54 protein-coding genes and 3 pseudogenes (2 of these 57 cut by a window edge) are annotated in these 57,160 nt (G+C 64.6%); 43 read left to right on the forward strand and 14 right to left on the reverse strand.

Going from position 1 to position 57,160, the window contains the following annotated elements; translation table 11 throughout:
- The 3 genes from ilvD to KDC96_RS04110 all read left to right on the forward strand — a co-directional run.
- Nucleotides 1-501, forward strand: the 3' end of a protein-coding gene (gene ilvD / locus KDC96_RS04100) for a dihydroxy-acid dehydratase (RefSeq protein ID WP_212450923.1). It extends 1,215 nt beyond the left edge of the window; only the last 501 of its 1,716 coding nucleotides appear in the window; the start codon falls outside the window, past its left edge; its stop codon occupies nt 499-501.
- Between the two features lie 322 nt (nt 502-823).
- Nucleotides 824-2,215, forward strand: a complete 1,392-nt coding sequence (locus KDC96_RS04105; protein WP_212450925.1) for an NAD(P)H-hydrate dehydratase — start codon at nt 824-826, stop codon at nt 2,213-2,215.
- Complete coding sequence (locus KDC96_RS04110) at nt 2,212-3,408, forward strand: class I SAM-dependent RNA methyltransferase (RefSeq protein WP_212450928.1); 1,197 nt, start codon at nt 2,212-2,214, stop codon at nt 3,406-3,408. The genes KDC96_RS04105 and KDC96_RS04110 overlap by 4 nt, the downstream gene beginning before the upstream one ends.
- On the opposite strand, the gene KDC96_RS04115 is transcribed toward KDC96_RS04110, so the two are convergent.
- The 4 genes from KDC96_RS04115 to KDC96_RS04130 form a co-directional block, all read right to left on the reverse strand.
- Nucleotides 3,405-4,199 carry a hydrolase 1, exosortase A system-associated gene (locus KDC96_RS04115; RefSeq protein WP_212450930.1) on the reverse strand — a complete coding sequence of 265 codons (795 nt, stop codon included), beginning with the start codon at nt 4,197-4,199 and terminating at the stop codon, nt 3,405-3,407. The genes KDC96_RS04110 and KDC96_RS04115 overlap by 4 nt on opposite strands.
- On the reverse strand, nt 4,196-4,882 hold the full coding sequence (locus tag KDC96_RS04120) for a hypothetical protein (RefSeq protein ID WP_212450933.1): 687 nt from the start codon (nt 4,880-4,882) through the stop codon (nt 4,196-4,198). Before KDC96_RS04120 ends, KDC96_RS04115 begins: the two co-directional genes overlap by 4 nt.
- Before the next feature lie 24 nt (nt 4,883-4,906).
- Entirely contained in the window at nt 4,907-5,173 is a 267-nt protein-coding gene (locus KDC96_RS04125; protein ID WP_249171991.1) for an acyl carrier protein, read from the reverse strand.
- Between the two features lie 120 nt (nt 5,174-5,293).
- Entirely contained in the window at nt 5,294-6,283 is a 990-nt protein-coding gene (locus KDC96_RS04130) for a GNAT family N-acetyltransferase (protein ID WP_249171915.1), read from the reverse strand.
- 60 nt (nt 6,284-6,343) lie between these two features.
- Here KDC96_RS04130 and KDC96_RS04135 point away from each other — a divergent pair, with 60 nt between their 5' ends.
- The 13 genes and pseudogenes from KDC96_RS04135 to KDC96_RS04195 all read left to right on the forward strand — a co-directional run bounded on the left by KDC96_RS04135 (nt 6,344) and on the right by KDC96_RS04195 (nt 22,533).
- Nucleotides 6,344-7,879 (forward strand): acyl-CoA ligase (AMP-forming), exosortase A system-associated, encoded by a 1,536-nt coding sequence (locus tag KDC96_RS04135; protein ID WP_212450937.1) that lies wholly within the window; start codon nt 6,344-6,346, stop codon nt 7,877-7,879.
- Nucleotides 7,876-9,107 (forward strand): annotated as a pseudogene (locus KDC96_RS04140) (pyridoxal-dependent decarboxylase, exosortase A system-associated). Before KDC96_RS04135 ends, KDC96_RS04140 begins: the two are co-directional and overlap by 4 nt.
- Before the next feature lie 193 nt (nt 9,108-9,300).
- Complete coding sequence (locus tag KDC96_RS04145) at nt 9,301-9,939, forward strand: XrtA/PEP-CTERM system exopolysaccharide export protein (RefSeq protein WP_371815546.1); 639 nt, start codon at nt 9,301-9,303, stop codon at nt 9,937-9,939.
- A gap of 16 nt (nt 9,940-9,955) precedes the next feature.
- Complete coding sequence (locus KDC96_RS04150) at nt 9,956-11,482, forward strand: XrtA system polysaccharide chain length determinant (protein ID WP_212450939.1); 1,527 nt, start codon at nt 9,956-9,958, stop codon at nt 11,480-11,482.
- Nucleotides 11,483-11,492: 10 nt separating this feature from the next.
- Nucleotides 11,493-12,500 carry an AAA family ATPase gene (locus KDC96_RS04155; RefSeq protein WP_212450941.1) on the forward strand — a complete coding sequence of 336 codons (1,008 nt, stop codon included), beginning with the start codon at nt 11,493-11,495 and terminating at the stop codon, nt 12,498-12,500.
- Nucleotides 12,497-14,119: a preprotein translocase subunit YajC gene (locus tag KDC96_RS04160; protein ID WP_212450943.1), complete on the forward strand. Its 1,623-nt coding sequence runs from the start codon at nt 12,497-12,499 to the stop codon at nt 14,117-14,119. The genes KDC96_RS04155 and KDC96_RS04160 overlap by 4 nt, the downstream gene beginning before the upstream one ends.
- A 20-nt stretch (nt 14,120-14,139) precedes the next feature.
- A complete protein-coding gene (locus KDC96_RS04165; protein WP_212450946.1) occupies nt 14,140-15,294 on the forward strand; it encodes an XrtA/PEP-CTERM system-associated ATPase in 1,155 nt (384 codons plus the stop codon).
- Between the two features lie 2 nt (nt 15,295-15,296).
- Entirely contained in the window at nt 15,297-16,205 is a 909-nt protein-coding gene (locus KDC96_RS04170; RefSeq protein WP_212450947.1) for an XrtA system polysaccharide deacetylase, read from the forward strand.
- Nucleotides 16,202-17,266: a FemAB family XrtA/PEP-CTERM system-associated protein gene (locus KDC96_RS04175; RefSeq protein ID WP_212450949.1), complete on the forward strand. Its 1,065-nt coding sequence runs from the start codon at nt 16,202-16,204 to the stop codon at nt 17,264-17,266. The genes KDC96_RS04170 and KDC96_RS04175 overlap by 4 nt, the downstream gene beginning before the upstream one ends.
- Nucleotides 17,242-18,492, forward strand: coding sequence for a TIGR03087 family PEP-CTERM/XrtA system glycosyltransferase (locus tag KDC96_RS04180; protein WP_371815528.1), 1,251 nt, complete (start codon nt 17,242-17,244; stop codon nt 18,490-18,492). Before KDC96_RS04175 ends, KDC96_RS04180 begins: the two co-directional genes overlap by 25 nt.
- On the forward strand, nt 18,482-19,498 hold the full coding sequence (xrtA, locus tag KDC96_RS04185) for an exosortase A (protein ID WP_212450951.1): 1,017 nt from the start codon (nt 18,482-18,484) through the stop codon (nt 19,496-19,498). Before KDC96_RS04180 ends, xrtA begins: the two co-directional genes overlap by 11 nt.
- Before the next feature lie 13 nt (nt 19,499-19,511).
- Entirely contained in the window at nt 19,512-21,410 is a 1,899-nt protein-coding gene (locus tag KDC96_RS04190; RefSeq protein WP_212450953.1) for an XrtA/PEP-CTERM system amidotransferase, read from the forward strand.
- A 229-nt stretch (nt 21,411-21,639) separates the two neighbouring features.
- On the forward strand, nt 21,640-22,533 hold the full coding sequence (locus tag KDC96_RS04195; protein ID WP_249171916.1) for a crotonase/enoyl-CoA hydratase family protein: 894 nt from the start codon (nt 21,640-21,642) through the stop codon (nt 22,531-22,533).
- On the opposite strand, the gene zapE is transcribed toward KDC96_RS04195, so the two are convergent.
- The 3 genes from zapE to KDC96_RS04210 are packed head-to-tail and all read right to left on the reverse strand — an operon-like array spanning nt 22,530 to nt 24,899.
- A complete protein-coding gene (gene zapE, locus KDC96_RS04200) occupies nt 22,530-23,654 on the reverse strand; it encodes a cell division protein ZapE (RefSeq protein ID WP_212450957.1) in 1,125 nt (374 codons plus the stop codon). The two genes, KDC96_RS04195 and zapE, sit on opposite strands and share 4 nt — an antisense overlap.
- On the reverse strand, nt 23,654-24,118 hold the full coding sequence (locus KDC96_RS04205) for a PaaI family thioesterase (protein WP_212450959.1): 465 nt from the start codon (nt 24,116-24,118) through the stop codon (nt 23,654-23,656). Before KDC96_RS04205 ends, zapE begins: the two co-directional genes overlap by 1 nt.
- A 1-nt stretch (nt 24,119) precedes the next feature.
- The gene (locus tag KDC96_RS04210) at nt 24,120-24,899 is read right to left on the reverse strand and encodes a succinate dehydrogenase iron-sulfur subunit (RefSeq protein ID WP_212450961.1); all 780 of its coding nucleotides are present in this window, start codon (nt 24,897-24,899) and stop codon (nt 24,120-24,122) included.
- A gap of 270 nt (nt 24,900-25,169) precedes the next feature.
- Here KDC96_RS04210 and KDC96_RS04215 point away from each other — a divergent pair, with 270 nt between their 5' ends.
- Nucleotides 25,170-25,904: an SDR family NAD(P)-dependent oxidoreductase gene (locus KDC96_RS04215; RefSeq protein ID WP_212450963.1), complete on the forward strand. Its 735-nt coding sequence runs from the start codon at nt 25,170-25,172 to the stop codon at nt 25,902-25,904.
- 79 nt (nt 25,905-25,983) lie between these two features.
- Here KDC96_RS04215 and KDC96_RS04220 read toward each other — a convergent pair whose 3' ends face one another.
- Entirely contained in the window at nt 25,984-27,003 is a 1,020-nt protein-coding gene (locus KDC96_RS04220; RefSeq protein WP_212450965.1) for a phosphoribosylglycinamide synthetase, read from the reverse strand.
- Between the two features lie 320 nt (nt 27,004-27,323).
- Here KDC96_RS04220 and KDC96_RS04225 point away from each other — a divergent pair, with 320 nt between their 5' ends.
- From KDC96_RS04225 to KDC96_RS04235, 3 genes are all read left to right on the forward strand, one after another.
- Nucleotides 27,324-27,875 carry a hypothetical protein gene (locus KDC96_RS04225; RefSeq protein WP_212450967.1) on the forward strand — a complete coding sequence of 184 codons (552 nt, stop codon included), beginning with the start codon at nt 27,324-27,326 and terminating at the stop codon, nt 27,873-27,875.
- A 29-nt stretch (nt 27,876-27,904) separates the two neighbouring features.
- A complete protein-coding gene (locus KDC96_RS04230; protein WP_212450969.1) occupies nt 27,905-28,627 on the forward strand; it encodes a hypothetical protein in 723 nt (240 codons plus the stop codon).
- Between the two features lie 89 nt (nt 28,628-28,716).
- Nucleotides 28,717-29,352 (forward strand): class I SAM-dependent methyltransferase, encoded by a 636-nt coding sequence (locus KDC96_RS04235; RefSeq protein ID WP_212450971.1) that lies wholly within the window; start codon nt 28,717-28,719, stop codon nt 29,350-29,352.
- A 27-nt stretch (nt 29,353-29,379) separates the two neighbouring features.
- Here KDC96_RS04235 and KDC96_RS04240 read toward each other — a convergent pair whose 3' ends face one another.
- Nucleotides 29,380-32,022 (reverse strand): ribonuclease E/G, encoded by a 2,643-nt coding sequence (locus KDC96_RS04240; RefSeq protein WP_212450973.1) that lies wholly within the window; start codon nt 32,020-32,022, stop codon nt 29,380-29,382.
- A 500-nt stretch (nt 32,023-32,522) separates the two neighbouring features.
- On the opposite strand from KDC96_RS04240, the gene KDC96_RS04245 reads away from it, so the two are divergent.
- The 9 genes and pseudogenes from KDC96_RS04245 to KDC96_RS04285 all read left to right on the forward strand — a co-directional run bounded on the left by KDC96_RS04245 (nt 32,523) and on the right by KDC96_RS04285 (nt 41,911).
- Entirely contained in the window at nt 32,523-33,344 is an 822-nt protein-coding gene (locus tag KDC96_RS04245) for an N-acetylmuramoyl-L-alanine amidase (protein ID WP_371815529.1), read from the forward strand.
- 100 nt (nt 33,345-33,444) lie between these two features.
- Nucleotides 33,445-35,930 (forward strand): annotated as a pseudogene (locus KDC96_RS04250) (penicillin-binding protein 1A).
- Between the two features lie 221 nt (nt 35,931-36,151).
- Entirely contained in the window at nt 36,152-36,511 is a 360-nt protein-coding gene (locus KDC96_RS04255) for a peroxiredoxin (protein ID WP_371815530.1), read from the forward strand.
- A 90-nt stretch (nt 36,512-36,601) separates the two neighbouring features.
- A complete protein-coding gene (gene prfB / locus KDC96_RS04260) occupies nt 36,602-37,729 on the forward strand; it encodes a peptide chain release factor 2 (RefSeq protein ID WP_212450974.1) in 1,128 nt (375 codons plus the stop codon).
- Complete coding sequence (locus tag KDC96_RS04265; protein WP_212450977.1) at nt 37,729-38,454, forward strand: class I SAM-dependent methyltransferase; 726 nt, start codon at nt 37,729-37,731, stop codon at nt 38,452-38,454. The genes prfB and KDC96_RS04265 overlap by 1 nt, the downstream gene beginning before the upstream one ends.
- Before the next feature lie 161 nt (nt 38,455-38,615).
- On the forward strand, nt 38,616-39,125 hold the full coding sequence (gene fabA / locus KDC96_RS04270; protein ID WP_212450979.1) for a bifunctional 3-hydroxydecanoyl-ACP dehydratase/trans-2-decenoyl-ACP isomerase: 510 nt from the start codon (nt 38,616-38,618) through the stop codon (nt 39,123-39,125).
- 9 nt (nt 39,126-39,134) lie between these two features.
- Nucleotides 39,135-40,364, forward strand: coding sequence for a beta-ketoacyl synthase N-terminal-like domain-containing protein (locus KDC96_RS04275; RefSeq protein ID WP_212450981.1), 1,230 nt, complete (start codon nt 39,135-39,137; stop codon nt 40,362-40,364).
- Nucleotides 40,365-40,402: 38 nt separating this feature from the next.
- Nucleotides 40,403-41,197, forward strand: a complete 795-nt coding sequence (locus tag KDC96_RS04280) for an enoyl-ACP reductase (protein ID WP_249171917.1) — start codon at nt 40,403-40,405, stop codon at nt 41,195-41,197.
- Between the two features lie 78 nt (nt 41,198-41,275).
- The gene (locus tag KDC96_RS04285; RefSeq protein ID WP_249171918.1) at nt 41,276-41,911 is read left to right on the forward strand and encodes an alpha/beta fold hydrolase; all 636 of its coding nucleotides are present in this window, start codon (nt 41,276-41,278) and stop codon (nt 41,909-41,911) included.
- A gap of 3 nt (nt 41,912-41,914) precedes the next feature.
- On the opposite strand, the gene KDC96_RS04290 is transcribed toward KDC96_RS04285, so the two are convergent.
- The 3 genes from KDC96_RS04290 to KDC96_RS04300 all read right to left on the reverse strand — a co-directional run bounded on the left by KDC96_RS04290 (nt 41,915) and on the right by KDC96_RS04300 (nt 44,850).
- Nucleotides 41,915-42,430 (reverse strand): YkgJ family cysteine cluster protein, encoded by a 516-nt coding sequence (locus KDC96_RS04290; protein WP_212450983.1) that lies wholly within the window; start codon nt 42,428-42,430, stop codon nt 41,915-41,917.
- A 15-nt stretch (nt 42,431-42,445) separates the two neighbouring features.
- Nucleotides 42,446-43,705: an ammonium transporter gene (locus KDC96_RS04295; RefSeq protein WP_212452387.1), complete on the reverse strand. Its 1,260-nt coding sequence runs from the start codon at nt 43,703-43,705 to the stop codon at nt 42,446-42,448.
- 131 nt (nt 43,706-43,836) lie between these two features.
- Nucleotides 43,837-44,850: a D-glycerate dehydrogenase gene (locus tag KDC96_RS04300; RefSeq protein ID WP_212450985.1), complete on the reverse strand. Its 1,014-nt coding sequence runs from the start codon at nt 44,848-44,850 to the stop codon at nt 43,837-43,839.
- 117 nt (nt 44,851-44,967) lie between these two features.
- Between KDC96_RS04300 and KDC96_RS04305 the strand changes: the two genes are divergently transcribed.
- Entirely contained in the window at nt 44,968-45,453 is a 486-nt protein-coding gene (locus tag KDC96_RS04305) for an SH3 domain-containing protein (protein ID WP_212450986.1), read from the forward strand.
- A gap of 53 nt (nt 45,454-45,506) precedes the next feature.
- On the opposite strand, the gene KDC96_RS04310 is transcribed toward KDC96_RS04305, so the two are convergent.
- Together KDC96_RS04310 and KDC96_RS04315 are read right to left on the reverse strand one after the other, a co-directional pair.
- Nucleotides 45,507-45,911: a hypothetical protein gene (locus KDC96_RS04310; protein WP_212450988.1), complete on the reverse strand. Its 405-nt coding sequence runs from the start codon at nt 45,909-45,911 to the stop codon at nt 45,507-45,509.
- Between the two features lie 80 nt (nt 45,912-45,991).
- Nucleotides 45,992-47,188: an acetyl-CoA C-acyltransferase gene (locus KDC96_RS04315; RefSeq protein WP_212450990.1), complete on the reverse strand. Its 1,197-nt coding sequence runs from the start codon at nt 47,186-47,188 to the stop codon at nt 45,992-45,994.
- A gap of 161 nt (nt 47,189-47,349) precedes the next feature.
- On the opposite strand from KDC96_RS04315, the gene KDC96_RS04320 reads away from it, so the two are divergent.
- The 13 genes and pseudogenes from KDC96_RS04320 to nuoG form a co-directional block, all read left to right on the forward strand.
- Nucleotides 47,350-48,780, forward strand: coding sequence for a coniferyl aldehyde dehydrogenase (locus KDC96_RS04320; RefSeq protein ID WP_212450992.1), 1,431 nt, complete (start codon nt 47,350-47,352; stop codon nt 48,778-48,780).
- Between the two features lie 132 nt (nt 48,781-48,912).
- Nucleotides 48,913-49,287, forward strand: a complete 375-nt coding sequence (locus tag KDC96_RS04325) for an NADH-quinone oxidoreductase subunit A (RefSeq protein ID WP_212452397.1) — start codon at nt 48,913-48,915, stop codon at nt 49,285-49,287.
- Between the two features lie 71 nt (nt 49,288-49,358).
- Nucleotides 49,359-49,889 (forward strand): NADH-quinone oxidoreductase subunit B family protein, encoded by a 531-nt coding sequence (locus KDC96_RS04330; protein WP_212452395.1) that lies wholly within the window; start codon nt 49,359-49,361, stop codon nt 49,887-49,889.
- A gap of 10 nt (nt 49,890-49,899) precedes the next feature.
- Nucleotides 49,900-50,667 carry an NADH-quinone oxidoreductase subunit C gene (locus KDC96_RS04335; RefSeq protein WP_212450994.1) on the forward strand — a complete coding sequence of 256 codons (768 nt, stop codon included), beginning with the start codon at nt 49,900-49,902 and terminating at the stop codon, nt 50,665-50,667.
- Complete coding sequence (locus tag KDC96_RS04340; protein ID WP_212450995.1) at nt 50,664-50,951, forward strand: hypothetical protein; 288 nt, start codon at nt 50,664-50,666, stop codon at nt 50,949-50,951. The genes KDC96_RS04335 and KDC96_RS04340 overlap by 4 nt, the downstream gene beginning before the upstream one ends.
- Nucleotides 50,948-52,159, forward strand: a complete 1,212-nt coding sequence (locus KDC96_RS04345) for an NADH-quinone oxidoreductase subunit D (protein WP_212450997.1) — start codon at nt 50,948-50,950, stop codon at nt 52,157-52,159. The genes KDC96_RS04340 and KDC96_RS04345 overlap by 4 nt, the downstream gene beginning before the upstream one ends.
- Nucleotides 52,160-52,167: 8 nt before the next feature.
- Nucleotides 52,168-52,608, forward strand: a complete 441-nt coding sequence (locus tag KDC96_RS04350) for a hypothetical protein (protein WP_212450999.1) — start codon at nt 52,168-52,170, stop codon at nt 52,606-52,608.
- Nucleotides 52,601-53,269, forward strand: a complete 669-nt coding sequence (gene nuoE, locus KDC96_RS04355; RefSeq protein ID WP_212451001.1) for an NADH-quinone oxidoreductase subunit NuoE — start codon at nt 52,601-52,603, stop codon at nt 53,267-53,269. The genes KDC96_RS04350 and nuoE overlap by 8 nt, the downstream gene beginning before the upstream one ends.
- 6 nt (nt 53,270-53,275) lie before the next feature.
- Nucleotides 53,276-53,428 (forward strand): hypothetical protein, encoded by a 153-nt coding sequence (locus KDC96_RS04360; RefSeq protein ID WP_212451003.1) that lies wholly within the window; start codon nt 53,276-53,278, stop codon nt 53,426-53,428.
- A complete protein-coding gene (locus KDC96_RS04365; RefSeq protein ID WP_212451005.1) occupies nt 53,425-53,613 on the forward strand; it encodes a hypothetical protein in 189 nt (62 codons plus the stop codon). Before KDC96_RS04360 ends, KDC96_RS04365 begins: the two co-directional genes overlap by 4 nt.
- Nucleotides 53,600-54,892 carry an NADH-quinone oxidoreductase subunit NuoF gene (nuoF, locus tag KDC96_RS04370; RefSeq protein WP_212451007.1) on the forward strand — a complete coding sequence of 431 codons (1,293 nt, stop codon included), beginning with the start codon at nt 53,600-53,602 and terminating at the stop codon, nt 54,890-54,892. Before KDC96_RS04365 ends, nuoF begins: the two co-directional genes overlap by 14 nt.
- A 127-nt stretch (nt 54,893-55,019) precedes the next feature.
- Nucleotides 55,020-55,394 carry a hypothetical protein gene (locus tag KDC96_RS04375; RefSeq protein ID WP_212451009.1) on the forward strand — a complete coding sequence of 125 codons (375 nt, stop codon included), beginning with the start codon at nt 55,020-55,022 and terminating at the stop codon, nt 55,392-55,394.
- A pseudogene (nuoG, locus tag KDC96_RS04380) lies at nt 55,387-57,160 on the forward strand (NADH-quinone oxidoreductase subunit NuoG); it runs 244 nt beyond the window's last position. The gene KDC96_RS04375 and the pseudogene nuoG overlap by 8 nt, the downstream one beginning before the upstream one ends.

Genomic DNA, 57,160 nt, shown 5'->3' on the forward strand with positions numbered 1-57,160 from the left:
ACCGGTACTGCGCGGGTGTTCGATTGCGAGGAAGACGCATTCGAAGCGGTCGAGAACCGCGATATCGCGGAGGGTAGCGTCATCATCATTCGATACGAAGGACCCAAGGGTGGTCCCGGCATGCGCGAAATGCTCTCTACCACCGCGGCGCTGTACGGGCAGGGCATGGGCGAGAAGGTCGCGCTGATAACCGACGGGCGGTTCTCTGGCGCTACGCGCGGGTTCTGCATCGGCCACGTCGGCCCCGAAGCCGCAGATGGCGGCCCGATCGCGTTGGTCGAGGATGGCGACACCATCTCGATCGATGCGGAAACCGGCACGATCGAGCTTGAAGTTGCAGACGACGTGCTGGCCGAGCGCCGCCGCGCCTGGCAGCCACGCACCAACGACTACCAGTCAGGCGCCTTGTGGCGCTATGCCCAGAATGTCGGCCCGGCGAGCAAGGGCGCGCTGACCCATCCGGGCGCGAAGAGCGAAACCCATGTCTTTGCGGATATCTAGCGCGGCGTTCGGACTGTTGCTGGTGGCAGGATGCACGACTGAAAGTCCCGCGCCCGATGGCGACATGATCGACTGCGCAATCGGGCCAGGGGCAGAATTCTCGCGAGTGTGCACACTGGAGCGGACAGGCGTCGGCGAATTCCTGATCCATTCTCCGAATGGCGGCTTCCGGCGGCTCCGAATGGATAAGGGCGGGCCGAGTTCGGTCGACGGCGCGGATCCAGTCGAGATCATTGCAGATAATTCTCATGCTTACGTTGAAATTTCGATTGGCGAGGACCGTTATCGGATACCTAATTCTCGCGACCCTCGGCTCTGAGTCATGGGTAGTAACCAGGTCCTCACCGTCGCACAGATGCAGGCCGCCGAGCAGGCGGTCTTCGATGCGGGCACCACCGTTGAAGAGCTGATGGAAACCGCCGCAGGCGGCGCGGCGGAATGGATCAGGCGGGTCGCCGCGGGACGCTCGGTCACGGTGCTGTGCGGCCCCGGCAACAACGGCGGCGACGGCTATGTCATCGCCCGCCGCCTGCGCGAATTCGGCAACGCGGTGCGGGTGATCGCTCCGATGCCGCCCGCGACCGATGCCGCCACGGCTGCTCGGGAGAAATGGGGGCACGACGTCCTTACCTCGGGCGATGGCGCAGGCGGACAGGTGCTGGTCGATTGCCTGTTCGGATCGGGGCTGACGCGTGCGCTCTCGCCCGAACACGCGGTCTTGCTGCTCGACCTTGCCGATCGCCATGCCCTGAAGGTCGCGGTCGATCTCCCCTCAGGTATAGAAAGCGACAGCGGGGCACTGCTCAACGAGCGCCTGCCGCGATACGATCTTACCCTGGCCCTGGGCGCGTGGAAGTTTGCGCATTACGCGCTCCCGGGGCGTGGCCGCATGGGAACATTGCGTCTCGTAGGGATCGGGATCGATGGGGTTGAAGGAGCGGCGCGAATCGTGACGCGTCCAAACCTCACGCCGCCCGCCGTCGATAGCCACAAGTACACACGCGGTCTTGCCGCCATCGTCGGCGGGGCGATGCCGGGTGCGGCGGTGCTGGCCAGCATGGCGGCACAACGCAGCGGAGCGGGTTACGTCAAGCTGTTTTCCAAGGACTCGCACCCTGCTGTCGGTGCCGGGCTGGTGGTCGAGCATACACCGCTAGCCGAAGCGCTGGGCGATGACCGGATCGCGGCGGTCCTCGTCGGTCCCGGCCTCGGTCGGGGAGGGGCGGCGAAGGATGCGCTGGGTTCGGCCACGCGGCTTGCCCGCGCACTGGTGCTCGACGCCGATGCCCTCGTGCTGCTCGCCCCCAATATTCTCACCCGCGACATTCCGATCCTCGCCACCCCGCACGATGGCGAGCTCGAATCGCTGTGTCGCAGTTTCGCCGTGATCGCCGAGGGGCGGCGGGAGCGTGCACTCGCCTTGGCCAAGCGGACCGGGATGGTAATTTGCGCCAAGGGACCCGACACCGTGATCGCTGCGCCCGATGGTCGCCTGGCGCTCGCACCGCCGGCTCCGAGCTGGCTCTCGGTCGCCGGATCGGGCGATGTCCTTGCCGGGATCGCCGTCGGCCGGATGGCGAGCGGCAGCCCCCCGTTCAAGGCGGCCTGCGAAGCGGTGTGGCTGCACGGAGCGGCGGCGCGGCGGTGCGGTGTCGTCTTCACTCCCGAAGCGCTCGCCCGCGCCATCCCGGCAGCCTATGCGGCCTGTCTATGAGCGATCCTGATCGCATCGTTCGCATTGCCGCGAAAGGCGATGGTGTCTCCGCGGGCGGTCAACACGCGTCCGGCGCACTTCCCGGCGACACGGTAGCGGACGGCACGATCGTCGAGCGCGGCCCGCACCATGTGGAACCACCGTGCCGCCACTTCGGCAGCTGCGGGGGATGCCAGCTGCAGCATGCCGACGAGCACGCCCTGAGCAGCTTCGTGCGCGATCGGGTCGTCCACGCTGCGAGCGGGCAGGGCCTCGCCATCGGCGAGGTGTTGCCGACCCACCTCTCACCGGCTCACGCCCGCCGCCGGGCGACGCTGCACGCGCTGCGAACGCACGATGGCGCGGTGATCGGGTTCCGCGAAGCCGGTTCGCACAGGATCGTCGATCTCGGGCAGTGTCCGGTGATCGCGCCCGAACTCGCGGCGCTGATCGCTCCCTTGCGCGCTTTCGTGGCGGCGCACGGTCCCAAAGGGGCGGTGGATGTTCAACTGACCGTAGCCGATCAGGGGATCGACGCGGGGCTGGCCAGGTTCCCGCTCGACGATCTCGCGGCGATCGAAGCCGCGACGGAATTTGCGCGCGAACACGGTCTTGCGCGGCTCACGGTGGACCAGGGCTACGGCGCGGAAGTGCAATGGGAACCCGAACCGGCAACGGTCACGCTTTCGGGCGTGCCGGTGGCCATTCCTCCGGGAGGGTTCCTGCAGGCGACCCGGGACGCCGAAGATCGGATGATCGCCGACGCCGTGGCATGGACGCACGGCAAGGGCATGCTCGCCGATCTGTTCTCGGGTCTCGGCACGTTCGCATTTGCCTTGCGGAAGGGACGCAAGGTGCTCGCAGCCGAGGCCGATCAGGCGGCTCACCTGGCTTGCAAGGCGGCAGCCCCGCGCGCGGGCGCAACCGTTTTCCCGATCCACCGCGACCTGTTCCGCAACCCGGTGCAGGCGGACGAGCTGAGCCGGTTCGAGGCGGTGCTGCTCGATCCCCCGCGCGCCGGGGCAAAGTCCCAGATCGCCGAGATCGCCGCGAGCAACGTCGCCTGCGTGGTTTATGTCAGCTGCAACCCTTCCAGCTGGGCACGCGATGCTGCGAGGCTTGTCGAGGCTGGGTTCAGGCTCGAACAGCTGCGCCCGATCGGGCAATTCCGCTGGTCGACCCATGTCGAGCTGACCAGCGTGTTCACGCGCTAGGCGCGCAACGCCTCGAGTACCCGCGCTTCCAGCCATGCACGATGGTCGGGCTCGACATAGGCATGCCCGGCGCCCTCGCACCGGGCGATGCGTGGATCCTGAGCACCCCAATCCTGTTCGAACACCTGCGCGGTGCGATCGGCGGTTGCGAGCAGGATCCTGACCTGCCCGTCGAACCGGTCGAGCCCGGCGCGCATTTCTTCGGCCAGACTCGATGGTTCGGGTGCCGGGCCAACCGACTTGAACAGTCCGCGAACCAGCTTGCGCAGATCCACGCCGCCGCTCAGCAGCCGTCCGATCTCGCGCGGATTTTTGAACTTTTCGGCGTAGCGGGCGCGGATGGCCGCCGGGGGAGGGGTGGTGTCGCTCTCGGCGTCGCCGTCCGAAGCCTCTTCGATCGTCCACGGGTTGGAAAGCACCAGACCATCGCAATCCGCGCCCTGCGCCAGCATCAGCGCCGAGGCGGCATCGCAATTGCCGAAGGCGATCACCCGTTCGACCTGCGGCGCCATCGCACGAAAGGCCTCCAGCGCCGCCCGGATATCGCCTTCGCTGCGACGGAATCCGCGATTCTCGCCTTCGCTGTCGCCAATACCGCGCCGATCGAACCGGAACACGGGAAAACCCGCGCGCGCGATCGTCGCCGCCAAGCGCGACTGGCTGGAGAACGCGCCCGTGCGAATTTCGTTGCCGCCGCTGACGATCAGCAGGCCGGTAGTGCCCGGCGCCGTGTCGAGCGTTCCGGCGAGCATCAGGCTGCCGCAGCCGAATGTCAGGGGAAGCCGGCTCACCTTCTGTCGCCCAGTGCCAGCGCGATGATCGCTGCCAGCGCATCGGCCTGCGCGGCATCATCGTCGGGTTCGGCGCGCAGCCACAGGCCGGGTCCGCCCAGCGTCGCCTGCGCGATCTCGGCCTGGATTTCGGACGCTTCCGGCTCGGCGCTTTCGAGCTCGCGGAACATCGTCGCCCCGATTTGCCACCCGGCCAGCGCAAGGCCTTCGCTGCGCCCGGCATCCATCAGCGTTTCGGATCTCTCCTCCTGCCCGGCTTCGCGCGCGGCAATGGTCCGGGCACGGATCATGGCGCGCAGCTGCTTCGCACCCGAGAGCGGCGCGTACCGCCAGCCGGGCAATTCGGGCGGAGCGATCAGGGCTCCGGCCCGGATCGCCAGCACATGCGTGGCATCGAACTGACGGGACGCTTCGCCCGCTGCCGTCCGCCAGTCGGCGAGGGTCTGCCGGTCGAGCGGGGAGAGACTTTCGTTGCAGCCGGGCAGATCGGGCAGGAAGCTGTCGATCCCGGCCCCGTCGAGCCGTCGCATCACCTCGATGGTGAAGCGCCGCAGCTTGTTCGCCTCATCGAACCACGCGGGAAGCACCAGCACCCGCGCCGGGCGGGCGGCAGCGAACGACACCAGTTGTTCTTCGCTCGATCCGCCTGCGGATTGCGGTGCACGCCAGGTTCCGATCTGCATCAGAGTGAATCCAAGAAACCCGGATCAGCCTTCGATGATCTTGGCTTCGGCGAAAGCCAGCAATCCGCCGTAGGTTTCCAGCATTTCGCCATCGACGTCGTCGTCTTCGATCACGATGTCGAGCCGGTCTTCCATCTCGGTCAGGAGCCCGGCGACTGCCATCGAATCGAGTTCGGGCAGATGCCCGAACAGTCCCGTGTCCGGCATGAACTTGTCTGTCTGATCGGCATCGATGCCAAGAACGTCGGAAATGATCGCCTTGAGCTCGCGATCGATTCGTGCCCGGCTCATCCCCAGACCGGCATTGCCCGAGGTTTCGCCGCTGACTGGAGTGGTGCTCATCAGGCAGTTTCCCCTTCTCGGGCCACATCGCATCCGACCGGCGACAGGGCCCCTTCGTGGAGCGCGGCATTAGCCAGCGCCGGGTTCCGGCGCAAGGTCGGGCAATGCACCGGAGCGGATGCGGTGCCACGCCACCCGTGCGAAATCGGGCCAGGCCCGCACTTGGCTCATATCAAGGCAGTCGATGCGATATCGCAGCCGCACCTGTTCCATCCAGTCGGCCTTGTAGGGCTGGTCGCCGGTGCCGAAATCGATCCACGCAACCCGGTCGCGGTCGATCACCTGTTCGAACAACGCGGCCGACAGGGTCGTGCCGGCCGAAAGGTGGCGATGGCTTTCGAGATGCGCGAGCTTGTGGATGTAGGCGGTTCCGTTTTCGACCGTCCAGAACTGCGCGGCAATCGGTGTGCCTTCGTGCAGCGCCAGCCCAAAACGCAGGCGCCCGGCTTCGGCTTCGCTGCGGGCAAACTCGCGAAGCATGGCCGGGAAGTCCTCCTCGGGTTTCCAGCTGTGGGCATAGATGCGCTCGTAATCGTCCCACGCGGCGGGATCGAAGCGTTCGAGCAGCCGGACTTCGACCTTTTTCGCTTTGCGCTTCAACGTGGTGCGAAGCTGTCCCGGCCGGGCGGCCCAATACTCGCCGAAGTTTCGCCCCCTGACCTCCAGCACGTGATTGCGGTCGCACGCTTCGAGTGCGACGCGCCAGCCGGCGTTGCGAAACGCATCGGCCAGGCGGCTAACCGAGCCGTCTTCTCCCGGAACCGGTTCGAGCGTGACGCGATGACCGCGCGATTTGAGCTGGCGTGCGATTTCCACCAGCAAGCGGTCGGCGTGCGTGCCTTCCGGCGCGAGTTGCCGCCATGTAAAGCTGTACCAGTTGCGTAGCGGCGTAATCCGCCCGCGGTTCTCGGTCAGGGCCAGCGCGACCGACGCATTCTCGTCGCTGGCAATGGCAATCAGTGGGGTCAGTCCGGTCTCTGCGAGCAGGGCATACCATTCGGCGCGATCGAACGGCGAGGATGCGCGAACCGCGCCCTCGGAAGCAAACAGCCCTTGCAAGACGTTAACGCTATCGTGATACCGCGCTTCGATCACCTTGGAGTGTCCCTCAGGAAGTCAATGCAAACCGGTCCAGATCCCACGCCCCGACCGCTCGATCACATTGTCGAACGGGCCGTTGCCCAAGGTCGCGGCGAGGCACCGGCGCTGGTGCTTCGCGACACCGTGCTTAACCACGATGAGTTAAGACTGCGTGTGGACCGGCTCGCCGGTTGGCTGACGCGCGAGGTGCCGGAAAAGGGCGCGCGGGTCGCAACCTGGGCGGCCAAGGGGGAATTGACCTGCCTGATGCCGCTGGCCGCGGCGAGAGCGGGACTGGTTCATGTGCCCATCAATCCGCTGCTCAAGCGCGCGCAGGTGGCGCATATACTGTCCGACAGCGGCGCGAGCATGCTGATCGGGACGGCCGCGCGCCTCGCATCGCTCGAATCCGCCGACATGTCGGCAGGTTGCGCCACGCTCGAAGAAACCATGGCATTGGGCATGGCGTCAGAGGCCGGGTTGGCCCACAGCAGTTCGAACGCCGATCCCGACGATCTCGCCGCGATCCTCTACACCAGTGGTTCGACCGGGCGACCCAAGGGGGTGATGCTGAGCCACGCCAATCTGTGGCTGGGGGCGGTCAGCGTCGCGCACTACCTGGGCATGGCCGACGAAGACGTGACGTTGGCGGTGCTGCCGCTGTCATTCGATTACGGGCAGAACCAGCTGCTTTCCACCTGGTATGCGGGCGGCAGCGTCGTCCCGCTTGATTTCCTCTTCCCGAAGGATGTTGCCAAAGCCTGCGCGAAGCACCCGATCACCACGCTTGCAGCGGTGCCGCCGCTGTGGGTGCAATTGACCGAGCTCGAATGGTCGAGGGACGCCAGTTCGCCGCTTCGACGGCTGACCAACAGCGGCGGAGCGTTGACCGTCGATCTGGTCGGGGATCTCAGGCGCATCTTCCCGCAAGCCGATCTCTTTCCGATGTACGGGTTGACCGAGGCGTTCCGGTCGACTTTTCTCGATCCGGCGCTCGTAGATAGTCATCCTACATCAATGGGTAAGGCGATACCGTTCGCAGAAATTCTGGTTGTGGATGAGAACGGGGAAGTGGCCGGTCCGGACGAGGAAGGCGAGCTGGTTCACTGCGGCCCGCTGGTGGCGCAAGGTTATTGGCAGGATCCTCAGCGGACAGCGGAGCGGTTCAGGCGCGCACCCCCGGCATCCGCATATGGCGGGTTGGCGGTGTGGTCGGGGGATCGGGTGAAGCGCAGCGCAGACGGGCTGCTGTACTTCGTCGGGAGGCTCGACGCGATGATCAAGAGCGCTGGCAACCGGATCAGTCCGCAGGAGGTCGAAGAGGCGGCACTTGCGAGCGAACTGGTTGACGAGGCGGTCGCGCTGGGTGTGCCGGACGCGCGTCTGGGGCAGGCGGTGCACCTCGTGGTTCGCGGCACCGACGACGCGGGCGAACGCGCGAAGCTGGCGCCGCTGCTCAAGGCCGAGTTGCCCAATTTCATGCAGCCGCAGGCGATTCACTGGCGCGACGCGATGCCGCTGAACCCCAACGGCAAGATCGATCGCACCGCGCTGCTGAGGGAGCTGACCGAATGAAGACCAAGCCAGTCGGTCCGATCCCCGCCGGTTTCGAGGCGCAAGGGGGCGAACTCGTGATCGGCGGGCGGCGCGCGAGCGAACTGGCCGACGAAGCCGGTCGGACCCCGTTGTTCGTCTATTCGCGCACCTTGCTCGACAGCCGCATTGCGCAGCTGCGCGCGGCACTGCCCGGCCGGGTCGGGATCAATTACGCGATCAAGGCCAATCCGCATCCGGACGTGGTGCGCCACATGGCCGGGCTGGTCGACGGGTTCGATATCGCGTCCTCCGGCGAACTTGCGATCACGCAGGCCGCCGAGATCGACCCCGCGCAGGTCAGCTTTGCCGGGCCGGGCAAGCGCGACGACGAGCTGGAGGCAGCGATCGCCGCTGGTGTAACGCTCAATTGCGAATCCCCGGGTGAAGCGGAGCGCTCGCTCACCATCGGCCAGCGCATCGGCCGACAGCCGCGGATTGCGATCCGGGTCAATCCCAGTTTCGAGCTCAAGGGTTCCGGCATGAAGATGGGCGGAGGCGCGAAACCGTTCGGGGTCGATGCCGACCGGGTGCCGGACTTGGCCCGCAAGGTCATTGATGAGGGAGCCGAATGGCGCGGCTTGCACATTTTCACCGGCAGCCAGGCCCTGAGTTCGGATGCGATAATAGAAGCGCAGAGCAACGTCCTGAATTTGGCCGTCCATCTGGCCGATGCCATCGGCACGGGCTTGCCCAAACTCAACATGGGTGGGGGTTCGGAATCCCCTATTTTCCGGGAGATGAGCCGCTCGATCTCGCGGCGGTAGGGCAGGCGTTGCATGCACGCCTCGCAGATCTGCCGTCAACTCTGGCGGACACCGACCTGTGCCTGGAACTGGGCCGCTATCTCGTCGGCGAGGCGGGGGTGTATCTGTGCCGGGTAATCGACCGCAAGGTGAGCCACGACACGACCTATCTCGTCACCGATGGCGGTCTCCACCACCAGCTCGCCGCGTCGGGCAATTTCGGGACGGTGGTACGCCGCAATTATCCGGTGGCGATCGCGACACGGTTCGATGCCGAGCCGGACGAGGTGGTGAATATCGTCGGCTGCCTGTGCACCCCGCTCGATCGGCTCGCCGACCAGGCGGCGATGCCGCATGCCGATGTCGGCGACCTTGTCGCGGTGTTCTGCGCCGGGGCCTATGGTGCAACGGCCAGCCCCGCCGCGTTCCTGGGGCACGGCCCGGCTGCCGAAATCCTCGTTTAGGGTCTCGTTAACCCGGTTAGGAAACGCTGTCCCGATACGGGATGGCGGTCCAATTTGCCCTCTATTCCTAACAATATGTTCACCATTTTAAGCGAGGAAGTCCGGGTCATTCGCGGACCCGGTGTCGCAGGTCGCTCCTGCGCGTTGCATCGCGGTTCGCCAGACCAGGCCAAGGATACGTATCGATGTTCAAATCGCTGTCTCTTACCCGCTGTGGGGCATAGCCCTCGGCACTGTCGCGCTTGCCGCCTGCAGCGCCGGTCCGAGCACGCAGCTGCCGCCCGCCACCTTCAACTCTGCCAGCAGCGAAGCTCCGACCGAAGATTACATTCTCGGCCCGCTTGACGAGGTTACGATTCACGTCTGGCGCAATCCCGAACTGAGTGCGGAGAAGATCCAGGTCCGTCCCGATGGCCGGATCACGATCCCGCTGGTGCGCGACATGGTCGCGGTCGGCAAGACTCCGACGCAGCTGCAGAACGACATCCGCGACCAGCTGAGCGAGTATATCGAGCAGCCGATCGTTTCGGTGATCGTCAACCAGTTCAACGGCGCGCTGCCGCAGCAGATCCGGATCACCGGTGCCGGGGCCGAACCGGCTGCGCTGGCCTACCGCGCGAACATGACCGTGCTCGATGCGATGATCGCAGTCGGCGGGCTGGGCGAATTTGCCGCGGGCAACCGTGCCACCCTGACCCGCTACGACGGCGCGGCGGGCAAGAACAAGGTGTATCGCCTGCGGCTGAAGGACCTCCTGAACAAGGGCGATCCCAGCGCCAATGTCGCGCTGAAGCCAGGCGATACGATCTCGATCCCTGAGAGCCGGTTCTAGGGGGGCTCCGGGGGCGATGAGCGAAATCTTCGACGAACTGCGCATTGCGCTCCATTCGGTGTGGCACCGGCGCTGGCTGGCGATTGCCGTCGCGTGGGGCGTATGCCTGCTTGGTTGGCTGGTGATCGCGATGATCCCCAACGCCTACGAATCCAAGGCGCGCATCTATGTCGACGTGGACGATGTCCTGTCCGAGCAGCTGGGAATAGCCGGTGACGGCAAGGAAGAAATCCAGCGGGTGCGGCAGACGCTCGCGAGCAACGTCAATCTCGAACGCGTGATCAAATCGACCAAGCTGGGCGAGGATATCACCACGAGCGGCGAAATGAACGGCGCGATTGCCGCGCTGAGCAAGAAGGTGACGGTGAAGAGCGAAGAGGACAACCTCTTCGAAATCACCGCTGAGTTGGGCAAGGGCGACCTGAGCGACGCCGAGAATGCCGTGCTGGCGCGCAACGTGGTGCAGAAGCTGCTCGACATCTTCCGCGAGGAACACATCGCCGGGACCAAGGTGGGCGTGACCCGCGCGATTTCGGAGCTCGACGAACAGCTCGAGGAACGCAAGCGTGAGCTCGAAGCCGCCGAAGAACGCCGCCTGGCGTTCGAAGGGCAATATCCCGAGCTTATCGGCGGATCGCAGACGCTGTCGACCAAGATCCAGCAAGCGCGCACCGAGCTGCGCGATATCGACGCCGATCTGGCCGCTGCACAGAGTGCGCTGGCGGCGATCAACAGCCAGCTTTCCAGCACGCCGCGGACGATCAGCGGAGGCGGTCAGAATGCCGTCGGGCCGCGCGCGGCGCTGATGCAATCGCAATCGCAGCTGGCCGAGCTGCGCGCGCGCGGGCTCAAGGACAACCACCCCGATGTCATTTCGACGCTCAAGCAGGTCCAAATCCTCACCCAGCAGGTGGCGGCCGCCGGTCCCGACGATGCCAACGGCACGCCCAATCCGGCCTATTCGTCGCTGCTCGCGATCCGCGCCGACCGCCAGGCCGGGGTCGAGGCGCTGCAGGCTCGCCGCGCTGCGCTGCAATCGCAGGCTGCCTCGCTGATGGCGAGCCAGGCTTCCGAACCCGAGGTCGCCGCCGAGGCGAACCGCATCAGTCGCGACTACGACGTGCTGCGCCAGAATTACGAAAAACTGCTGCAGGATCGCGAGGCGATCCGCACCCGCGGCAATGTCGAGGACCAGACCAGCCAGTTCAAGTTCGACCTGATCGATCCGCCGGTCGTGCCGCAGAAACCGGCCGCGCCCAACCGTCCGCTGCTGCTGTTCGGCGTGCTGCTGGTCGGAATCGCGGCGGGGGCCGGGGCTGCCTACGCGATGGGGCAGGTCCGCTCGACCTACGCCACTTCCCAGCGGCTCGAACGCGCGTTTCACCTGCCGGTGATCGGCTCGATTTCGCTGACCATTTCCGACGCTGCAAGAGCGCTCGAACGCCGCCGGTTCAGGCAATTCGCCGGAGCCTGCGGAGGACTGGTCGCGGTCTTCGCGATCCTGGTGGCGATCGAGATCGTCTCGGTCGGAGCGGTAGCGTGAGGAACCGGACATGACCGAACAAACCGATATCAAGCGCAACCTTGCCAAGCGCTCTTCGCTGTTCGAGCGCGCCGACCAGATGTTCGGGCTGGAAAAACTCGGCCCGGCATCCGTTCCGGCGGACCTGCGCCGTGCCAAAGCGGCTGCTCCCGCACCGCAACCACAACCCGAGGCGGTCGAAACCGCTCCGCCAGCCCCGCGCATTCCGCAGGCTTTCGAGCCCGCCGACCCCGAGCCTGCACCCGAGCAGACGCCGGACCGGCCTGCGACCGAACCCAAGGTCGTGCTGAGCGGTCCGCGTCAGCAGATCGATCGTGCCATTCTGCGCGAAGAGGGGCTGATCGTACCGGAAGACCCGGTGACGGGCCTGCTCGAGGAATTCCGGATCGTGAAGCGCGAACTGCTCGCCGATGCGCGCGCGTCCTCCGGTTCCGACGATGCGCGCCGCATTCTCGTGTGTTCGCCGCATCCGGGCGAGGGCAAGACTTATTGCGCCATCAACCTCGCGATCGCGCTGGCGGCCGAACGCGACATCGAAGTGGTGCTGGTCGATGCCGACGTGATGAACCCTTCGGTCACGCGCCGCCTCGGGATCGAGACGGGCAAGGGTCTGATGGATACGCTTGTCGACGATTCCCTGCACCCGGAACGGCTCGCAATCCGCACCGATATCGAGGGACTGTTCGTGCTGCCCGCCGGATCGGGCAGCGCGCGCGACGCCGAATATCTCGCCAGCGCACGCACCGGCAAGGTGCTCGACCGCCTGACCCGCGGCGCGCCCAACCGCTTCGTCATTTTCGACACACCACCCGCACTCGCAGCCTCTCCGGCTGCCGAGCTGGCCGCCCATGTGGGGCAGGCGGTGCTGGTGGTTCGCGCCGATGAAACGAGCCGCGCAGCGCTCGAGGACGCGCAACAGCTGCTTTCGGCCTGTCCCGATATCAAGCTGCTGCTCAACGCCGCGCGGTTCAGCCCGTCCGGTCGCCGGTTCGGCGACTACGGGGAGAGGAAGGAATGATCATGCGTATCCTCAAGGCTGCCCTGATGGTCGGGTTCGCCACGGTAATCGCCGTAGCTCCGGCCAACGCACAGGATGGCACGCGCGACGATCGTCGCGCGGTTTCGGTACAGCCCTATATCGAGGTCAGCCAGATCCTTAGCGCCGAGCTTTCGCCGGGCGACGATGTGGTGACTTACACACAGGTCGCCGCCGGGGTCGATCTCAATGCGCAGGGGCGCAACAGCGGGGCTTCTGTCTCGCTGCGCTACGAACGCAACATCGGTTATGGCGACGATGTCGACAGCGACACCATCAGCGGTGTCGCGCGCGGCTATGTCGCGGTGATTCCGCGCTCGCTCAATTTCGAGGCCGGCGCGCTGGCAGCACGCACCCGCGTCGATGGCGGGGGCGGAGTTTCGACCAATCCTCTGGTGGCCGAGGATGCCGAAAGCCAGATTTACAGCGTCTATGCCGGGCCAAGCCTCGCGACCCGGGTCGGCGCGGTCGACGTTACCGGGATTGCCCGGGTCGGCTACAACCGGTTCGAGACCGATGACGTCATCGTCGACAGCAACGGCGACCCGGTCGACGTGTTCGACGACAGCGTTACCTACACCGGCCAGGTACGCGCGGGCACCCGTGCGGGCGATGCATTGCCGGTGGGTATCGGCGTTACAGCCGGGGCTTTCCAGGAAGACGTTTCCAACCTCGATCAGCGCATCCGCGATCTCTACGTGCGCGGCGATGTGACTGTGCCGGTGAGCGACAATTTCGCGGTGGTCGGCGGGATCGGCTACGAAGATGTCGAGATTTCGAGCCGCGATGCCTTGCGCAATCCCGACGGCACGCCGGTGATCGGCGACGATGGGCGGTTCGTAACCGACTCGTCCGCTCCGCGCCGCATCGCGTTCGATGTCGATGGCCTGATCTGGGATGTCGGCGTGATCTGGAACCCGAGCTCGCGCACCTCGCTCGCCGCGACAGTCGGCCGGCGCTACGATTCCACGACCTATTACGGCAGTTTCGCCTACGCACCCAGCTCGCGCAGCGCGCTCAACATCTCCGTCTACGATGGCCTCACCGGCTTTGGCGGGGTGCTCAACAATTCGCTGGCCGGATTGTCGAGCGACTTCGAGGCGCTGCGCAATCCGGTCACCGGGGATTTCAGCGGACTCGTGACCGGCGAAGACGGATCGGGCCTGGTCGGCACCCTCGGTTCGGTGCGCTCGGCGGCATTCCGCGGCCGCGGCGTGCGCGCCAGCTACCAGCACCGCATCGGTCGGGCGACGGCCGCGATCGGCGCGGGCTACGACGAGCGCGAGTTCATCGCCGCCGCCGGGACCGTGCTCGCTGCGGCCGACGGTATCACCGATGAGAGCTATTACCTCACCGGCACGCTGTCGCGCCCGATCGGCCGCAGCGCGAGCTTTGCGACCAACGCCTATGTCAACTGGTTCAAGAGCGGCGGAGACAACGGCGATGTGACCGCAATCGGCGGTTCGGCGGCCTACAACCGCTCGATCACCGATCGGCTTTCGGCGCGCGCCGCGCTCGCGGTGGACTACTTCGACAGCGAATTCACCGCCGAAGACTTCGCATTCGCCACCGCGCTGCTTGGCCTGCGTTACGATTTCTGACCCACGGAGCCCGACCCATCATGTACGATCAATTCTACGGCTTCAGCGGACGTCCTTTCCAGCTTACGCCGGACCCGCAGTTCTACTTCGAGAGCGCCAGCCACAAGAAGGCGATGTCGTATCTCGGCTATGGTCTTCACCAGGGCGAAGGCTTCATCGTCATCACCGGTGAAGTCGGTGCGGGCAAATCGACGCTGGTCGCGCACCTGATGGAACGGATCGATCCCGATCAGCTTACCGTCGCGCAGGTCGTGACCACTGCGCTCGATGGCGAGGAACTGATCCACGTGGTCGCGCAGGCATTCGGCCTGTCGGTCGAAGGGCGCGACAAGGCCGGGGCGCTGGGCACGATCGAGCGGTTCCTGCAGGAAGAGGCGCGCGCCGGTCGGCGGTGCCTGCTGGTGGTCGACGAATGCCAGAACCTCGATTTCACCGCGCTCGAAGAACTGCGCATGCTTTCCAACTTCCAGCTCGGTTCGCACCCGCTGCTGCAGAGCCTGCTGCTGGGTCAGCCCGAATTCCGACGGACGCTGGCGCACCATCCCGATCTCGACCAGCTGCGCCAGCGGATCATCGCCTCGCATCATCTCGAAGCGCTCGATGCCGACGAGGTCGAGGATTATATCCGCCACCGGCTCGCGCATGTCGGGTGGGACGGTCGGCCGGACCTGGCCGAGGGCCTGTTGCCGGCGCTGTACTCTCAGACCGACGGCATCCCGCGCCGGGTAAACCAGGTGATGAATCGTCTGCTGCTGCTCGGCGCGATCGAGGAGCAGGAGACGCTTTCGGTCGATATGCTCGATGCGGTGATCGAGGAGATGGCTGCGGACCAGATGCGCGGCGCGCGCGAAACGCAGAGCCCGCTCGGGATCGAGCCGCAGGCAGCGGTGCCGGCAAATGTGGCGGCGCTCGATAGCGTCCCCGCAAGCGAAGTCGCCGAACTGCTGGCCGAACGCGACGCTCGCACGGCGCAGCTCGAAGCGGCGATCAGCGAGCTTCAGGCCGCCGGAGCTTCGGTCGCCAGCGATAGCGGTGAGGGCGCGACGTCGCCTGAACTCAGCGAGGCGCTGGTGCGGATCGAGCAACGTCTCGAAGAGCAGGAGCAGAGCTTCCGCCATGTGCTGACGATGCTGATCGAATGGCTCGAGGACGATCCTTCGCGCGAGGCTGCCTGACCATGCCCGCGGCTGAACAGCCCGGTATCGTCAACGGTCTCTCGGTCGATGTCGAAGACTGGTTCCAGGTTGGCGCGTTCGAGAAGGTGATCGAGCGCGACGACTGGGATTCGCTCAAGACGCGGGTCGAGGACAATGTCCTGCGCATCCTGGACCTGTTCGCCGAAGCCGACGTGCATGCGACGTTCTTCACGCTGGGCTGGGTGGCCCAGCGACACCCGCAGATGATCCGGCGGATCGCCGAAGCGGGACACGAAGTGGCCAGCCACGGGTATGACCACGCGCGGGTCTTCACCTTCGATCGCTCCGAGTTCGCCGAAGACATCCGCAAGGCGCGCGCGATCATCGAAGACACGTCGGGGCAGGTCGTCAGCGGCTACCGTGCGCCGAGCTTCTCGATCGATCATCGCACTCCGTGGGCGTTCATGGAACTCGCCGAACAGGGCTACGCCTACTCCTCCAGTGTCGCGCCGATCGCGCACGACCATTATGGCTGGCCCGAAGCGCCGCGCTTTGCCTTCCGACCGATTCCGTGGGCCGATATCGTCGAGCTGCCGGTGACGACCGCGATGCTCGGCGGCCGTCGCGTCGCCGCCGGCGGAGGCGGGTTCTTTCGGGTCCTGCCCTATGCCTTTTCGCGCTGGGCGATCCGGCAGGTGAACCGCCGCGATGAACGCCCGGCGGTGTTCTATTTCCACCCGTGGGAAATCGACCCCGATCAGCCGCGCGTGCCCGGCGCCCCGATCCGATCGCGCCTGCGGCACTACACCGGGCTCGAACAGATGGCGGGCAAGTTGCGCGATCTTGTGCACCAATTTCGCTGGGGCCGGATGGATCTTGTCGCGCACCGTGAGGCGGCGCGGGCCGATGAGCAGTCGATAGCGGTCGACGATCCCGGAATAGCGGCATGAACGCCCCGGTAAAAACCCTCCAGCAAGTATCTCTCGCCGACCTGCGCGATGCGGCGCAGGTGCAGCGCATCGAAGGTTTCGTGGCCGAACAGGGTGCGAGCCTGTTTCATCGCCCGGCATGGTTGCGCGCGGTCGAGGCGGGCACCGGTCAGCGCGCGGCGGGCCTGATTGCCGAACAGCTCGGTGTCATCACCGGGTGGCTGCCGTTGACCGAAGTGCGGTCGCTCCTGTTCGGCAAGGCGCTGGTTTCAAGCGGGTTCGGCGTCGGCGGCGGTATCTGTGCTGAAAACGATGGGGCGGTGACGGCCCTGACGCAGGCTGCGACCCGGCATGCGCTGGATCGCGGCATCCCGGCGATCGAGCTGCGCGGCGGGCCGATCCCCGATGGGTGGCAACGCAGGGACGACAAGCACTGCGGTTTCGAGCGTCCGCTGGCCGCAGACGACGAGGCCGAATTGCTCGCGATCCCGCGCAAGGCCCGCGCCGAAGTGCGCAAGGGCCTGGCGTTCGAACATCCCATCCGCATCGGGCGCGGCCGCCGGGACTTGGACGCCCATTACGCGGTTTACAGCCAAAGCGTTCGCAACCTCGGCACGCCGGTTTTTCCGAAACGGTTGTTCGCGGCGATGCTCGAGGCGTTTCCCGAGAGCAGCGACATATTGACGGTGTTCAGGGACGGATCGCCGATTGCGAGCGTTTTGTCGTTCTATCATGCTGGTGCGGTCATGCCGTTCTGGGGCGGCGGCACTCTCGAAGCGCGAGGCGCGCGGGCCAACGAGCTGATGTATTACGAACTCATGCTCCATGCCCGGCGAGGGAAGGGGATGGACCGGTTCGATTTCGGACGCTCCAAGACCGGCAGCGGGCCGTATCGCTTCAAGAAAAACTGGGGGTTCGCGCCGAGTCCGCTCGTCTACGGCGACTGGACCGCGCCGGGCGCCCGGCCTCGCGACGTCGACCCCACCGGCGCATCCTATCAGCGCAAGATCGGGCTCTGGAAGCAGCTTCCGCTGCCGGTCGCCAATGCGATCGGTCCGTGGATTTCGCGCGGGCTCGCGTGATGCGCGGCATCCTGTTCCTCGCGCATCGCGTTCCGTTTCCTCCCAATCGGGGAGACAAGATCCGCGCGCACCATCTCCTCAGGCATCTGGCGCAGTTCGCTCCGGTGCATGTCGGATGTTTCGCCGAAAGCGACGAGGATCGCGCGGTCGAGGGCGAGCTTGCTCAGATCGCCGCGAGCCATTGCATCGTCGACCGTTCGAAGCCGCTGGTGCTGGCCGGGGTCGAGGCGGTGCTGGCGCACAAGCCTGTGAGCCTGACCGCGTTCCACAGCGCCCGGCTCGATCGGTGGGTGCGCGAAACGCTCGCGTTGCAGCCGATCGACACGATCGTCGTCTTTTCCGGACAGATGGGTCAGTACGTGCCCGAGGATTATCCCGGTCGGGTCGTGATCGACCTGTGCGATGTCGACAGCGCCAAGTTCGAAAGTTACGCCGATGGAGGCGAGCGGGTCTGGCTCAATCGCCGCGAAGGCCGCCTGCTGGCGCGCGAGGAAGAACGGCTCGCCGGGCGTTCCGACGCCACCATCCTGATCAGTGCCGCCGAAGCCGACCTGTTCCGCACCCGGCTCAAGACGCCCGCCCGCGCCAACATTCAGGTGATCGGCAACGGGATCGATGCGGGTTTCTTCGCCCCTGATGCGGTTCCACCTGCCGGAGAGATATCGGCCAGCGAAGGCCCGCACTTCGTCTTTACCGGCCAGATGGATTATCGCCCCAACGAACAGGCGGCGCTATGGGCGATCGGGCAATTGCTGCCGGTCCTGCGTCGGCGCTACCCTCAGGCACAGTTTCACGTGGTCGGGCGCAACCCGACCGACGCTCTCAAAGCCCGTCGAAACGATCCGGGCGTGACCATCTGGGGCGAGGTGCCCGATGTCCGCCCCTTCATCGCTGCCGCCGACTGCGTGCTTGCGCCGCTGCTGATTGCGCGCGGGGTGCAGAACAAGGTGCTGGAAGCGATGGCGATGGCGCGGCCGGTGCTCCTGACGCCGCAGGCGGCGACCGGGATCGCAGCCGATGACGCAACGCACTGGCTGGTGTGCGAGCCCGACGCGCTGGCGATGGCCGGACGGTTCGAGGCGATGTGGGAGAGCGGCGGCAGCGCCGACGCGATCGGCGCGGCGGCGCGCCAGTTCGTGCTCGATCATCATGCCTGGCACGCGATGCTCGCGCCGCTCGAACACCTGCTCGCTGGCGAGACGGCGGAGGCGCGCGATGCCGCCTGACGCGACGCTCCCGGCACCCGGCCAGCGCAGCCTGCCGGATACCTGGCGAACCCCGCTCTTGGGGCTGGCGCTCGCGGTGCTGGCGCTCGGTCTGCTGGCGGCTCGCGAATGGGGCGAAATGCTGCACCAGTGGTGGAACGTCGACACCTACAACCACATCCTGCTGGTCCTGCCGATCCTGGTGTGGCTGGTGGCGATGAAGGGCGATGACCTTGCGCAAACGCGTCCGCGCCCATGGCTGCCGGGCCTGGGACTGGTGGCAGCAGCCTTGGGGTTGTGGTGGATCGGAAGGGCGAGCGGGCTCAATCTGCTCGCGCACGCCGGTGCGGTGGGCGCAATCCAGGGCGCGGTCGTCGCGCTGCTCGGCAAACGCATTTCGCTGTTGCTGGCCTTGCCCATTGGCTTTGCCGCGTTCCTTGTTCCGTTCGGTGACGAGATCATCGCTCCGTTGCAGACGATAACAGCCGAAATCGCGATCGCGTTGACCCATGCGAGCGGCGTGCCTGCGGTGATCGACGGGATCTATATCGATACGCCGGTGGGTCTGTTCATCGTTGCGGAAGCGTGTTCCGGCGTGAAGTTCCTGATTGCGATGGTGACGCTGGGCGTGCTGGTGTGCTTCACGCGCTTCGACAGCTGGTCCCGGCGCGCGCTGTTCATGCTCGCCGCGGTGATCGTGCCGGTGCTGGCCAACGGGGTGCGCGCCTGGGGCACGATCTACATTGCGCAGAGCCAGGGAGTCGAATTCGCGGCCGGTTTCGATCACATCGTCTATGGATGGATATTCTTCGCGATCGTAGTCGGGCTGGTGCTTGCGGGAGCCTGGCGCTTCTTCGAGCGCGAGCCCGATGATTATGGCTGGTCGCTGGCCGAGCTAGAGGCAATGCCGCTCGCCTCGGACGCCACAGGTGGGGCGAGCATTCACGCGGCACTCGCGCTGATTGTCGGGTTGACCGTCGCGGTCGGGGTCGCCGCCGCGATTGTCGCTCCCGCCGCAATCGGCTAGCCGCGCCTGCGACATGTGCGGGATCGCCGGAATATTTCATGCCGAAGCGCCAAAGCCCGTCGACCCGGTGCGGGTCGAGCGGATGTGCGACGCGATGGTCCATCGCGGACCCGACGGTCACGGCGTCTGGACCGATCTTGGCGTCGGGCTGGGGCACCGGCGGCTGTCGGTAATCGACCTCGAAGGGTCTCCCCAGCCGATGCACTCAGCCGATGGTCGCGCGGTGATCGTGTTCAACGGCGAGATTTACAACTTCCGCGAACTGCGCCGCGAGCTGGAGCTTGGCGGCGCGCGGTTTCGCACCAGCGGCGATACCGAGGTTATCCTTGCCGCGTGGCAGCGCTGGGGCGTCGACTGTCTCGAAAAGCTGCACGGGATGTTCGCCTTTGCGCTGTACGATCGCGATACGCGGCAATTGTTGCTGGCGCGCGACCGGTTCGGGGTGAAGCCGCTGTTCATGACGCGACTCGCCGACGGTAGCCTGGCCTTCGCATCCGAGCTCAAGGGGCTGCTGGCGCACCCGCAGCTGCGTCGCCGGGTCAATCCGGAGGCGATCGACGCCTACTTCGCCTGGGGTTACGTCCCCGATACGCACTCGATCCTGGCGGGGGTCGAAAAGCTTCCCGCAGGGCATTTCCTGCTGCTCGAGCAGGGCCGGGCACCGGGGCCGCCGACGCGGTGGTGGGATATCGACTTCTCGCAGCGTGAGCGCGGGAGCGAGGCCGATCTCTCGGCGCAGCTGGTGCACCTGCTGCGCGAAGCGGTGCAGTCGCGCATGGTCGCCGACGTGCCGCTGGGCGCGTTCCTGTCGGGCGGGGTCGATTCCTCCAGCGTGGTGGCGCTGATGAGCGAAGCGAGCGCCGAGCCCGTGCGGACCTGTTCGATCGGGTTCGATGTCAGCGATGCAGACGAAACCGGTTATGCCGAGCAGGTCGCGCGGCAATTCGCCACCGAGCACGAGGCGCGGATCGTCGGCCGGGACGATTTTGACGCGATCGACCAGCTCGCCGGCATGTTCGACGAGCCATTTGCCGATGCATCGGCGTTGCCGACCTGGCGAGTGTGCCAGCTGGCGCGCGAAAAGGTAACCGTCGCCCTGTCCGGCGATGGCGCGGACGAGGCCTTTGCCGGATACCGCAGGCAGGTGTTTCATCACCACGAAGAGCGCGTGCGGGCGGTGCTGCCCGCGGGCCTGAGAAAGCCGCTGTTCGGAATCCTCGGAAGGTTCTGGCCCAAGGCGGACTGGGCACCGCGCCCGTTGCGGGCAAAGAGCACGCTTCTCGCTCTCGCGGCGAGCGGAGATGAGGGCTACGCGAGCGGGCTCTCGGTCGCAGCTCAAGACGTCCGACACTCACTGTATTCACCGAAATTCATGCGTTTGCTCGGCGGATTTCGCGCAGAGGACGAACTCGTGGCGGTGCTGCGCAGCGCGCCCGCGCGCTCGGGCCTCGACCGGGCGCAATATGCCGATCTGACCTTCTGGATGCCGGGCGATATCCTCACCAAGGTCGACCGCACCAGCATGGCGGTGAGCCTCGAGGCACGCGAACCGCTACTCGATCATCGTCTGGTCGAATTCGCTGCTCGGCTACCGGACAGGATGCGGGTGCGTGGCAATACGGGCAAGTATCTGCTCAAGTCGAGCATGCAGCGCTACTTGCCGCACGACATTCTCTATCGCCCGAAACAGGGGTTCGTGACGCCGATCGCCGAGTGGTTGCGCGGTCCTCTGGCGGACAGCGCGCAGGCGATCTCAGGCAGTACCGTCCTTGGTGAAACCGAATACTTTGATCCGCGCAGTATTTCACGCCTGGCCGACGCGCATGTTTCCGGTCGGTCGGACAATTCGCGTGTCCTGTGGCAACTGATCATGCTGGAAAAGTCGTTGAGCCGCCTTGGAGTGACGGGCTGACCGAGTCGCGACAAGTGCTGCCAATTCAACACGATTGGCCCGAAATGAGACTCCGGCGCAGCGTTAACGGCAAATTATCATTTGCCAATGCTCGCCAGTGTCGCCTAGATTCCGATGAAACGAAGCCAAAAGGCTAGGGGGACTTCCATCGCTAATGTTTATTTGCGTTTGAAGTCGGGTCGCATCGGAGAGTAATTGGATGGATAGTTCGGCGAGCACGGCAATACCCTTGACCGACGACACTGAGTTGCTCGCTGAAAGCGCGCTCCATGCTGCTGTTCCGGAGACGTTATTCAATCTTCAGGAACTCGATGTTCTTTACGAAGATCATCCGGCAACTCTCTGGACTTTCATGAATCCCGATGGCCGACCGAGTTTCACTCCGGCCCTGCTCAACGATTTCGAGGAGTGGCAGTCCCAGATTGCGCAGGCATTCGGACCCGACAAGGTTCCGCTGCGCTATCTCGTCCTAGGCAGCCGTTCGCCCGATGTATTCTGCTTCGGCGGCGATCTCGACCTTTTCCAGCGACTGATCCGCGAAGGAAACCGCGACGGGCTGGTCAATTACGGCCATCGTTGCTGCGCGATCCTCGATCGCAACATTCGCACGCTCGGCATCCCGATGCTGACCATCGGGCTGGTGCAGGGCGCGGCGCTCGGCGGTGGGTTCGAAGCGCTGCTGTCGTTCGATTACATCGTGGCCGAGCGGCAGGCGACTTTCGGCCTGCCCGAAATCATGTTCGGCCTGTACCCCGGAATGGGTGCGCATGCGCTGTTGGCGCGCAAGCTCGGAAGCGCGATGGCAGACCGTATCATCGTTTCGAACGAGACGTTTACGGCGGAACAGATGTACGAGATGGGGATCGTCCACGCGATCGCCGAGCCGGGCGACGGGATCAACGCAACGCGCGATTTCATCAAGCGGTCTGAGCGTCGCCACGCCGGCCTGGTCGGATCGCGGCGGGCGATGAAGCAGGTCTGGAATCTCGAACTGGATGAGCTCAACCGTATTACCGAGATGTGGGCCGACACCGCGTTGCAGCTGCGCGAGCAGGATCTCAAGGTGATGAGCCGGCTCGTCGCCGCGCAAGGCCGCGTTGCGGACCGGATCGCTGCTGCCTAGCCCTGTTCTCCGTGGCCGAGAGCCATGTAGGCGTCGCTTTGCATTTCGTTGAGACGGCTCGCGGTGCGCGCGAATTCGAAACTGCCGTCGCCCGACGGGTAGAGTTCGTCGGGACGTGACGCAGCGGTGACAAACAGCTTCACCCGATTTTCGTACAGCGCGTCGATCAGCTTGGTGAAACGGATCGCCTCGTTGCGGTTTTCCGGACCCATGACCGGGATGCCGACCACGATTACCGTGTGAAATCCGCGCGCGATGGCGAGGTAATCCGCCGCCCCGCGGTTCTCGGCGCATAGTCGTTTGAAGCTGAACACGCCCACGCCCTTGAGCGCCTTGGGCACATGCATGCTGCGCCCGCCGCCAAGGTCGAGTTCCAGCGACGGCACGTGCTCGGCATCCTCGGGCGCGAAGTCGGTGAGGCGGAAAAACGCCTCGCGCACCTTCTCGGTCGCCGCATCGCCGAGCGGGGTGTGCCAGGTCGCCAGGCCCCCGATCCGCTCAAGCCTGTAATCGAGCGGGCCGTTCAGCTCGAGCACGTCCATTTCCCGCTCGACCAGCTCGATGAAGGGCAGGAACAGCGAGCGGTTGAGGCCGTCCTTATAGAGATCGCGGGGAGGGCGGTTGGAGGTGGTGACGATCACCGTCCCGCTCTCCATCAGCGTGGTAAAGAACCGCCCCATGATCGCCGCATCGGCGGTATTGGTGACGACCATTTCATCGAACGCGAGGCATCGCGTCTTGTCCGCCATGCCCAGCGCTACCGATAGCAGCGGATGCTCGCGCTCCGCCTTGCGTGCCTCGGTCACCAGCGCATCGACTTCGAGCATGAAGGCGTGAAAGTGCACCCGCCGCTTTTGCTTGAGGTCGAGAGTTTCGACGAACAGGTCCATCAGCATTGACTTTCCCCGCCCGACGCCGCCCCAGATATAGACCCCGCGCGGATCGGGTGTGGAGGCAGCGGTCCCGACAAATCGCTCGTACCACCGCCGCTTGGGCGGCCCCCAGTTTTCCAACTCGTCCTGAAGCCGTTGCAGCCGCACCGCAGCGTCGCGCTGGGCCGGATCGGGTTTCAGCTGACCGTCGGCGATCAGGTCCTCATAGCGCGCGAGCATCCCGCCCATCAGGCACCTGTGCGCGGCACGAACTTGCGAATGATCCCGCTATAGGCCGCGACCCGATCCTCGTCCTGCACGACCTCGCCGCGCACGAACACGAGCTTGCCGGTCTCGCGCATGATCTCGGTCACCGCGTCTAGCGGGCGCGCGGGATCGCCGCCGCCGATGAACTGCGTGGAAAGCTCGAGCGTGACCGATGGGCCCGCGTTACCCGTACCCACGACGTGCATCGTCGTGAACATCGAGATATCGATCAGGCCGAGCGTTACCGCCCCGTGGATAATGCCTTGCAGGTTTTCGTGCTTGCGCTCGGGGAACATCCGGAGCCGGCACTTGTCGCCCTCACGACGCGTAATGAGCTTGCCCATCACCGCCCCGTTGAACAGCGAATCGTCCTTGAGATTCCAGTGGTGCCAGCCCGGATGGTCCGGGTCGGGACGGTGGTCGAAGACGTCCTCCGAAAGCGCCACGTCAGATCGCGCGTTCGGCCATCATCTTCTTGGTTTCGGCGATCGCCTTGGCCGGAGAAAGGCCCTTGGGGCAGACATTCGCGCAGTTCATGATCGTGTGGCAGCGATACAGGCGGAACGGGTCCTCGAGCTGATCGAGCCGCTCGCCGGTCATCTCGTCGCGGCTGTCGGCCAGCCAGCGATAGGCCTGGAGCAGGATCGCCGGGCCAAGGAACTTGTCGCTGTTCCACCAGTAGGATGGGCATGAGGTGGAACAGCACGCGCACAGGATGCATTCGTAGAGGCCATCGAGCTGCTCGCGCTGTTCGGGCGATTGCAGCCGCTCCTTGCCCGAAGGGGTCGGGCTGACGGTTTGCAGCCACGGGCGGATCGAGGCGTATTGCGCGTAGAAATGCGTGAAATCGGGCACCAGATCCTTGATCACGTCCATGTGCGGCAGCGGAGTGATGCGGATTTCGCCCTTCAGGTCCTCGATCGCGGTGGTGCAGGCAAGGCCGTTCTTGCCGTTCAGGTTCATCGCGCAGGATCCGCAGATCCCCTCGCGGCACGAGCGGCGGAAGGTCAGCGTCGGATCGATCTCGTTCTTGATCTTGAACAGCGCATCGAGAACCATCGGGCCGCACTCGTCGAGATCGATCTCGAACTTGTCGTAGCGCGGGTTCTTGCCGCTGTCTGGATCGTAGCGATAGATCTTGAAGCTCTTCACCCGGCCACCGGACGCCTTGTAGACGTTGCCGGCGCCACTGATCTTCGAGTTCGCAGGAAGGGTGAAAGTTGCCATTGATATGTGATCCCGTATTGGTTTGCGACCTATCTAGCGGCTTGGTCATGTGAGGCAAGCCACGCGGTGTTGAGTAGTTGGGCACGGCCATTGCTCGCGCGACAACCCGCCCATTCGCGTTCGGCGCCAAGTTGACACACTTGACACAGTGTCATCCTCGATTCCGGAGCAATTTTCTCGTTTCTCCAGCGAGTTGGAACAGAAATGTGAAGTTGACACTTCTCCAACACGAATTCGGAACCTTAGCTCATCTGCAACGCTGTATCCGGCATGAGCGATGTAGGAAAATGGCCGCGTCGCGCGGCGGTGTTCGGCAGCACGGGCGGGATTGGCAAGGCGCTGTGCCATGCGTTGGCGGAGCGCGGGTGCGAGACGATATATGCCGGATCGCGCGACGGGATGGAGCCGGTTGGCACGGCATTTGTCCCGCTCGCCTTCGATCTCGCCGACGAGGCCTCGATTGCAGATGCAGCGGCAAGCATGAAGGATGCGCCGCCCGAATGGGTGATCGTGGCCAGCGGGGTACTGACACTCGCAAACGGCACCGGTCCCGAGCGCACGTTCAAGCGGCTCGATCCCAATGCGATGGCCGAAGTGTTCGCGCTCAACACGATCGGCCCGGCGATGGTGGCCAAGCATGTTCTCCCGCTGATGCCGCGCGACGAGCGCTTCGTTTTCGCCGCGCTGTCGGCGCGGGTGGGCTCGATATCAGACAACGGGCTGGGCGGATGGCATTCCTACCGCGCGTCGAAAGCGGCGCTCAACATGCTGCTCAAGAACTTCGCACTGGAGATGGGACGGACGCACCGGCAGGGCGTCGTGGTCGGGCTGCATCCCGGCACGGTCGACAGCGCGCTGTCCGATCCGTTTCAGTCCAACCTGCCCGACGGGCAGCTGACCAAACCGGGCGAGGCGGCGGCGAATTTGTTGGACGTGTTGGCCGGGGTTGGACCGGAAAAAAGTGGAAGGGTGTTCGATTTCAAGGGCGAGGTGGTGCCAGCTTAGCCCACCCCGCTGCGACTAGCCAGCAAGCTGGCAAGTCTCGCTCCCCTCCCGCTCGCGGGAGGGTTGGGGTGGGCCAAGTTCATACCAAACCGTGCCGCCGCAATCCCTCGGCCACGATCGTCTCGATCAGGTCCGATTGCGTCCACCCGGCCATCACTGCCGAGCGGCCGAACACCTTCTGCGACCAGAGGTTGCAGTTGAGGTTGAGCTCGAGGAACTGCACATCTCCGGTTTCCTCATTCACGCGAAATTCGAACCGGCCGTAATCAAACGGGCGGTATTCTTCCCAGCATTTGCGGGTCAGCTCGTCGATCCGCGCGGCCATTTCCGGGTTCTCGAACGGATCGAGCGAGTATTTCTGGCTGCGATCAACGAGATCGCGCTTCTCGTAATAGGTGCGCAGATGCGAAGGGTCGGCCTGGCGGAAGATCAGCATCGGCAGCACCTGCGGCTCGCCGTTGATCGTCACCACCGGCACTTCGACATCGCTGCCGGTCAGGAACGGTTCGACGATCGCGTCCTGCCCGCCATTGGCGGGATCGTTGTGGATTCGCTCCACCGCCGCTTTCACCCCGTCCCAGTCGTAAGCGTCCTCGACCCCCCAGCTGGCCGAGGAATTGTTCGGCTTGATGACGTAGCGATCGGCCTTGGGACACTTGTCCTCGGTCACCGGTGCGCCTTTGCGGTAGCACGCCCAGGGCGCGGTCGGCACGCCGGCGTCGCGCGCGGCGCGCTTGGCGAGGTGCTTGTCGTCGGACAGGCCGCGCAGGATCGGGTTGGCACCGAGATAGGAAATACCGGCGCGCTCGCACAGCAGCGGGACGAGCATTTCCGAGTTGAAGAACCCCGCGCGGTTGAGCAGCGGAAAGACGAAATCGATATCCTTGGGCGGATCGAACAGGATGTCGTGGGTCTGCGACAGAGTCAGCTTCAGCCCAAGCCCTTCCAGCACCTCGCGCATTTCGCGGTGATAGACCGCGTGATTGCCGTCCTCCGGGTGGATGTCCCCCTTCCACAGCGCGTTCTTGGCGATGAACAGGATATTGAGCCGCTTCTTCGCCTCGTCGGGAATACGCAGCGGTGTGAGTGCCTGAGTCATGGGTTTCCAGGTTCAGCGGATGTTCTGGTTTGCGGCGCGATGTAGAGCGCGTCGCGCTTTGGCGCCAGCAGGATTTTGCAGTTGGAGCGGCGCGCGCCTTGCTCTAGGGCGCGCGGCAATCGGGTCGCACTACATCATTTTCGAGGACAGGTTCGCTGATTAACACATGTCCGTCCTTCGATCGCCCGCGCAGCGACTTCATCACCGATGATCGCTCACGGGCGCTCGTCGCCGCTCTTGCGGCCGGAGGGGATGCCCGCATTGCGCTCGATCGGGCTCGCGGGCTCAACACCTATCTGTCGGCCCCCTATCCGCGCGACGTGCTGGCCTATTCGTCGTCCACCGTCAGCGATATTTCGGTCGATGCCTTCGCCCACCTGCTCGCGCTGGACGTTGCTTCGCTGCGCTACGACGATTGGCTCGGGCAAATCGCACAAAGAATTCCAGCGGCTTACGGCCTGCCGCGCGGCACGCAGGTGGCGTTCGCCCCGTCGGGCACCGATCTCGAATATGTCGCCCTCGCCGCCGTCCGTGAGCGCGCGCCGGGAGGTATCCACAACATCCTGCTGGGCGCGGACGAGATCGGCAGCGGCTGCATCCACTCGGCGCACGGACGCTACTTCGCGAACGAGACGGCGCTCGGGATCGCGGTCGAGCCCGCGCGCGATGTGGCCGGGCTGGGCCCCATCAGCCTTGTCGATATCCCCGTACGCTGCGGGCGCGGGGTGGCGCGCTCTTCCTCTGATATTGCAAAGGAAATGGCGCGCGAGATCGAACTGGCAAAGCGCGAGGCCAAACATAGTCTCGTCCACTGCGTGCACGGATCGAAGACCGGATTGGTGTTGCCGAAGGGGAACATCTCTCGCACCTGATCGAACGCTATTCCACGACCGCGACATTCGTGGTCGATGCCTGTCAGGCGCGGATCACAAGCGAGGCGGTGGCGGGATATCTCGCGCAAGGATGCATCGTGCTGATGACCGGTTCGAAGTTTATCGGTGCGCCGCCCTTCAATGGCTGGGCGCTGCTACCGCCCGGCATGGTGGAAAGCGCGCATGCGCTGCCCGAAGGCTTTGCCACGATCTTCCGCCGCGCCGAATTTCCGCGCGAATGGGCCGGTGTCGAGCGGTTGCCCGACAGCGGAAATCCTTCGCTGGCGCTGCGGCTCGAGGCGGCGATCTTCGAGCTGGAGCGCTTTCAGCACATTCCCATGAGCGAGGTCGAGGCGATGATCGCGGCATTCGAGCACGCGCTCGCCGAACACCTGCTCGAACCGCTCGGGGCGCGGTTGGTGACACCGGGTGAGGGCGCCGACGTGGCGCATTGTCCGATCGAGATGCGTACGCTCGCCACGCTCGATGTCAGCGCCTTGCCGAACCTGCGCACATTCGACGCAGCGCAACAGGTGCATCGCCGGATGGCGCTCGACGGTGTCCGGCTCGGGCAGCCGGTCAAATGCGTGCGGCTCGAGGAAGGGTGGGGCGGGACCCTGAGGGTCGGGCTGAGCATGCCGCAGCTGAGCCGCTGGTCGACGCTGTCCGAGGCGGAGCGCGCCGACGAATTGCAAGGCGACATGCGGCAAATCCGCGACTCGATCCTGCAGGCGTCCGGACATCGGGCCTAGCGGTTCGGCACCGTTCCAAAAAAGAGCGTGGCATTCGTCCCGGCACGGGCTAATCTCTCGGCGGAGTCGGCGCGGAGGAGATGGCGCGCATGGGCTTGAAGCAGTGGTACGATGCGCATCTCATGCCGCGGCTCGTCACCTGTGCATGCAGCCAGGGGCAAGTGCTCAAGCGCCGTGCGCAGATCGTCCCGCTGGCGCGCGGTGATGTGTTCGAACTGGGCTGCGGCGGCGGCATCAACCAGCAATTCTACGATACCGCGGCCGTGGAGAGCTATTCCGGGATCGATCCGCACGAAGGCTTGCTGGAGGCCGCGAGAAAGGCGGCGCGAGCCAAGGGCTGGCGCGTCGATATCCGGCAGGGGTTTGGCGAGGCGATCCCTTATCCCGACCGGTCGTTCGATACGGTGGTGTGCACGTTCACGCTGTGCTCGGTCGAGGATCCGGCACTGGTCCTGACCGAAATGCGGCGCATCCTGAAGCCGGGCGGGCAGGCGCTGTTCCTCGAACACGGACGCGCGCCCGATGCCGACGTGGCGAAATGGCAGGACCGGATCGAGCCGTACTGGAAACCGCTGGCAGGCGGGTGCCACCTGACGCGCCCGATCGGTTCGGCATTTCGCGGTTCGGGGTTCGAGGTCGAGCCGCTCGGGCAGGGCTATCTGCCGAAGACTCCGAGATTCGCCGGTTGGAACGAGTGGGGCGTGGCGCGCAAGCCGGGGGTGTAAGCCACCGCCCGGCCCGCGCTCACGCGATCATTCCCCGAAGGTCCGCTGCCACCAGCCGCGGCGCTGCTTCCCGTCGGCGTCATCGCCTGTCGGTTCGCCGCCATTGTCGTCGTTTGCGGATTTTGCCTTCTTCGCCGGCTTCGGAGCGGTTTCGGCGTCTTGCACCGCAGCCTCGGTCTCTTCGACCTTCTTCTTGCGCGGTGCGCGCTTGCGCTTCGGCTTTTCAGCTTCCGCTTCCGCTTCCTCGGCCGGTGCTTCCTCGGCGGTTTTCGCCTCGGTTTCCTCGACCTTCTTCTTGCGCGGAGCCCGTTTGCGCTTCGGCTTGGGAGTCTCTTCGGCCATGGCCTCGGCGGTTTCGGGAGCGTCGTCAGGGCCGGCGACGACGGTCATGTCCTCCTTGACCTGCTCGGACACCTCTTCAAGCGCTTCGGCCTGCTTTTCGCTGACCGTTTCCGAATCCTCATCCTTCCGGCGGCGTCCGCGTCCGCCGCGTCGGCGGCGGCGCTTCTTGGGCGCACCGTTCTCGTCGTCGGAGGCGCGATGGCTTTCGCTATCGTCGTCGCCTTCGTCGTCGCTATCGTCGTCGGAATCGTCGGCGTCGTCTTCGGCGCCCTCATCCTGGCGCTTCTTGGTGCGACCGCGACCACCGCGCCTGCGGCGGCGCTTCTTCTTCTTCGGAGCGTCGTCTTCGTCTTCGCCGAAGTCCTCTTCGGGCACATCCTCGTCATCGTCGTCGTCATCGACGATCGCTTCGAACTTGGGCCGTTCGGACGGGCGCGGACCGTTGCTGGAGACGCTCATCTTCGCGCCTTCATCCTCGCCTTCGGGCACGACCTCTACCGACACGCCGTATCGCTGCTCGATCTCGACCAGGTCGTGGCGTTTCTCGTTGAGGAGATAGACCGCCGCTTCGGTGCTGGCGGCGAGCCTGATGATCGTGCCCTTGCCCTTGGCGGCTTCGTCCTCGATCAGACGCAGGGCCGAGAGGCCTGCAGAAGAAGCAGTGCGGACGAGGCCCGAGCCGTCGCAGTGCGGGCACTCGCGGGTGGTCGCCTCGAGCACCCCCGTGCGCAGCCGCTGGCGGCTCATTTCCATCAGGCCAAAGCCCGAAATCCGCCCGACCTGGATGCGCGCCCGGTCGGACTTGAGCGCATCCTTCATCGCCTTTTCGACTTTGCGGATGTTGGAATTGTATTCCATGTCGATGAAGTCGATCACCACCAAACCGGCCATGTCGCGCAGCCGCAACTGACGGGCGATCTCGCGCGCGGCCTCGAGGTTGGTGTGCAGCGCGGTCTGCTCGATCCCGTGCTCCTTGGTCGAGCGGCCCGAGTTGATGTCGATCGACACCAGCGCCTCGGTCGGGTTGATGATCAGGTATCCGCCCGATTTGAGCTGCACCATCGGATCGTACATCGCCCGCAGCTGGTCTTCGGCGCCATAGCGCTGGAACAGCGGAACCGGATCGGAATAGGCTTTCACCCGGCGCGCATGGCTGGGCATCAGCATTTTCATGAACGCCTTGGCCGATTTGTAGCCTTCCTCGCCTTCGACCACGACCTCTTCGATGTCGCGATTGTAGATATCGCGGATCGCACGCTTGATCAGGTCGCTGTCCGAATGGATCAGCGAAGGCGCGGTCGAGCCGAGCGTGGTCTGCCGGATTTCGTCCCACAGCCGCGCCAGGTAATCGAAGTCGCGCTTGATCTCGGTCTTGTTGCGGCTCAGCCCGGCGGTGCGAACAATCAGGCCCATGCTCTTGGGCAGCGAGAGATCGGAGACGACCTGCTTCAACCGCTTGCGGTCGTTGGCCGAACTGATCTTGCGGCTGATACCGCCCCCGTGCGAGCTGTTAGGCATCAGCACGGTGTAGCGCCCGGCGAGGCTGAGATAGGTGGTCAGCGCCGCGCCCTTGTTGCCGCGCTCTTCCTTGACGACCTGCACCAGCAGCACCTGCCGGCGCTGGATGACGTCCTGAATCTTGTAGCGGCGGCGCAGCGCCATGCGCTTGGCGCGTACTTCGTCGACTTCCTTGGCGCGGCTGCGACCTTTCGGCTTGTCCTTGCCCTGCCGACGGCGACCGCGCCCGCGGCGGCCGCGCCGCGGCTTCGAATCACCGTCATCGTCGGCCTGTTCGTCGTCGTCGCTATCGTCGTCCGAATCGTCGTCGTCGTCGTCGCTGTCGTCGTCGCTGTCGTCGTCGGACTCGCCGTCCTCGATCGTGGCGACCTTGTCCTTTTCGGAAGTGTCGATTTCCTCCAGCCCGTCTTCGGCCAGATCTTCGGCCAGCGCCTCCGCGCTTTCCTCGTCGGCGTCGTATTCGTCGCCGGGAGTGATGCCCTCGTCTTCCTCTTCCGCTCTGAGCCGCGCCTCTTCTTCGGCGGCCTCTGCCTCTTCGGCGAGCAATTGTTCGCGATCGGATTGTGGGATCTGGTAATAATCGGGATGGATTTCGCTGAAGGCGAGAAAGCCGTGGCGATTGCCGCCGAAATCGACGAACGCCGCCTGCAGCGACGGTTCGACCCTGGTTACTTTCGCGAGATAGATATTGCCTTTGATCTGCTTGTGTTCGGCAGATTCGAAATCGAATTCCTCAATCCGGTTGCCTTTGAGCACCGCCACCCGGGTTTCTTCCGAGTGGCGCGCATCGATTAGCATGCGCGTTGCCATTAAATGTTCTCCAAGCACCAGGTCGCAGGGCCTGAGGCCGACTGCGAGGGTGCATATTTTGTGAAATGATGACGGGTGAAATCACCGCGCCGTTTGTTGCCTTCGCATCTCGCCGTGTGACCGAGGAGCCTGCGATATTCGTGTCTGCTGTGGCAAGATTGCGGCCTGTCGCCGCGCTTCGGCTCGCAAGCTCGCCAGTGCCCCGTGGGTCTGGCGCGCAAATCTGCGAGGAAAAGCGTCTCGTCACTGCATCAACCTGTTAATTGGCCCCTTTTGGCGATTGCCGGGAGCCGCGAGAAACGGAGCTTTCGACCGGGCAGCGTGCCCACAGGCCGAAGAGTTCTCCGAAAACAGCGCTAGCACCGTGGGTTTCATGCCGCAACCGTATTGCGCTTGTATCACGCAACATCCTAAGCCCGGTTCAAGATGAGCCTCCGTACGCTCCTGCTCCTAGTTCTCGCCGTTCCGGCACTGATCGTCGGGGGGCTGTCGCCCTCGGGGTGACCATACCCGTACCCGAATGGGGTCGCGACTACGTGCTGCGTTTCATGTTGGGAGAAGAGGGTGGGGGCCCCGATCTCCCGGCGGTCGAGGGACCGGACGACAGCGATCGCCCCTTGATCGTGATCGATGCCGGTCACGGCGGTCGCGATCCGGGTTCTGTCGGAGAGAGCGAAAGCGGAGCACGGGTGCAGGAAAAGGACATCGTCCTCGCGCTGGCATTGGCGCTGCGCGACGAGTTGCTGCGCGAAGGCGGTATCCGTGTTGCGCTCACTCGCAGCGACGACCGGATCCTGCCGCTGGCCGACCGACCGGAAATCGCACGGTTGCTCGATGCCGACCTGTTTCTCTCGATACACGCCGATTCCGCCGGAGAACGCGCCGATGTTGCCGGGGCGAGCATCTACACGCTTTCGAACGAGGCTTCGAGCGAAGCGGCCGCCCGGTTCGCCGCGCGCGAGAACAACGCCGACCGGCTCAACGGTATCGCGATCGAAGGCCAGAACGAGAATGTCAGCGCGATCCTGGTCGAATTGTCGCAACAGCAGACGCAGGAGGATGCGACCGAATTTTCGGCGCTGATCCTGCGCGAAGGCGAGGGAAGCCTCGCGTTTCATCCGCAGGCCCGGCGGTCCGCCGCGCTGGCGGTGCTGCGCGCGCCCGACGTTCCGGGAGTGTTGTTCGAAAGCGGATTCGTCACCAACCAGGCGGACCGCGCGCGGCTGACCACTGCGGAGGGTCGGGCGATCTACGCCCGCGTCCTTGCTCGCGCGATCAGGGTCTATTTCGCCCGGCGGAGCGACAGCGATGCGGATCCGTAGCAGTCCGGCCCCATTCCTGCTCTGGATTGGAAAGAGCCTAGCCTCGGCCCGTGGACCGATGTAGATCGACGCCGCAATGACCGATACCACCGCCTATCCGATGTCGTCCTATTTCCGTTACCGCGTGAACCGCGACCTGTCCGCAGCGCTCGCGTGGTTCCGCGAGCGATGGCGTTCGAGCTGGCTGTTCAAACTGCTGGCGGTTGCGGTGATCGGTGCCGCGGCGCTCCTGACGATTGGCTGGATGTGGCTGGCAAACGACCTGCCCGAAGCGGACATGTTGATCGATTACCAGACGCCGCTGCCGACCGTGGTGCGAGGGATCGACGGCGAGATCATTCATTCCTACGCCCGCGAGCGGCGGGTGCAGTTGCAATATGCGGATTTTCCCGAGCAACTGGTGCAGGCGTATCTTTCGGCCGAGGACAAGACCTTCTTCAGCCATAGCGGGGTGGACTACGCCGGGACGGCGAACGCCGTGATCGACTACCTCAACCCTGCGCGCACACGCCGCGCTGTAGGCGGCTCGACTATCACGCAGCAGCTCGCGAAGATTCTGCTGCTCGGCGACGAATATTCGGTAACCCGCAAGCTCAAGGAAATGATCCTCGCCGGGCGCATCGAGGAGGTGCTGAGCAAGGAGGAAATCCTCGAGCTGTATCTTAATGAAATTCCGCTCGGCCGGCGCAGTTTTGGGGTGCAGGCTGCCGCGCGTGCGTATTTCGACAAGGATGTGGGCGAACTCGATCTGCACGAAGCGGCTTTCCTCGCTATCCTGCCCAAGGCGCCCGAGCGCTATGGTCGCGCGGGCGAGGAAGCGGCGGCAATCGAACGGCGCGATTTCGTGTTGGCGCAGATGGAGGAAAACGGTTTCATCAGCGCAAGCGAGCGCGCTGCCGCCGCCGCGATGCCGCTTGGGCTTGTCACCCAGCGCACCGAACGCAGTGTTGATGCCGGCTATTTCCTCGAGGAAGTCCGGCGGCAATTGATCGAGAAATTCGGCGAGACCGCCGAAGCCGGTCCGAACAGCGTCTATGCCGGCGGGCTGTGGGTGCGCACCTCGCTCGATCCCGAACTGCAGGAAGCGGCGCGCGACGCGCTGCGCGACGGGCTGTTGCGCTATCACGGTTCGCGCGGATGGTCCGGTCCGATCGCGACTATCGATGTCGGGGAAGGAAACTGGGCCGGGCAGCTTACAAGCTCGCCGATCGGCATCCGATACAAGGACTGGCGCGTCGGCGTCGTCACCCAGCGCAACGGTTCCGCCGCGACGATCGGTTTCGCGAGCGGCGAAGAGGCGCCGCTCACCAATCTGCCGAACCAGCTCAAGGCGGGCGACGTCATCGCTGCCAGCCCGAGCGGGAATGGCTGGCGCGTGCGCACCATTCCGGAAGCGCAGGGCGGGCTGGTCGTGCAGAATCCGCAGACCGGCCAGGTTTTGGCGATGCAGGGCGGGTTCGATTACCGCGTGTCCGATTTCAACCGCGCGACCCAGGCCATGCGTCAGCCGGGATCGACCATCAAGCCGTTCATCTACGCCACCGGGCTCGATCAGGGCATGACCCCTCGACCGAAATCGATAACACCCGGTTCTGCTATTATCAGGGCCGCCAACTGGGCGAGAAATGCATTCGCGGCGGGCGCGCCGGGCAGTTTCCGATGCGCTACGGATTGGAGCAGTCGCAAAACATCATGACTGTCCAGATCGGCATGCAGGCCGGGATGGAGAACGTGGTCGACACGATCAAGCGGATGGAGATCAGCGACGATCCCGATCCCTACGCCGCGACTGCGCTGGGCTCGGAAGAAACCACGGTGATGAAGATGGTTGCCGCCTATTCGGCGCTGGCCAATCACGGGCGGCTCAACACCCCGACGGTGATCGATTACGTACAGGACCGGACCGGCAAGGTGATCTGGCGCGCCGACGAACGGGCCTGCAACGGCTGCAGTATGCCCGAATGGGACGGCGGCGCGATGCCACGGCTCGGCCTGAAGGGTCGGCAGGCGATGGACGCGCGGACCGCGTTCCAGACGATGCACATGCTCGAAGGGGTGGTTTCACGCGGCACCGCGACGGTGCTCAACGGCCTCGGCCTGCCGCTGTTCGGCAAGACCGGTACCACGTCTGGCCCGAAAGACGTGTGGTTCGTCGGTGGCACGCAACAGATGGTGGCGGGCGTCTATGTCGGGTTCGATACGCCCCGGAACATGGGCGGATATGCGTTCGGCGGTACCATTTCGGCTCCGATCTTCAAGCAGTTGATCGAAAGTTCGCGCGACCGGTGGAGCGATTTGCCCGCCATAGCGCCTGAAGGCATCCGCATGGTCCGGGTCGATCGTCGCAGCGGCAAGCGGGTGTTCGATGGCTGGCCGTCCGACGATCCGAAGTCGGCGATCATCTGGGAGGCGTTCAAGCCCGATACCGAGCCCGACCGCTCGACCCGGCAGGACGAGATTGCCGCCAAGCGCGACGAAATTCTCGAGCTGATCCGTGCCAGTCGGCGCCAGGGCCAGAACCGCCGGGTCGAAAGCAGCGACGGACAGCCCAGCGATTTCGTCGAAGAGCAGGGCGGAATTTACTGATCGGCGGCGCGAACCGGAACCGGTCGAATTGAGGAAAGTTTCTCTCCCATGAAAAAGATCGCCAGTCTGCTCGTCGCCATCCTCGTGCTTTTTGCAGGCACGGCAGGTCCGGCCCTGGCCCAGCTCGCAACGGGGGAGAAGGCCCCGGCCTTCACCACCCGCGCAGCGCTAGGCGGCTCCGAGATGTGGTTTTCGCTCCGCACCGCGCTCGCCCAGGGCCGGTGGTTTTGTATTTCTACCCCAAGGCATTCACGCAGGGGTGCACGCTCGAAGCGAACGCCTTTGCCGAAGCCATGCCGCAGTTCCGTGCCGCAGGAGCCAGCGTGATCGGCCTGTCGAACGACGATATCGCTACCCTCAAGCGTTTCAGCCGCGAGGAATGTCGCGATGCCTTCCCGGTCGGCGTGGCGTCGAAGAAGGTGATCGCGGATTACGACGTCGCGCTCGGCGCGTCGGGGCTGGCAAGCCGGACGTCGTACGTCATCGCCCGCGACGGTCGGATCGCGATGGTCTATTCCAACAGCGACTATCGCGACCACGTCAAGCGCACGCTCGCGGCGGTCAGAGCGCTTTCCAGATAGCGCCGCGAGGGGGACGAGCCGCCCCCGCGCGCTTTACAATCGCCCGCCCCGCGCTAATCGGGGCGGCGAAACCTGTTTGAAGGATGCACTATGCGGGCCGAGGCCCAAGCCCATATCGACCGGATCGAAGCAGCGCTCGGCCTGGTGCGCCAGTCGCTCGACTGGGAGCGCGCCCTGCGGCGCCTCGATGAACTCAATGCGCGGGTGCAGGACCCGACCTTGTGGGACGATCCCAAGGAAGCGCAGGCTGTCAGCCGCGAACAAAAGACGCTCAAGACCGCCGTCGACACGGTGCGGGAAATCTCCACCGAGATGGCCGACGCGATCGAGTTCATCGAGCTGGGCGAGGCCGAGGGCGAGGACAGCGTCGTCAAGGATGGACTGAAAAGCCTCGCGAAACTCGCCGACCGTGCCGATGCCGACAAGGTGCAGGCGTTGCTGTCGGGCGAGGCCGACGCGAACGACACCTATCTCGAAATCCATGCCGGTGCGGGCGGGACCGAGAGCCAGGACTGGGCCGAGATGCTGCTGCGGATGTATTCGCGCTGGGCCGAGCGACGCGGATTCAAGGTCGAAACGGTCGAATACCAGGCGGGCGATGCCGCCGGTATCAAGTCGGCGACGCTGCTGATCAAGGGCGAGAACGCCTACGGCTATTCCAAGACCGAAAGCGGCGTGCACCGGCTCGTGCGCATCAGCCCGTATGACAGCTCGGCCCGGCGGCACACATCGTTCAGTTCGGTGTGGGTCTATCCGGTGATCGACGACGATTTCGAGATCGAGATCGACCCGTCCGACCTTCGGATCGACACCTACCGCGCCTCCGGTGCGGGCGGACAGCACGTCAACACCACCGATTCCGCAGTGCGCATCACCCACCAGCCGACCGGGATCGTGGTCGCGAGCCAGAACGATCGCAGCCAGCACAAGAACCGCGCCACCGCGATGAACATGCTCAAGGCGCGGCTGTTCGAGCGTGAAATGGCCGAGCGCGAGGCCGCAGCGAGCGGCGAGTATCAGGAAAAGAGCGAGATCGGGTGGGGGCACCAGATCCGTTCCTACGTCCTGCAGCCATATCAGATGGTCAAGGACCTGCGCACCGGCGTGACGTCGAGCTCTCCCGACGCGGTGCTCGACGGGGCGATCGACGAATTCATTTCCGCCGCGCTGGCGCAGCGCGTCACGGGCGAAACGGTCGAGGTGGAGGACGTCGAATAATGCTGCTGCGTGGCGCGATGGCTGTTCTCCTGCTCGCTCTGACGGGCTGCGACCGCTTCGATCCCCCCAGCGACCGGCCAGCGACCGCGCTCGAATTTCCCGAGCCCGACCGCCCGGTCGCCGACATCATCTCGAACCAGTTTTCCAACGAAGACGCCCGCGACGAACGCAACGAGGCGCAGGTGGTGATGGACGTCGCCAATATCGAAAGCGGCATGACCGTTGCGGATATCGGCGCGGGCGAGGGCTATTACACCGTGCGGCTCGCGACGCGGGTGGGCGAAGACGGGCGTGTGCTGGCGCAGGACATCGATCGCGAGGCGCTGCAGCGGCTCGGCCAGCGGATCGATCGCGAGCGGCTCGAGAATATCTCGATCAAGCTTGGCCAGCCCGACGATCCGCAGCTGCCGGTCGACAGTTTCGATCGCATCTTCCTGGTGCACATGTACCACGAAGTCACCGAGCCCTACGCGTTCCTGTGGCGCCTGTGGCCCGCGCTGAACGAACAGGGGCAGATCATCGTCGTCGATGTCGATCGCCCGGTGAACCGCCACGGCATCCCGCCCGCGCTGCTGTTCTGCGAATTCGACGCGATCGGGTTCGAGCTGGTCGAGTTCATCGAGCGACCCGACATTCGTGGCTATATCGCGCGGTTCACGCGCGGGGATGCACGCACGGAGCCCGGTGCGATCAAGGTTTGCAGCAACGGCGGCTCAGACGGGTAGTCGGGCAGGTCCGTTCTCTGTCAACAGGTTGCACCGGGCGCGCGGGCAACCGAGTTATCCCGGCTTGGCGATCGGCTCGCCATGCGCTCTTTTCCTCGTCAATGCGCGGTGCTAGGCGCAGCCTCGAACACAGGGCACAAAGGTGAGGGGTACCGCCTGGAATGACAGATTTTCCAACCAGTTTTGACCGAGACGATCTGTTGAAATGCGCGCGGGGCGACCTGTTCGGCCCGGGCAACGCGCAATTGCCGGCGCCGCCGATGCTGATGATGGACCGGATCACCGAGATCTCCGGCGACGGCGGCGAACATGGCAAGGGCCACGTGGTCGCGGAGTTCGACATCACGCCCGACCTGTGGTTTTTCGAATGCCATTTCCCCGGCAATCCGATCATGCCCGGCTGCCTCGGCCTCGACGGCTTGTGGCAGCTCACCGGCTTCAATCTGGGCTGGCGTGGCTGGCAGGGGCGCGGCTATGCTCTGGGTGTCGGCGAGGTCAAGCTGACCGGAATGGTGCGGCCCGACCGCAAGATGCTGACTTATTACGTCGATTTCACCAAGGCAGTGCAATCGCGCCGTTTGACCATGGGGGTGGCCGATGGCCGGGTGGAGGCCGATGGTGAAGTCATCTATCAGGTCAAGGATATGAAAGTCGCCTTGTCGGAGGCGTGAGAGGACACAATGCGTCGCGTCGTCATAACAGGGCTGGGGATCGTATCCTCGATTGGCAACAATGCAGAAGAGGTGCTGGCTTCGCTCAAGGCGGGGCGATCGGGCATCACTTTCAACGAGGACATGGCCGAACACGGCTTTCGCTCGCAGGTCGCGGGGGCGGTGAACCTCGACGTAGCCGAGCATGTGGACAAGCGCACTTTGCGCTTCATGGGCCCTGGAGCGGCCTATGCCTACATCGCGATGGGTCAGGCGATCGCCGATGCCGGGCTGGAGGAAACGGACATCGTCAATCCGATGACCGGGGTGATCGCCGGATCGGGCGGACCTTCGACCTCGGCGATGTTCGCAGCGCATCAGACGGTTCTGACCACTGGAGCCACCAAGCGTATCGGTCCGTTCGCGGTGCCGAAGACGATGTCCTCCACCATCAGCGCAAACCTCGCCACCGCCTATCAGATCAAGGGGATGAACTTCTCGATCACCTCGGCCTGTTCGACCTCGCTGCACTGCATCGGCATGGCCGCGCAGCAGATTGCGCTGGGCCAGCAGGATGTGATGTTCGGAGGCGGCGGCGAAGAACTGGACTGGACGCTGTCGTGCCTGTTCGATGCGATGGGAGCGATGTCGAGCAAGTATAACGACACGCCCGCGCGCGCCTCCCGCGCGTTCGACGCCGACCGCGACGGGTTCGTGATCGGCGGAGGCGGCGCGATCGTGGTGCTCGAAAGTCTCGACCATGCGCAGGCGCGCGGTGCGAGGATCTATGCCGAGGTTACGGGCTTCTGCGCCACGTCCGACGGGGCCGACATGGTCGCGCCGTCGGGCGAGGGCGGTGAGCGGGCGATGCGCGGCGCGCTGCGGACGCTCGGCGAGGATCGCACGGTCAGCTATATCAACGCCCACGGCACCTCGACCCCGGTCGGCGATGTCGGAGAGATCGAGGCGGTGCGTCGGGTGTTCGGCGAAGGCGCTACACCGCCCGTCAGTTCGACCAAGTCGATGACCGGGCACAGCCAGGGCGCCACCGGCGCGCAGGAGGCGGTCTATTGCCTGCTGGCGCTCGAGCACGATTTCATCATTCCGTCGATCAATGTCGAGACGCTCGATCCGGCGCTGAAACCGGAGGAGATCGCCACCGCGTATGTCGAAAACGCCGGTCTCGATACGGTGATGACCAATTCGTTCGGGTTTGGCGGCACCAACGGCACGATGCTGTTGTCGAAGTTTCACGGGTGAAGCGACAGCGCCGGACCGATTGCCGGCGAGCGAGGTGAATGAAGATGGGCGTGCTTTCAGGAAAACGCGGGCTCGTGATGGGCGTGGCCAACGATCGCTCGATTGCCTGGGGTATAGCCAAGGCCTGCGCCGAGGCGGGCGCGGAACTGGCCTTTACCTATCAGGGCGAAGCGTTCGGCAAGCGGTTGGCTCCCCTGGCCCAAAGCGTCGGATCGGACTTCATGCTCGACGTCGACGTTACCGACGACGCGTCGCTCGATGCCGCCTTCGGCACTTTGCAGCAGCGCTGGGGCAGGCTGGATTTCCTGATCCACGCCATCGCCTATTCCGACAAGTCGGAACTCACGGGCCGCATCCTCGATACCTCGCGGGAAAACTTCAAGAATTCGATGGATATCTCCGCCTACAGCTTCATCGAGGTGGCGCGGCGCGCGCATCCGATGATGGTGGAACACGGCGGGACCCTGCTGACGCTGAGCTACATGGGCTCCAATCGCGTCACTCCCAACTACAACGTCATGGGCGTGGCCAAGGCGGCGCTGGAAGCGGCGGTGCGGTATCTCGCCAACGATCTCGGCCCCGAAGGCGTCCGCGTCAACGCGATCAGCCCAGGCCCGATGAAAACGCTGGCCGGCAGCGCGATCGGCGGGGCGCGCAGGACGTTCAAGCACACCGAGGCCAACGCACCTTTGCGCAGCAACGCGACGCTCGAAGCGGTGGGCGGCACGGCGGTCTATCTGTGTTCCGAAGCCGGGGCCTGCACCACCGGAGAGATCATCCGCGTGGACGGCGGCTTCCACGTGCTGGGCATGCCGCAACACGACAATCTCTGAGTCCCTGGGTCGAGCAGGATTGATCCGACATTGAGCAAACCACCGTCACTATGGCGATGGGCCAATGAGCTTGTCGCGGTGCCCAAGGTGCTGGCCGCGCCTTTTCGCAAGGCGGAAGCCCCAGTCCCGTTTGGGCAGGGACGACCGATCCTCGTAATCCCTGGTATGCTATCGGGAGACCGGGCAACCGCATTCCTGAGGGCAACGTTGCAACAGGCCGGGTTCGATCCGTCTGGGTGGGAGGAACCGTTCAACGTCACGGTCAGTGCGGATACGGTTGCGAGGGTCGAGCAACGCCTCAGCGATATTGCCTCGCTTGCGGATCAAAAGGTTATCGTGCTCGGTTGGAGCCTCGGCGGGATGTATGCGCGCCTGCTTGCCCATCGTCGGCCAGAATGCGTGGCCATGGTCATCACCCTCGGATCACCATTCTCTGGCAATCGCCGAGCCAACCATGCGTGGCGAATGTACGAACGGTTGAATCATCACAAGGTCGACGCTCCTCCGTTCCCGGAGGATATCTCCGCGAAGCCGCCGGTTCGCACTCTAGCCTTCTGGTCTCCTCGCGATGGAATTGTCGCTGCGGAGTGTGCGCGTGGAGACATCGATGAATCCGACCGGCAAATTGAATTGCCATTTCGTCATTTCGAACTGGGGTGTTCCCGGCGTGCCATCAGCAGGCTGATGGACGAACTGCGCACCGAACTGGCTTGAAGATCATTCCACCGGCATCACCTGTCGCTGGTCGGGTTTGCGGAAGTGCTGGTCGAGCACGAGATCGAGCATTCCCAGCGCCATCATCAGCATCGGCGAGGCATTGAGCGTGGCGGAAGCCTCGGACTGGGCAGCCTGACGCCGCAGCCGGCGGGCGTCGGTGGCGCTCGAACCGGGGGGCAGGTGGGCGTGGACCTGCGCCAGCGCGGCCAGCCCCTGGTCCACCCGTCCGACCGCCTCGGCGAATGAAATGCGACCATTCGCCAGAGCCTTCAGAGTTTCGCAGCGATAGGCACGGCAGGTTTCCGGGCGCTTGTCATACACCTTGCACACCGCGCCATCGAGCTGGGGGCAGGGCAGGGCGAAGCCGGCCTTGCCGTCCTTTTCGAGCACGGCGAGCCCCGCCTCGCGCTTGTCGGCCACCTCACGGGATTCGAGCGGCCCGTAGTCGAACAGCGCGCCGTTGCAGCACAGGCCGCACTGGACACAGAGCGTTTCGGGTGCTGGTTCGCCGGTCACACTGACCGCATAGCATCAATCGAAGTCGTATGCGCGCTCGCCGTGCGCCGCGATGTCGAGCCCCTCGGTCTCGTCGTCGTCGCTCACCCGCATCGGGAAGACGAGGCTCACCATCAGCGCGATGATCGCGCTGCCCACTGCGCTCCATACCGCGACCACGCCGATCCCGATCGCCTGCGCGCCGAGCTGGCTGGCCATGGTCGCACCGCCGAAATAACCGGTTCCGCCGAGTGCGGGCGCGAGGAACACCGCGAGCAGCAGCGTTCCCACCATGCCGCCGACACCGTGCACCGCGAACACATCGAGCGAATCGTCGATCTTCCAGCGCTGCTTCACCAGCTGGATCGCGCCGTAGCAGACCAGCGAACCGAGCACGCCGAACACGATCGCGGCGCCGGGCGATACGAACACCGCCGCCGGCGTGATCGTCGCCAGCCCGGCAATGGCACCGGTCGCCCAGCCTACGCTGGTGGGCTTGCCCACCATGATCCGCTCGGTCAGCAGCCAGGTCAGCGCTGCGGCGCTGGCAGCGATGTGGGTCGACAGGATCGCCGAGGCGGCATTGTCGTTCGCGCCGAGCGCCGATCCGCCGTTGAACCCGAACCACCCGGTCCACAGCAGCGCCGCACCGACCATCGTCAATGACGGAGCGTGGGGGAGCATCGGCTTGTCGGGAAAGCCCTTGCGCGGACCCAGCAGCAGCACCGCCACGATGACAGACACCCCGGCGGTGGTATGGACCACCAGCCCGCCGGCGAAGTCCAGCGTCCCGAACGTGCTGGCGAGCCAGCCGCCGCCCCACAGCCAGTGCGCCACGGGGGCATAGACGATCAGCGACCACAGGCCCGCGAAACCGAGCACCCAGGCGAACCGCGCGCGCTCGACCCAGGCGCCGACCATCAGCGCGGGGGCGATCACGGCAAAGGTCATCTGGAACAGGGCGAACGCGCTTTCGGGCACCGCAGTGCCGGGGCGGATCGTGCCGAGATCGGCCAGCATCAGCGCATTGCCGCCGCCGATCCAGCCATCGCTGACCTGTCCGAAGGCGAGGGTGTAGCCGAGGATGATCCACAGCAAGGAGGCCAGCGCGGCGATGCTGGCGCATTGCAGCACGACCGACAGCATGTTCTTCGCCCGCACGAGTCCGCCATAGAACAGCGCGAGACCGGGCAGAGTCATCATCAGCACCAGCGCCGATGAGGCGATGATCCAGGCGGTGTCGCCGGTGTCGCTGGTAGTCAATGCAGGGACCTGCGCAATCGCAGGGGCCGCCATCAAAGAGCAGGCGACCGCAGCCGGAACCGATATCGCACCGAAAAGTCTCACGCAGCGCTCCCCATCAAGGCGGTGCGCGGGTGTAAGACCAAGCCCCGAACGGCGGCAAGCGTGGGGGTGCCGCTTGTCCCCTAAATCAGTGCGGTCAGCACCTGGTCGGGCGGGCGGTGGCCATCGGCCCAGAACCGGATATTGGCGATCACCTTTTCCCCCGATGCCTCGCGCCCTTCGACCGTGGCGCTGCCGATATGCGGCAGGGTCATGACGTTGGGGTGCAGGATCAGGCGGCGATCGACGTTGGGTTCGTCGGGATAGACATCGAGCCCCGCACCCGCGAGCCGCCCCTCTTCGAGCGCCGCGATCAGCGCCTCCTGATCGATCAACTCGCCGCGCGCGGTGTTGATGATGCTGGCTTCGGGTTTCATCAGCGCGATCCGCCGGGCATCCATCATCCCGCGCGTTTCGTCGGTCAGCGGGCAATGCAGCGTCAGGATATCGGCCTCGGCCACCAGATCGTCGAGATCGGGCACGAAGCGCGCCTCGAACATACGCTCGACAGATTCGGGCAGGCGCTTGCGGTTGTAGTAGGCGGTCTTGAGCCCGAAGGCCCGCGCGCGGTGCGCGACCGCCTGCCCGATCCGGCCCATGCCCACGATCCCCAGCACCTTGCCGCCGATCTTGCGTCCGAGCAGGCCCGACGGCGCCCAGCCGGTCCATTTGCCGCTGCGAACCAGCCCAGTGCCTTCGCGGATACGGCGCGGAACCCCGATGATGCCGGCCATCGCGAGGTCAGCCGTGTCGTCGGTGAACACGCCGGGCGTGTTGGTGACGATGATCTTGCGTTTCGCCGCCGCCTCGAGATCGATATGCTCCGTGCCCGCGCCGAAATTGGCGATCAGCCTGAGCCGTTCGCCCGCCGCTTCGATCATCCCCGCATCTATCCGGTCGGTCACGGTCGGGACCAGCACGTCGCAATCCCGCATCGCCGCGATCAGCTCGTCGCGGCTCATCGGCCGATCGTCCTCGTTGAGCACCGCGTCGTACAGCTCGCTCATCCGCGCTTCGACCGAGGGCATCAGGTGACGCGTCAACACCACCCTGGGTTTGCCGGAAGGAAACTGCGGTGCTGCATCGGTCGGGGCCATGATGGGCGCGCTAATGGGTCTTGGGCCGCTCGGTCAAGGGCCGCTGCGTTCGGTTTGTGCCCGCGACCGTTCAAGGCGGCTTGATGCGTGCCCTCGGGCATGGTTATTGCGCTGTCGATGAACGCTCTTCGCCTGATCGCCGTTTCCGCCCTTGGCCTGCTGCTGGCAGCCGTAATCGTGCTCGATCCGGCGCGCGCGCAGGATCGCGAGGTGCCCTATTGGGCGTCGATCCGGTTCGACAAGGTCAACATGCGCGTCGGCCCGAGCAAGGAATACAAGATCGACTGGGTCTACAAGCGCAAGGGCTTGCCGGTGAAGGTGGTCCGTCTGCGCGAAGGCTGGCGGCTGATCCAGGATCCCGATGGCGCGCAAGGCTGGGTCGCGAGCAGCCAGTTGTCGCCCGACCGCTCGGCTCTGATCACCGGCGATGGGCTCGCCGACATGCGTGCTTCAGCCGATGCAACATCCGCCCTGCAATGGCGCGCCGAGCCGGGCGTTGTCGGCAAGCTGCTTCGCTGCGATGGCAACTGGTGCGAGATAGACGTTGCGGGCAGAAGCGGATGGGTCCTGCGTGACCGGCTCTGGGGCGACGAAGACCTCTAACGTGAAAGGGCGACCCAAGGCCGCCCTTTCTCTCACTTCTACTATCAACCCATCTAGATCGCGGGTGGTGCCGGTCGAACCGTCACCGGATCGCCTTCATCGGGTGTCGCTGTGAATGAGCCATCTTCCGCCGGTTCGCTTTCGGTAAAGCACATTGCGGTCGCGCCTTCATTCGTCGGCGTGAAGCAGGTCTTGCCATCGGCAACAGCCCAGTTACCTTCGGCAATAAGCGTTCCGTCGGAAGCGGTGTCGGAATAAGTTCCGTCCGCGTTTATCACTGTGGTCGTTTCCGAGCCATCTGCAGCTGTTGCGATATAGGTACCCGCAGGAGACCCGTTCGCAACTGTGGCCACAGCCGGTTCTTCGACCACCGTCTCCTCGGCAACTGGTTCTTCGGGAGCACTCGGCTGACAAGCCACCAGAATGCCAGTGCAAGCCAATGTAGCGAACTTCTTCATCGTCAATTCCCCATTTTCCGATGCGTCCCTGCGCGTCAGTTATCACGCCGGAGCCGAAATGACGAGGAGATTGGAACGCGTCAGACCAGCTCGACGGCGATTGCGGTCGCTTCCCCGCCGCCGATGCACAGGCTCGCCACGCCGCGCTTCTTGCCCTGTGATTTCAGCGCATTGAGCAGCGTCACCACGATCCGTGTGCCGCTCGCACCAATCGGGTGGCCGAGCGCGGTCGCACCGCCGTTGACGTTGATCCTGTCATGCGGAATTCCGATGTCGCGCATGGCGAACATCGCGACGCAGGCAAACGCTTCGTTGACTTCCCACAGGTCCACATCGTCGATCGACCAACCTGCGTGCTTGAGCACCTTTTCGATCGCGCCGACCGGCGCGACGGTGAAATCCTTGGGTTCGCGGGCGTGCGCAGCCATCGCGACCACCTTCGCAACCGGCGTGGCGCCCTTTTCCCGGGCGGTGCTTTCGCGGGTCAGCACAACCGCAGCCGCGCCGTCCGAAATCGAGCTCGAGGTTGCCGCCGTGATCGTGCCGTCCTTGGCAAAAGCCGGGCGCAGCTGCGGGATCTTGTCGGGCATGCCCTTGCCCGGTTGCTCGTCGACCTCGACCGTAACCTCTCCCTTGCGGGTCGCGAAGGTGACGGGGACGACCTCACCGGCAAAGGCACCGCTTTCGATCGCGGCGTTGGCGCGGCGCAGCGACTCGATCGAATACGCGTCCTGCTCCTCGCGCGTCAGCTGGTATTCGTTGGCGGTGTCCTGCGCGAACGTGCCCATCGCGCGGCCTTCCTCGTAGGCGTCCTCCAGCCCGTCAAGGAACATGTGATCGTAGGCCGTGTCGTGGCCGAGCCGCGCGCCCGAACGGTGCTTCTTGAGCAGGTAGGGCGCATTGGTCATGCTCTCCATCCCGCCGGCAACCACCGCGTCGACGGTCCCGCTGGCCAGCGCTTCGGCACCCATGATGATCGTCTGCATCCCGCTGCCGCAGACCTTGTTCACGGTGGTGGCCTGCACCGATTTGGGCAGGCCGGCCTTCACCATCGCCTGCCGTGCCGGGGCCTGACCCAGCCCGGCAGGAAGCACGCAGCCCATATAGGCGCGGTCGAAGTCTTCGCCCGAAAGGCCCGACCGCTCGACCGCCGCCTTGACCGCGGTCGCGCCCAGATCGGTGGCGGAAACATCCGACAGCGCGCCTTGCATCCCGCCCATCGGGGTGCGTGCATAGGAGAGGATCACGATCGGATCTGCGGCGGAGAACTGGGCCATAGCGGTTTCCTTGGGGTTGTGGAGAAGCGGTCGACTTCATCTAATGCTGCGCTGCGGCAATGGCAATCGCGGTCTGGACGCAACGGCTGCGAGCTTGTCACGACGGGCCGATTGCGCGAGAAGCATCGCAAATCGAAACGGGTTACATCTGGGAGAGAACCATGGCCGACGACCGTCGCGAAGAGCTCGAAGCAATCCTGAAACGCCAGCGTGCGGCGTTCACCGCGTCGCGGCCGGAATCGATGAACATGCGCAAGGACCGCATCAAACGCGCCATGGCGCTGCTGCGTGAGCATGGCGAGAACCTGTGCAGGGCGATGAGCGCGGATTTCGGCAATCGCGCGGTGGAGCAATCGATGCTCACCGATATTGCCGGGACGGTCGGCGCGGGAAAGCACGCGCTCAAGCACATGGACAAGTGGGCCAAACCGGACAAGCGGCCGGTGCAGTTTCCGCTTGGCCTGCTCGGCGCGAAAGCCGAGGTGCGGTATGAGCCCAAGGGCGTGATCGGTATCCTCAGCCCGTGGAACTTCCCCGTCAATCTGGCCTTCGCCCCGTTGATGCAGGTGCTGGCGGCAGGCAACCGCGCGATGATCAAGCCGAGCGAATTCACCGAGCGCACCAGCTTGCTGATGGCGGAGCTGGTGGAGGAATATTTCACCGCCGACGAAGTCGCAGTCATTACCGGCGGGCCAGAGGTCGCCGCTGCCTTTTCCGAGCTGCCATTCGATCACCTGGTGTTCACCGGATCGACCCCGACCGGGCGCAAGGTGATGGAGGCGGCGTCGAAGAACCTCGTGCCGGTCACGCTTGAACTGGGTGGCAAGTCGCCGGTGATCATGGGGCGTAGCGCCGACTTCGCCAAGGCGGGCGAGCGGATTGCGCTGGGCAAGATGATGAATGCCGGGCAGATCTGCCTCGCGCCCGATTACATGTACGTGCCCGAAGACAAGCAGGACGAAGCGGTCGCGGGCGTCGCAACCGGTGTGAAAAACATGTATCCCACTCTGCTCGAGAACGACGATTATGCCTCGATCGTGTCCGATCGCCACTTCGAACGGCTGCAGGGGCTGGTCGAGGATGCACGCGACAAGGGTGCCGAGGTGATCGAGGTCAATCCCGGCGAAGAAGATTTCTCCAACGCGAACCAACGCAAGATGCCGCTCAAGATCCTCAAGAACGTCAATGACGGGATGAAGGTGATGCAGGAGGAGATCTTCGGCCCGGTCCTGCCGGTGATGACGTACAAGGCGGTCGACCAGGCGGTCGACTACGTCAACGAGCACGACCGCCCGCTCGGCCTGTATTATTTCGGCGACGACCGGGAAGAGCAGGAACGGGTGCTGTCGCGCACGATTTCTGGCGGGGTCACGACCAACGACGTGATTTTCCACGTCTCGATGGAGGATCTGCCGTTCGGCGGGGTCGGCCCGTCGGGCATGGGCAGCTACCACGCGATCGAGGGCTTCAAGGAATTTAGCCACGCCCGCGCGGTCTATCACCAGCCCAAGATCGACATTGCGAAGCTCGGCGGGTTCAAGCCGCCTTATGGCAAGGCGACCGAAAAGGCTGCGGCCGGCATGATGAAATAGCACCGGGCGGAGCGGCGGCTCCGTTCGATTTGACGCAACAGCGATACGCAGTTTTGCCCGATTCGCGGTCTTGCGCGGGTCGGGCGAGGGGCCTAGTGGCGTGCTACTGGGATAAGCCAAGTGGAAATCGCCGTGATCGACCTCAGCCAGTATCTCCCGATACTGCTTTTCATTTTTATCGCACTGGGCCTGTCGGTGCTGTTCGTGTTCCTGCCGATGGGCGTGTCGCGCCTCACCGGGGTGCACAATCCGGATGCCGAGAAGCTGTCCGAATACGAGTGCGGCTTTCCCGCGTTCGAGGATGCACGCAGCCAGTTCGACGTGCGGTTCTATCTGGTCGCGATCAGCTTCATCATCTTCGATCTCGAAGCCGCGTTCCTGTTCCCCTGGGCGGTGAGCCTGGGCGAGACGCAATGGGTCGGATGGATCGGGATGATGACCTTCCTGTTCATCCTCGCGATCGGTCTGACCTACGAATGGAAGAAGGGAGCTCTGGACTGGGAATGAGCACTTCTTCGAACAGCACGATCATCACACCGCCGACCGCGCCGATCAGCGCGACCGAGGCGGCTGCAACCATGCCCACGGCCAGGGGCGGCGAAGTGAAGCAGCCCGATGCGGACTACTTCAACGCGCTCCAGACCGAGGTCAACGACAAGGGCTTCCTGCTCACCTCGACCGAGGACGTGTTCCAGTGGGCGCGCACCGGCTCGCTTTGGTGGATGACCTTCGGCCTGGCCTGCTGCGCGGTCGAGATGATCCACGTCAACATGCCGCGCTACGACATGGAGCGTTTCGGCGCCGCCCCGCGCGCGTCCCCGCGTCAGTCCGACCTGATGATCGTCGCCGGCACGCTGTGCAACAAGATGGCCCCGGCGCTGCGCAAGGTTTACGACCAGATGTCGGACCCGAAATACGTCATTTCCATGGGTAGCTGCGCCAATGGTGGCGGCTATTACCATTACAGCTATTCCGTGGTGCGCGGGTGCGACCGGATCGTGCCGGTCGACATCTACGTGCCCGGATGCCCTCCCACCGCCGAGGCGCTGCTCTACGGCGTGATGCAGCTGCAGCGGAAAATCCGCCGCGCCGGCACGATCGAGCGTTGAGGTCCGGACGATGGCCGTACTCCACTCCGCCCCCAAATTCGCCTCGAACGACGGCGTGATCGACGCGCTATCGGAAAGCATCAGCGTGTGGCTCGAGCGCGCGGAAGAGCAGCACGGCGAGATCATTCTCACCGTCAGGCGCGAGGCGATCGCGGACGTGCTGCAAATCCTGCGCGATGAGCACAAGTACCAGCAGCTGATGGAAATCGCCGGGGCCGACTATCCCGACCGCCCGGAGCGGTTCGAATGCGTCTACATGCTGCTCTCGCTCACCAAAAACCACCGCGTCATGGTGAAATGCTCGACCGACGAGACCACGCCGGTACCGACCCTCACGACGCTGTGGCCCAACGCGGGCTGGCTCGAACGCGAGGTGTTCGACATGTACGGCGTCACCTTTGCGGGCAACAAGGATCTGCGGCGCATCCTCACCGATTACGGTTTCGAAGGGCATCCCTTCCGCAAGGACTTCCCGATGACGGGCTACACAGAGCTGCGCTATTCCGAAGAGGAAAAGCGGGTGGTGTACGAACCGGTCGAACTTGCGCAGGACATGCGCACGTTCGATTTCCTCTCGCCGTGGGAAGGGTCCGACTACGTCCTGCCCGGCGATGAAAAGGCCGAAGGGGCGCCCCAGGTCGACAAGCCCAAGGTCACCGAAACGCCCGCCGATACCGGCGCGGGTGCCAAGGCCGAGGAAAATGCTGCGGAAGGCACCCGGGCGGTTCCGCCCGACATGGTCGAAATCGACATAGAAGATGACAAGGAGGGCGAATGATGCGCCTGACCCGGCTTGCAATGCTCGCGGCGCTGCCGCTGGCCGCGATCGCCTGCTCCGATGAGCCCGAGGCGACCGAAGAGAGTGGAGCTGAGGCCGAGACTGCGGTGAGCAAACCCAGCGCGCCGCCGCCCGCCTCGGTCGAATGGGGCGATGACGAAGGTTTCGCGGACGATCAATTGCCCGACGAGGAGTACGAGGACCTCGCCGAACAGGAAATGCCGATCGCGGGCGACGAGGAATTCGGCGGAAGCGAAGACGGCGGGCCGGCGGAAGACCAATGAGTATCGAGATCGAGGAGTCGCCGACCACCGAAGGCGACGTCATCACCAACTACACGATCAATTTCGGCCCGCAGCATCCCGCGGCGCACGGCGTGCTGCGGATGATCATGGAGCTCGACGGCGAAGTGATCGAGCGGATCGACCCGCATGTCGGCCTGCTCCATCGCGGCACCGAGAAACTGATCGAACACAAGACCTACCTGCAGGCGCTGCCGTATTTCGACCGGCTCGATTACTGCTCGCCGCTGTGCATGGAGCACTCCTACGTGCTCGCGATCGAGAAGTTGCTGAACCTCGAGGTGCCGATCCGCGCGCAGTATCTGCGGGTGCTGTTCGCCGAGCTGACCCGCATCTGCAACCACATGCTCAACATGGGCGCGCACGTGCTCGATGTCGGCGCGTTCACCCCGAACCTGTGGATCATGGACCTGCGCGAAGACTGCATGAACTTCTTCGAGCGGGCGAGCGGCGCGCGGATGCACTCGGCGTGGTTCCGCCCCGGCGGCGTGCATCAGGACGTGCCGGAAAAGCTGCTGGTCGATATCGGCGACTGGCTCGACAACCGCTTCTTCCAGCTGTTCGACGACGCGATGAGCCTCGTGATCGACAACCGCATCTTCAAGCAGCGCAATGTCGATATTGCCGTGGTCAGCCGTGACGACGCGATCGCCTGGGGCTTCAGCGGCCCGATGATCCGCGCGGCGGGCATTCCGTGGGATCTGCGAAAGTCGCAGCCTTACGATGTCTATGACCGAATGGAGTTCGACATTCCGGTCGGCACCAACTCCGATTGCTACGACCGCTTTATGGTCCGCGTGGCCGAGGTTCGCGAGAGCGCGAAGATCATCAAGCAGTGCATCCGCGACATGCCCCAGGGTCCGGTTGCCAGCACCGACGGGAAGGTCTCCCCGCCCAAGCGCGGCGAGATGAAGCAGTCGATGGAAAGCCTGATCCACCACTTCAAGCTTTACACCGAAGGCTTCCACGTGCCCGCGGGCGAAGTCTACGTCGCGACCGAGAGCCCCAAGGGCGAATTCGGCGTCTATCTCGTCAGCGACGGCAGCAACAAGCCGTATCGCTGCAAGATCCGCCCGACTGCGTTCAGTCACCTGCAAGCGATGGATTTCATGAGCAAGGGCCACATGCTCCCCGACGCGACCGCCATTCTCGGCGCGATCGATGTTGTGTTTGGGGAGTGCGACCGGTGAGGAATGCTGTGATCATTCCAGGGGCGTTGCTTGCTGCGCTCGTTTCCGCACCGGCGGTTTACGCCGAAGAGCAAGCGGACGTATCTTCTTGGCCGCTTTACGAGGGGGTGAATGCTTTTGTGTCCTCCCTCGAGAAAAGCAATCGTGACTCCGCTTCGGACCTGGTTGTACCGATGAAGAATGGTCCGCGAGGCACCCTGAAGATTCCGGAGCCGGAAACCGTTCTGTCGACACTTCTTGGCTGCGAGTCCTACGGCAAGAAGTATTCTCGGGGCGATTTCCCGGGCGTCATTACACGCTGGCAGTGCGGAAAGGAACACTACTCCCTTTGGCTTCGACCTTCCTATGACGGTCAGCCCGGCAAAGTGCAGCTCACGCAGTTCGGCCCATATTCGAACGCGCAACTTCACGGTCGCGATAACGCCAATGGGGAGAATACGGATGGCTGACCGCACACCCGCACCCGATACGCCCGAGCTGCGCGCACGCTGGGGTTCCTTCGCATGGACCAAAGCGAACAAGGCGCAGGCGGACTATCACATCGCCAAGTACCCTGAAGGCCGCCAGAAATCGGCGGTGATGCCGCTGCTCGACCTGGCGCAGCGTCAGGTCGGCGAAGAGACCGATACGCAGGGCTGGCTGCCGCTGCCGGTGATCGAATATGTCGCCGCTTATCTCGACATGCCGGTGATCCGCGTGCTTGAGGTCGCGACGTTCTATTTCATGTACAACTTGAAGCCGGTCGGGAAATTTCACGTGCAGGTCTGCGGCACGACGCCGTGCATGCTGCGCGGCTCCGATGACATCATCAGCGCCTGCAAAGCGCGCGGGATGAAGAAGGGCGAGGTGTCCGAAGACGGCCTCTGGACCCTCACCGAAGTCGAATGCATGGGCAATTGCGCGACCGCGCCGATGGTCCAGATCAACGACGACAATTACGAGGACCTGACGCCGGAACGGCTCGACGCGGTGCTCGACGCGCTAGCGAAGGGCGAGCAGCCCAAGGCGGGCACGCAGGAGCCGGGGCGGCACACGTCCGAGCCCAAGGACGGCCCGACCACGCTCAAGGAAATGGTCGACGCCAACCACGATTACCGGGGCGAGTGGTAGTCCCTTATGGAAATCCTCTCGCTCCTCCTCGCGCTCGGCCTCGCCTTCATCGCCTACAAGGTGTTGATGGGCGTGATCCGTATTGGAGTGATCATCGCGATCATCGCCGTGCTGGGCTACCTCTATTCGAGCGGAGCGCTCGCAGGGGGCGGCGCGTGAACGGCGGCACCATAGCTTTGATGATCGCCGGACTGGTCGGCTTTGCCGGCGGCGCGATGATCGCCGCCACCGGCAGCCGCGAAGTCGGAATCGCGATGATGGTGATCGGACTGGTCATGCAGGTGCTGACACTGCGCCAGCTCAAGGCCGCGAAGAAAAAGGAAAGCAGCGATGCTCGCGGATAAGGACCGCATCTTCACCAATGTCTACGGCTTCCAGGACTGGGGCCTGAAGGCAGCGCAGGCACGCGGCGATTGGGACGATACCAAGGCGCTGATCGCGCGTGGGCAGGATTCGATCATCGACGAGATGAAGGCATCGGGCCTGCGCGGGCGGGGTGGGGCAGGCTTCCCCACCGGTCTCAAATGGTCGTTCATGCCCAAGGAAAGCAGGGATGGTCGCCCGAGCTTCCTCGTCATCAATGCCGACGAATCCGAGCCCGGATCGTGCAAGGACCGCGAGATCATCCGCCACGATCCGCACAAGCTGATCGAAGGCGCATTGGTCGCCGGTTTCGCGATGCGCGCGCGTGCGGCCTACATCTACATTCGCGGCGAATATATCCGCGAGGCCGAGACGCTTCAGGCGGCGATCGACGAGGCCTACGATGCCGGTCTGATCGGCAAGAATGCCAGCGGTTCGGGCTACGATTTCGACGTGTTCATGCACCGCGGTGCGGGTGCCTATATCTGCGGCGAAGAGACCGCGATGATCGAAAGCCTCGAAGGCAAGAAGGGCCAGCCGCGTCTCAAGCCGCCATTCCCGGCGGGCGCGGGTCTCTATGGCTGCCCGACCACGGTCAACAACGTGGAATCGATCGCGGTGGTCCCCACGATCCTGCGGCGCGGCGGTAGCTGGTTCGCCAGCTTCGGGCGCGAGAACAACGCCGGGACAAAGCTGTTCCAGATCAGCGGCCATGTCGAACAGCCCTGCGTGGTCGAGGAAGCGATGAGCATCCCTTTCCGCGAGCTGATCGAGAAGCATTGCGGCGGCATTCGCGGCGGGTGGGACAATCTGTTGGCAGTAATCCCCGGCGGTTCCTCGGTCCCGCTGGTCCCGGCCGAGCAGATCATGGATGCGCCGATGGATTTCGACGGGCTGAAAGAGCTCGGCTCGGGCCTCGGCACGGCAGCGGTGATCGTGATGGACAAGTCCACCGATATCGTCCGCGCGATTAGCCGCATCAGCTATTTCTACAAGCACGAATCCTGCGGCCAGTGCACGCCCTGCCGCGAAGGCACCGGGTGGATGTGGCGCGTGATGGAGCGCTTGCGTACTGGTGATGCCGCGATCGAGGAAATCGACATGCTGCACGAGGTAACCAAGCAGGTCGAAGGCCACACGATCTGCGCACTCGGCGACGCGGCGGCATGGCCGATCCAGGGTCTGATCCGCCACTTCCGTCCCGAGTTGGAAAAGCGCATCCACGAGCACAACGCCCAATTCGCGGAGGCGGCGGAGTGATGCGCGGCGCTACTTTTCATCGTCATTGCGAGGAGCGAAGCGACGCGGCAATCCAGAGCCGCCGCGCGATACGCTCTGGATTGCTTCGCTACGCTCGCAATGACGAGAGAATGATGGAGGCTGCGGAATGAGAACGCTGCCCGCCTTTGTAATTCTAGCCAGTATGGTTTCTGTTCCAGCGTCGGCTTGCATATCCGCAACCCCAACGGTCGAGGCTTGGGGGCGCTGCGCTTATCAGGTTGCGTACAAGACCTCCGATCATCGGTTCATGCTCAGCATGGCGGATGCAGTCAAAAGGGGAAAGAAGCTCAAACCGGCGTCGATGCCGCGTTGGCGCGAGATCGAAAGCCGGATTGTTGCACGTTGCGGTGCCTACGAGGACGTGGCCAAAGTCGACAGCAAGATTTTCGCAGACGAGACGCAGATGTTCGTTCCAAAAGACCAATTTGAAGCGATTAGAAATACCTACGAGATCGACAGGTTGGTGAAAGCAGATGCCTAAAGTCACCGTAGACGGCGAAGAGATCGAGGTCCCGGCAGGCGCGACTGTGCTGCAGGCGTGCGAGCTTGCGGGCAAGGAAATCCCGCGCTTCTGCTATCATGAACGGCTGAGCATTGCAGGCAATTGCCGCATGTGCCTGGTCGAAGTGAAGCCCGGCCCGCCCAAGCCGCAGGCCTCCTGCGCGCTGCCCGCCGCCGATAACCAGGAAATCCGCACCGACACGCCGATGGTCAAGAAGGCGCGCGAGGGGGTGATGGAGTTCCTGCTCATCAACCACCCGCTCGACTGCCCGATCTGCGACCAGGGCGGCGAATGCGACCTGCAGGACCAGGCGGTGGCCTATGGGCGCGGCGGTTCGCGTTACGAGCGCGAGAACAAGCGCGCGGTGACCGAGAAGTATATGGGCCCGCTGATCAAGACGATCATGACCCGCTGCATCCACTGCACCCGCTGCGTCCGCTTCTCCGAGGAGATCGCGGGCGTGGACGAGATCGGCGCGCTCTATCGCGGCGAGGACATGCAGATCACGACCTATCTGGAGCAGGCGGCGTCGCATGAACTCAGCGCCAACGTGATCGACCTGTGCCCGGTCGGCGCTTTGACGTCACGCCCCTACGCCTTCGAGGCGCGCCCGTGGGAGCTGAAGCGCACGCTCAGCATCGATGTGTCGGACGCGGTTGGCGCCAATATCTCGCTGCATTCCAAGGGCCGCGAAGTCATGCGCGCACTCCCGCGCATCAATGACGACGTCAACGAGGAATGGCTCAGCGACAAGGGTCGCTACCAGGTCGACGGCCTGACCAAGCGGCGGCTCGACAAGGTGTTCGTGCGCAAGGGCGGGAAGCTGCAGGCATCGAACTGGAACGAAGCCTTTGACGCCATTTCGTCGCATCTTGGCTCCAAGAAATCGTCCATCGCGGCTGTCGCAGGCGACATGCTCGATTGCGAGACGATGTTTGCCGCCAAGACCCTGCTGAAGGCATGCGGCAGCGACCTCGTCGAAGCGCGGCAGACCGGCATGACTTACGACGTGTCGAACCTCGCGGCGGTGAACTTCAACTCGACGCTGGCGGGGATCGAGACCGCCGATTGCATTCTGATCGTCGGCAGCCACGTTCGCTGGGAAGCCGCGCTCGTCAATGCGCGCCTGCGCAAGGCGGCGAAGAACGGCGCGAAGGTCTATGTGATCGGCCCGGCATGGGAGACGACCTACCCGGCGACCTTCCTCGGCGAAGACCTCAAGGTTTTGAACCGCGTGCCCAAGGACTTCGGCGACGCGATGAAGGCGGCCGAGCGTCCGGCGGTGATCCTTGGCGGCGCGGCCTTGGCGCAGGGCGCGCTCGGCGCGGCGCTCAAGCTGGTCGACAAGTTCGGCCTCGTGAAGGATGGGTGGAACGGCTTCAACGTGCTGCACATGAGCGCGGCGCGGATGGGCTCGCTGATGCTCGATTTCACTGTCGAAGGCGGCATGGCCGACCTCGCAGCGGCTAGCCCAAGGTGCTGCTCAGCCTCGGCGCGGACGAGATGGATTACGAACCCTTCGCCGACAGCCTCAAGGTCTATATCGGCCACCACGGCGACACAGGCGCCCATGCGGCGGACGTGATCCTGCCGGCGGCGAGCTATGCCGAGAAGGACGGGACCTACGTCAACACCGAAGGCCGGGTGCAGTTTGCGGAGAAAGCGGTGTTCGCACCGGGTGACGCGCGCGAAGACTGGACGATCCTACGCGCGCTGGCCGATGCGCTGGGCGTGAGCGTCGGGTT

This window comes from Erythrobacter sp. JK5, assembly GCF_018205975.1.
Taxonomy (GTDB): domain Bacteria; phylum Pseudomonadota; class Alphaproteobacteria; order Sphingomonadales; family Sphingomonadaceae; genus Erythrobacter.

Coding starts and splice junctions, on each gene's coding strand:
- KDC96_RS04105 (WP_212450925.1), top strand. CDS start 824: ATGGGTAGTAACCAGGTCCTCACCGTCGCACAGATGCAGGCCGCCGAG.
- KDC96_RS04110 (WP_212450928.1), top strand. CDS start 2,212: ATGAGCGATCCTGATCGCATCGTTCGCATTGCCGCGAAAGGCGATGGT.
- KDC96_RS04120 (WP_212450933.1), bottom strand. CDS start 4,882: ATGCAGATCGGAACCTGGCGTGCACCGCAATCCGCAGGCGGATCGAGC.
- KDC96_RS04125 (WP_249171991.1), bottom strand. CDS start 5,173: ATGAGCCGGGCACGAATCGATCGCGAGCTCAAGGCGATCATTTCCGAC.
- KDC96_RS04135 (WP_212450937.1), top strand. CDS start 6,344: ATGCAAACCGGTCCAGATCCCACGCCCCGACCGCTCGATCACATTGTC.
- KDC96_RS04150 (WP_212450939.1), top strand. CDS start 9,956: ATGAGCGAAATCTTCGACGAACTGCGCATTGCGCTCCATTCGGTGTGG.
- KDC96_RS04155 (WP_212450941.1), top strand. CDS start 11,493: ATGACCGAACAAACCGATATCAAGCGCAACCTTGCCAAGCGCTCTTCG.
- KDC96_RS04160 (WP_212450943.1), top strand. CDS start 12,497: ATGATCATGCGTATCCTCAAGGCTGCCCTGATGGTCGGGTTCGCCACG.
- KDC96_RS04165 (WP_212450946.1), top strand. CDS start 14,140: ATGTACGATCAATTCTACGGCTTCAGCGGACGTCCTTTCCAGCTTACG.
- KDC96_RS04170 (WP_212450947.1), top strand. CDS start 15,297: ATGCCCGCGGCTGAACAGCCCGGTATCGTCAACGGTCTCTCGGTCGAT.
- KDC96_RS04175 (WP_212450949.1), top strand. CDS start 16,202: ATGAACGCCCCGGTAAAAACCCTCCAGCAAGTATCTCTCGCCGACCTG.
- xrtA (WP_212450951.1), top strand. CDS start 18,482: ATGCCGCCTGACGCGACGCTCCCGGCACCCGGCCAGCGCAGCCTGCCG.
- KDC96_RS04190 (WP_212450953.1), top strand. CDS start 19,512: ATGTGCGGGATCGCCGGAATATTTCATGCCGAAGCGCCAAAGCCCGTC.
- zapE (WP_212450957.1), bottom strand. CDS start 23,654: ATGGGCGGGATGCTCGCGCGCTATGAGGACCTGATCGCCGACGGTCAG.
- KDC96_RS04210 (WP_212450961.1), bottom strand. CDS start 24,899: ATGGCAACTTTCACCCTTCCTGCGAACTCGAAGATCAGTGGCGCCGGC.
- KDC96_RS04215 (WP_212450963.1), top strand. CDS start 25,170: ATGAGCGATGTAGGAAAATGGCCGCGTCGCGCGGCGGTGTTCGGCAGC.
- KDC96_RS04220 (WP_212450965.1), bottom strand. CDS start 27,003: ATGACTCAGGCACTCACACCGCTGCGTATTCCCGACGAGGCGAAGAAG.
- KDC96_RS04235 (WP_212450971.1), top strand. CDS start 28,717: ATGGGCTTGAAGCAGTGGTACGATGCGCATCTCATGCCGCGGCTCGTC.
- KDC96_RS04240 (WP_212450973.1), bottom strand. CDS start 32,022: ATGGCAACGCGCATGCTAATCGATGCGCGCCACTCGGAAGAAACCCGG.
- prfB (WP_212450974.1), top strand. CDS start 36,602: ATGCGGGCCGAGGCCCAAGCCCATATCGACCGGATCGAAGCAGCGCTC.
- KDC96_RS04265 (WP_212450977.1), top strand. CDS start 37,729: ATGCTGCTGCGTGGCGCGATGGCTGTTCTCCTGCTCGCTCTGACGGGC.
- fabA (WP_212450979.1), top strand. CDS start 38,616: ATGACAGATTTTCCAACCAGTTTTGACCGAGACGATCTGTTGAAATGC.
- KDC96_RS04275 (WP_212450981.1), top strand. CDS start 39,135: ATGCGTCGCGTCGTCATAACAGGGCTGGGGATCGTATCCTCGATTGGC.
- KDC96_RS04280 (WP_249171917.1), top strand. CDS start 40,403: ATGAAGATGGGCGTGCTTTCAGGAAAACGCGGGCTCGTGATGGGCGTG.
- KDC96_RS04295 (WP_212452387.1), bottom strand. CDS start 43,705: ATGGCGGCCCCTGCGATTGCGCAGGTCCCTGCATTGACTACCAGCGAC.
- KDC96_RS04300 (WP_212450985.1), bottom strand. CDS start 44,850: ATGGCCCCGACCGATGCAGCACCGCAGTTTCCTTCCGGCAAACCCAGG.
- KDC96_RS04305 (WP_212450986.1), top strand. CDS start 44,968: ATGAACGCTCTTCGCCTGATCGCCGTTTCCGCCCTTGGCCTGCTGCTG.
- KDC96_RS04310 (WP_212450988.1), bottom strand. CDS start 45,911: ATGAAGAAGTTCGCTACATTGGCTTGCACTGGCATTCTGGTGGCTTGT.
- KDC96_RS04315 (WP_212450990.1), bottom strand. CDS start 47,188: ATGGCCCAGTTCTCCGCCGCAGATCCGATCGTGATCCTCTCCTATGCA.
- KDC96_RS04320 (WP_212450992.1), top strand. CDS start 47,350: ATGGCCGACGACCGTCGCGAAGAGCTCGAAGCAATCCTGAAACGCCAG.
- KDC96_RS04330 (WP_212452395.1), top strand. CDS start 49,359: ATGCCCACGGCCAGGGGCGGCGAAGTGAAGCAGCCCGATGCGGACTAC.
- KDC96_RS04335 (WP_212450994.1), top strand. CDS start 49,900: ATGGCCGTACTCCACTCCGCCCCCAAATTCGCCTCGAACGACGGCGTG.
- KDC96_RS04340 (WP_212450995.1), top strand. CDS start 50,664: ATGATGCGCCTGACCCGGCTTGCAATGCTCGCGGCGCTGCCGCTGGCC.
- KDC96_RS04345 (WP_212450997.1), top strand. CDS start 50,948: ATGAGTATCGAGATCGAGGAGTCGCCGACCACCGAAGGCGACGTCATC.
- nuoE (WP_212451001.1), top strand. CDS start 52,601: ATGGCTGACCGCACACCCGCACCCGATACGCCCGAGCTGCGCGCACGC.
- KDC96_RS04360 (WP_212451003.1), top strand. CDS start 53,276: ATGGAAATCCTCTCGCTCCTCCTCGCGCTCGGCCTCGCCTTCATCGCC.
- nuoF (WP_212451007.1), top strand. CDS start 53,600: ATGCTCGCGGATAAGGACCGCATCTTCACCAATGTCTACGGCTTCCAG.
- KDC96_RS04375 (WP_212451009.1), top strand. CDS start 55,020: ATGAGAACGCTGCCCGCCTTTGTAATTCTAGCCAGTATGGTTTCTGTT.